Source organism: Streptomyces sp. NPDC059852, assembly GCF_042731455.1.
Classification (GTDB): Bacteria; Actinomycetota; Actinomycetes; order Streptomycetales; family Streptomycetaceae; genus Streptomyces.
On record NZ_JBHWJK010000002.1, the window covers coordinates 271,973 to 328,784 of the forward strand.

Consider the following 56,812-nt stretch of genomic DNA (forward strand, 5'->3'; position numbering starts at 1 on the left):
CCTGGACGACTGGCTGAACAACCTCGACGCACCCGCCTACTGATCGAAATGGGGCCCGGCTCTCACGCCGGGCCCCACCCACAGGAAGGCCACAAGTGGGTAAGACATACGACGTTCGTATCTGGTCCGTCCGACAGCGGAAGGACAGAGGGCAGACCTCGGCAGAGTTGCGCTGGAAGACGGGCGAGACTCCGCACTCCCAGACGTTCCGCACCAAGACGCTGGCAGAGGGCCGCCGCGCCGAGCTGCTGAGAGCGGCTCACGCTGGCGAGCCGTTCGACGAGTCCACCGGGGCGCCGGTCTCCGAGCTGCGGAAGCGCAACGATGTGACTTGGTATCAGCATGCCCGCGAGTACATCGAGATGAAGTGGCAGCACTCCCCCGGTTCGACCCGCCGGACGCTCGCGGAGGCCATGGCCACGGTGACGCCGGCGCTTGTCACGAACACCAAGGGAATGGCCGACGCCAAGACTGTGCGGACGGCTCTCTATAGCTGGGCGTTCAACGTGAGCCGCCGTGACCAGGAACCCCCGGACGATGTGGCAGCCGTGCTGGCGTGGTTCGAGCGGAAGTCGCTGCCCACCTCCGCGCTGGCCGACCGGATGCACGTGCGCGCGGCCCTGGACGCCCTGACCAAGAAGTTGGACGGCGCCACGGCGTCCGCGTCGACCATCCGGCGGAAGCGGGCCATCTTCCACAACGCCCTCGGTTACGCCGTCGACGCCGGCCGTCTGACGGACAACCCCCTGCCTCAGGTGCAGTGGAAAGCTCCGGAGCAGGTAGCCGAAGAACTGGATCCCGCCTCAGTGCCAGACCCCCGGCAGGCTTTCGCGCTGCTCGATGCCGTGCGCACGCAGAGCCCCCGTGGGCGGCGCCTGGTCGCATTCTTCGGCTGCATGTACTACGCGGCGGCACGGCCGGCGGAAGTCGTCGGCCTCCGTCTCCAAGACTGCGACCTGCCACGGCGAGGATGGGGCACCCTGCGACTCCGAGAGACCCGCCCGCGCTCGGGGTCGGCCTGGACGGACAGCGGTGAGGCACACGACCGACGAGGGCTCAAGCACCGGCCCCGGAAAGCGGTACGCACCGTGCCGATCCCGCCCGATCTCGTGAGGCTGCTCCGTTGGCACGTCACCGCGTACGGAGTCGCCCCTGACGGGCGGCTGTTCCGGACGCAGCGCGGCGGGCTCATCCAGGACACCGGATACGGCGAGGTCTGGGCGGAAGCCCGCGCGCGTGCTCTTACGCCCGCTCAGTGCGCGTCACCTCTCGCCAAGCGTCCATATGATCTTCGCCACGCTGCCGTATCCACATGGCTCAGCTCCGGAGTGGAGCCGCAGGAGGTAGCTGCCCGCGCCGGCCACAGCGTGGCCGTGTTGTTCCGGGTGTACGCCAAGTGCTTGGACGGCGGTGCGGCCACAGCAAACGCCCGCATCGAGCGGGCACTGCGGAGCGGCAGCTAGGGGCCGAAGCTGCCCCACGCCTGCCCCACACGGACTGGTCAGCACCCGAATCAGGGTGAGACACATTGGGAAGAAGCGCCCATAACGATCGGCTCGAGCCGGTCAACGAACGAGACCCCCTCCGTCCCGCGTTTCCGCAGTTCGGAGGAGGTCTCGTTTCAACTTTCTCAGCGTGGCGGCGCCAGGATTCGAACCTGGGAAGGCTGAGCCGGCAGATTTACAGTCTGCTCCCTTTGGCCGCTCGGGCACACCGCCGGGGTCGCTGCCGTTCGAACCGCTCTGCGGCGGTGCTCCCTGGCAACGACGTAAACAATACCCGATGCCGAGGGGTGCTTCGCCACCCGATTGATCGCCACCCGGGGGACCCGGGGTGGCTAGGCTTGTCGGGATGCGGCCCGAGGTCCGCCCCGGGCTCGGCGGCCACCCCCACGCCCGCCGACACGCACCCATTCGCACCCCGATACAAGGAGCCACAGGACATGGCCGACTCCAGTTTCGACATCGTCTCGAAGGTCGAGCGGCAGGAGGTCGACAACGCCCTCAACCAGACCGCCAAGGAGATCTCGCAGCGCTACGACTTCAAGGGCGTGGGTGCCTCGATCTCGTGGTCCGGGGAGAAGATCCTCCTGGAGGCGAACTCCGAGGACCGGGTGAAGGCCGTCCTCGACGTCTTCCAGTCCAAGCTGATCAAGCGCGGCATCTCGCTGAAGGCCCTGGACGCGGGCGAGCCGCAGCTCTCGGGCAAGGAGTACAAGATCTTCGCGTCGATCGAGGAGGGCATCTCCCAGGAGAACGCGAAGAAGGTGGCGAAGATCATTCGCGACGAGGGCCCCAAGGGCGTGAAGGCGCAGGTCCAGGGTGACGAGCTGCGCGTCAGCTCCAAGAGCCGGGACGACCTTCAGGCCGTGATCGCCCTACTGAAGGGCAAGGACTTCGACTTCGCGCTGCAGTTCGTGAACTACCGGTGATCGTGAACTGAGCCCAGCTCTTGAGGCCGGAAAGGGTGAGCTCCTGCGGGGGCTCACCCTTCGCGCGTTCCGGGCACGGGCGCGCCTGTCAGTCGCGTGAGTGGCCGAAGAAGATCCGGTACGCGATCAGCAGCACCAGGGAACCGCCGATCGCCGACACCCACGTGGCGCCGTCGTAGAAGTCCTTGCTGATCGGGTGGTCCAGCCAGCGGGCCGAGATCCAGCCGCCGATGAACGCGCCGGCGACACCGATGAGCGTCGTGCCGATGAAGCCGCCGGGGTCGCGACCCGGCAGCAGGAACTTGGCGATGGCTCCGGCCAGCAGCCCCAGGAAGATCCAGCTGATGATCGTCATACCTCTGAACCTGCCCCTCCGCGCCATGCCCGCACTTCTTCAGGCACTGTGATCTCCGGCGCGTTCGTTCGCCCACTGTTGCTGCTCCGTTGGTGAACAGGACGTATCGTCGGCGCCCGCCGGTTGCGGCGGTCAGTAGGGTCGGGCCATGACTCGGTCCACCTCCGCCTCTCCTGGGCTGCGGCGTTCGCTCGGGGTCGGGGACGCCGTCGTCATCGGGCTCGGCTCGATGATCGGGGCCGGGATCTTCGCGGCGCTCGCCCCGGCCGCCCGCGCGGCCGGCTCCGGCCTCCTCGCCGGGCTCGCGGTCGCCGCCGTCGTCGCGTACTGCAACGCCATGTCGTCGGCACGGCTGGCCGCCCGCTACCCGGCCTCGGGCGGGACGTACGTGTACGGCCGGGAGCGCCTCGGGGAGTTCTGGGGGTACCTCGCGGGCTGGGCGTTCGTGGTCGGCAAGACGGCCTCCTGTGCGGCGATGGCGTTGACGGTCGGGGCGTATGTCTGGCCCGATCAGGCGCAGGCGGTGGCGGTCGCGGCCGTGGTGGCGCTGACCGCAGTGAACTACGGCGGCGTGCAGAAGTCCGCCTGGCTGACGCGGGTCATCGTGGCGGTGGTCCTGGCTGTCCTGGCCGGTGTGGTGGTCGTGTGCCTGGGCTCCGGCCGGTCGGACGCCGGACTCCTCGGGGCCGGGGCCACGGGCGGCGTGAGTGGGGTCCTCCAGGCGGCCGGCCTGCTGTTCTTCGCGTTCGCCGGATACGCGCGGATCGCGACCCTGGGCGAGGAGGTGCGGGACCCCGCCCGCACGATTCCCCGGGCGATCCCGCTCGCCCTGGGCGTGACGCTGGTGGTCTATGCGCTCGTCTCGGTGGCCGTCCTCTCCGTGCTCGGGGCTGAAGGGCTGGGGGCCGCGGGTGCGCCGCTGACCGACGCCGTGCGCGCTGCCGGAGCACCGGCGCTGGCTCCCGTGGTGAGGGTCGGCGCGGCCGTCGCGGCGCTGGGGTCGCTGCTCGCCCTGATCCTGGGTGTCTCCCGTACGACGCTGGCCATGGCCCGTGACCGGCATCTGCCCGGCGTCCTGGCCGCCGTGCATCCGCGCTTCCAGGTGCCGCACCGGGCGGAGCTGGCAGTCGGCGCGGTGGTCGCGGTCCTCGCCGCCTCGGTGGACGTGAGGGGTGCGATCGGCTTCTCCTCCTTCGGTGTGCTCGCGTACTACGCGGTGGCCAACGCATCGGCCTGGACGCTCGACGCGGCCCGGCGTTCCCGTGTCGTGCCGGCCGTGGGGCTCATCGGGTGTGCGGTGCTGGCCTTCTCTCTTCCGGTGATCTCGGTCGTCGTGGGCGCGGGCGTGCTGGCAGTGGGGGTGGCCTTGTTCGCGGTGCGGTGGTGGATGGGGCGGCGGTCACCCCGGGCGTAGGGCGGGGGCGTGACGTCCTCGCCTCAGGCGGTGGGGTGCGGGGAGGCCGTGCGCAGGGGGAAGTCCGCCCACGGGGTCAGGTCCATGTCGTCGTTCTCCTCCTCGTACCAGCCGGTGCCGTCGAGCCAGGCGCGCAGCCAGTCGGCGAGGCTCGGGGCATCCAGGTACCAGGCGTGGGCGGCGTCGTCGGCGTTCGGCTCGAAGAGGAGGACGGGGGCCTCCGGGGTGCGGCAGTCCACGCAGGCGTACATCGCACAGCCCCAGTGGGATATCGGCAGGACCCCCTCGGGCCAGGGCCAGTCGGGGTTCCTGCGGCCGGCATCCCTGTTGGCGAGGTACTGCGGGACGGCGGCGGGCTCGCCGGCGGGAGGGTTGTCGAGCAGCGGCAACAGGCCGTACTCCGGGCCGAATCCACCGTCGCCTATGCGGAGATAGAGGTCGGCGAGGAGCGGGGGCAGGCTGAAGCCGAGGGCCTCCTCGGCACGGGCCACCGTGGCCGCGTCCACCGGCTCGGGGAGTGTAGGCCAGCCCCACGGAAGGGAGTTGCGGGCCGCGGCCGCCACCCTCGTCAGCAACTGCTCGTTTTCGGTCATGCATTCATGATGCAAGCCGCCACTGACAACCGGCCGGGGCTGTGGACAACCGGCGGACTGTGGACAGTCGCGAACGCCGAAGGGTGCGCAGTGGGCCGTGGCCCCCCGCCTACCAGGTCGTCGCGAACGGCCTGTCCGTCGGCACGATCTCGCGTCCGAGCGGGAACAGCGACACCGGGATCAGCTTGAAGTTGGCGATGCCGAACGGGATGCCGATGATCGTCACGCACAGGGCGAGGCCCGTGACGATGTGGCCGATGGCCAGCCACCAGCCCGCGAGGACCAGCCACAGGACGTTGCCGACGCAGGAGGGGGCTCCCGCGTCACGCCGCTCCACGGTGGTGTACCCGAAGGGCCACAGGGCGTAGACGCCGATACGGAACGCCGCGACGCCGAACGGGATGCCGATGATGGTGATGCACAGGACGAGGCCCGCCACCATGTAGGCGAGGAACAGCCAGAAGCCGCTCAGGATGAGCCAGATGACGTTCAAAATGGTCTTCACTGGTGGCCTGCCATCTTCTCGAGTCGGGCGATGCGCTCCGCCATCGGCGGGTGGGTGGAGAACATCTTGGCGAACCCCTGTCCGGGGCGGAACGGGTTCGCGATCATCATGTGGCTGGCGGTCTCGATACGGGGCTCGGGCGGCAGCGGCAGCTGCTTGGTGCCCGTCTCCAGCTTGCGCAGGGCGCCGGCCAGAGCGAGCGGGTCTCCGGTGAGCTGGGCTCCGGACGCGTCCGCCTCGTACTCCCTGGACCGGCTGATGGCCAGCTGGATGAGGGAGGCGGCCAGCGGCCCCAGGATCATGATCAGCAGCAGGCCGAGGATGCCGGGTCCGTCGTCGTCGTCCGAGCGGCCGATGGGGATCAGCCAGGCGAAGTTGACCAGGAACATGATCACCGAGGCGAGCGCACCGGCGACCGACGAGATCAGGATGTCGCGGTTGTACACATGGCTCAACTCGTGGCCGATGACACCGCGCAGCTCCCGCTCGTCGAGGAGGCGCAGGATGCCCTCGGTGCAGCACACGGCGGCGTTGCGAGGGTTGCGGCCGGTCGCGAACGCGTTCGGCGCCTCCGTCGGGGAGATGTAGAGACGGGGCATCGGCTGGCGGGCCTGGGTGGAGAGCTCTCGGACCATCCGGTACAGCCCGGGCGCCTCGAATTCACTGACCGGGCGGGCCCGCATCGCGCGCAGGGCGAGCTTGTCGCTGTTCCAGTACGCGTACGCGTTCGTCCCGAGGGCGACCAGGACCGCGACGACGAGCCCCATCCGGCCGAAGAAACTGCCGATGACGATGATGAGCGCGGACAGTCCCCCGAGGAGGACTGCGGTCCTGAGCCCGTTGTGCCGGCGGTGCACGGTACGCCCTCCAAGTGGTGCGGCAGGGGAACCTTCACTGGTCGTCTGCGACGCCACCGGTGCCGTGGTGTCACGTCCAGTGGACCCTTCTGTACTGGTCAACGCCAGGCGAAGGTCACGGGTTCCCTGGTCGGCCGCCACCATCCCTGGGCCGTCCGGGTGAGGCCCCGGTGTACGCGGGCACGCGCGCGTGCCCGGCCGCGGGGTCAGAAGAGCCCGGTGTCGGCGAAGCGCAGGACCAGCTGGGGTGCCCCGGACAGGGCGACGGCGATGACGCCGGCGAGGGCGATCGCCGCCGTCACCGGCGCGACCGGGAGGTGCCTGACCTGTTCGCCCTCGGGGGCGCGGAACAGCAGGGCCGTCCACTGGAGGTAGTAGAAGAGGGCGATCACGACGTTGACCGCCATCACCACGGCCAGCCAGCCCAGGCCCGCGTCGACGGCGGCGGAGAAGACGGTGACCTTGGCGAACAGGCCGATGATCCCCGGCGGCAGCCCCGCGAGGCAGAGCAGGAAGAAGGCCAGGACCAGGGCGGACACGGGGTTGCGGGCGTACAGGCCGCGGTAGTCGCTGACGCGGTTGAGGGTCTTCGTACGGCCGACGAGTGCGGCCACCGCGAAGGCGCCCAGGTTCACGGCGCCGTACATGAGCGCGTAGGCCACGGTGGAGCCGATGGAACGCTCCGCGTCGCCGGAGTACGCGGCGGCGGCGATCGGTACGAGGAGGTAGCCGGCCTGGCCGACGGAGGACCAGGCGAGCAGGCGTACCGCGCTGTACGCGCGCGTGGCCTGCTGCCGCAGGGCACCGACGTTGCCGACGGTCATGGTGAGCGCGGCGAGCGCGGCGAGCGCCGGGCCCCAGACGTCGGCGTACGTCGGCAGCGCGACGACGGTGACGAGGATCAGGCCGGTGAAGCCGACCGCCTTGCCGACGACCGACAGATAGGCGGCGACCGGCAGGGGCGCACCGATGTAGGTGTCCGGCACCCAGAAGTGGAAGGGCACGGCGGCCGTCTTGAAGGCGAAGCCGACCAGGGTGAGGACCACGCCGGTCTGGGTGAGCGTCTGGAGCTGGCCGTCGACGTCCTGGATGCGTTCGGCGAGCCGGGTGAGGTGCAGGGTGCCCGTCGCGGCGTACACGAAGCTGATGCCCATGAGGCTGACCGCGGTGGCGGTGACCGACGACAGGAAGAACTTGAGGGCCGCTTCGGAGGACCTGCGGTCGCCGCGGCGGAGGCCGACCAGGGCGAACGCGGGGAGCGAGGCGACTTCCAGGGCGACGACGAGGGTCGCCAGGTCGCGGGCGGCGGGCAGCAGCGCCGCTCCTGCGGCGGAGGACAGCAGCAGGAACCAGTACTCCCCTTCGGCGAGTTCCTTCCTGGCGTCCTTCAGCGCCGTGACCGAGAGGAGGGCCGCGAGAAGGGCACCTCCGAGGACGAGGAACTGGATGACGAGGGTGAAGCGGTCGGCGGTGTAGCTGCACACGTCCGGGGCGCCGGTGAGGCAGAACGTGGAGCGGTCACCGTCCAGGAGCGGCAGCAGCAGGAGCGCGGCGGCGGCGAGTCCCGCCACGGACGCCCAGCCCAGCAGGGCCTTCCTGCCCTCGGGGACGAACAGGTCGGCGACGAGGACCGCGAGGGCCACGGCGGCCGCGACGGTAGGCGGCGCGATGGCGAGCCAGTCGACGGACTGGACCAGGGACTCGGCGAGGGGCTGGGCCGGGGAGCTCATCGGGTGCCTCCTGCGAGGAGCTGCTGCACGGCCGGGTCGGTGAGGCCGAGGAGGGTCTTCGGCCAGAGGCCGGCGACGACGGTGAGGACGACCAGGGGGGTCCAGGCCGCGAACTCGTACCTGTGGACGTCGGCGAGTCGCGGGGCGTCCTGCGGGACCGCGCCCATGCAGACGCGGCGCACCACGACGAGCAGGTACGCGGCGGTGAGCAGGGTGCCGAAGGCGCCGATCGCCATGAAGGTGAGGAAGGCCGGGCGGCTGAGCCCTGCGGCGGGGTCGAACGCCCCGAACAACGCGAGCATCTCGCCCCAGAACCCGGCGAGGCCGGGCAGTCCCAGCGAGGCGACCGCCGCGAAGGCGAGCAGTCCGCCCAGGCGGGGCGCCTTGCCGTACAGCGCGGCGCCGGTCTCCTGGGCGAGGGTGTCGAGGTCGGTCGTGCCGGTCCGGTCCTTCAGCGCGCCGACCAGGAAGAACAGCAGGCCGGTGATCAGGCCGTGGGCGATGTTGGCGAACAGGGCGCCGTTCACGCCGGTCGGGGTCATCGTGGCGATGCCGAGCAGGACGAAGCCCATGTGCCCGACGGACGAGTAGGCGATGAGGCGCTTGAGGTCGCCCTTCGCGCCCTGCTTGGCCAGCGCCAGGCAGGCGAGCGATCCGTAGACGATGCCGACGACCGCGAACGCGGCGAGGTAGGGCGCGAAGTCGGCGAAGCCGTCCGGGGCGATCGGCAGCAGGATGCGCACGAACCCGTACGTGCCCATCTTCAGCAGGACGCCGGCCAGCAGGACCGAGCCGACGGTCGGCGCCGCGGTGTGGGCGTCGGGCAGCCAGCTGTGCAGGGGCCACATCGGCGTCTTGACCGCCAGCCCGAGACCGATCGCCAGAACGGCGATGACCTGCACGGACGCGGTGAGTGACCGGCCGTTGTCAGTGGCGAGTGCCACCATGTCGAACGTGCCCGCCTTGAGACCGATCAGGAGCAGGCCGAGCAGCATCACGACGGAGCCGAGCAGCGTGTAGAGGATGAACTTCCAGGCGGCCGCGGCCCGGCCGTCGCCGCCCCAGCGGGCAATGAGGAAGTACATCGGGATGAGGACCGTCTCGAAGGCGAGGAAGAAGAGCAGCAGGTCGAGGACGGCGAAGGTGGCGAGGGTGCCGCCTTCCAGCAGGAGCAGCAGGGCGACGAACGCCTTCGGGGTGGGCCCGGAAGGCATCTTGAAGTACGAGTAGAGCGCGCAGAGGAAGGTCAGCAGCGCGGTCAGGACCAGAAGGGGGAGGGAGATGCCGTCGACGCCGAGGTGGATGCGCACGTCGAGTGCGGGGATCCAGCTGATGTCCGTGCCGGCCTGCATCTTGGACGGCTGGTCGTGGTCGAAGCCCAGCGCGAGGACGATCGCCGCGATGAGCACCACGCCGGTCACGGTCACGCCGTGCCGGAGCACCGCCTGCTCGGGTGACTTCCCCTTCAGCCCCGGCGGGGCGGGCAGGAGAGCGGCGGCCGCGCCGAGGAGCGGCCCGACGACGACGAACGCCAGAAGGAACTGCATCACGGACTCGTTGATATCGATCACGCCTGCTCACGCTCCCGTGGCGACGAGGACGGCGGCGACCGCGAGGACGACGGTGCCGGCGAGCAGCGCGCTCACATAGGTCTGCACATTGCCGGTCTGGGCGCGTCGCACGGCGATGCCCAGCCAGCGCGGAAGGGCGCCGGCGCCGCGTACGTAGGTGTCGACGACCTCGCGGTCGAGGAACCGGACGAGGGCGGCGCCGCCCTGGACCGGTCGGACGAAGAGGGTCCGGTAGACCGCGTCGAGGTGGAAGCCGACGGCCGCGTGGCGGTGCAGCGGGCCGAGCAGCAGCCTCCCGGGGTCCGCCGGGTCGGGTGCGTAGGCCACTCCCCCGTACACGGGCGCGTGACTGGCGATGGCCTCCGCCTCGACCTGCCCGGCGTCGCCCTCGGGGTGCGCGGCGACCGCGCCCAGCGGGATGCCGATCGCCAGCGAGGTCGTGTGCCGCCAGGCCGCGTAGGTGACGATGCCGCCGATGAGGGCGACACCGGTGCCGAGGACGGACGTGGTGAGGGCGGGGGCGAGGTCGTCGCCGTCGAACCAGTCGGGGAGCACGCGGTAGGCGAATCCGCCGAGTGCCAGGGAGGGCACGGCCAGCACCCACAGCACCACGGTCATCGTCAGCGGCTGCCTGCCGTGGTCGGGGGCCTCGACACCCCGGCCGCGGAAGGCGAGCAGCCACAGCCGGGTCGCGTACGCGGCGGTGAGCAGGGCGGTGACCACTCCGGCGATCAGGACGGTCCAGCCGGCGGCGTCGGGGGCGTGCTCGGTGTGGCCGGTGGCGACATGCTCGGCCGCTCCGAGGACGGACTCCTTGGAGAAGAAGCCGCTGAACGGCGGGATCGCGGCGAGCGCGAGGAGTGCCACGGTCATCGTCCAGAAGGCGTCCGGGACGCGGTCGCGCAGATGGCCCATGCGGGACATGACAGCCAGCGAGTTGGTGCCGGCGGCGTGGATGATCACGCCGGCCGCGAGGAAGAGCAGGGCCTTGAAGGCGCCGTGCGAGAGGAGGTGGAAGACGGCGGCACCGCGATCGCCGACGGCCAGGGCGCCCGTCATGTAACCGAGCTGGCCGATCGTGGAGTAGGCGAGGACGCGCTTGATGTCGTCCTGGGCGAGCGCGGCGAGGCCGGAGCCGACCATCGTGACGGCGGCCATCACGGCGAGTACGACCATCGCGGCCTGTGAGGCCTCGAAGACCGGGAGGAGGCGGGCGACGAAGTAGACACCGGCGGCGACCATCGTCGCGGCGTGGATCAGCGCGGAGACCGGCGTCGGACCGGCCATCGCGTCGGGCAGCCAGGTGTGCAGCGGGAACTGCGCCGACTTGCCCGCCACTCCCGCGAGGAGCAGCAGCGCGATGACGGTCGGGTGGTCGAGGCCGCCGCTCGCGACGGTGCCGAGGATCTTCGTGATGCGGAAGGACCCGGCGTCGGTGGCGAGCGCGAACAGGCCGATGAGGAAGGGGACGTCACCGAGCTTGGTCACCAGGAAGGCCTTGATGGAGGCGGCTCGGGCCTCCGGGGTCTCCCAGTAGTGACCGACGAGGAAGTACGAGCAGATGCCCATGATCTCCCAGCCGACCAGCAGCACCATCAGGTCGCCGGAGTAGACGACGAGCAGCATGGCGGAGGTGAACAGGGAGACGAGCGCGGCGTACGAGGGGTAGCGGCGGTCTTCGCGGAGGTAGCCCGTGGAGTACACCTGCACGCAGGTCGCGACGAGGGTCACGAGTACGGCGACCAGCGCGGCGAAGCCGTCGATGTCCAGGGCTAGTTCGATCGGCACCGAGCCGGTGGGTGTGAGCTCGGTGGCGGCGGTGATCGCCTGGTCGCCGCCCTGGCGCACGGCGACGACGGCAGCCAGTACCAGCGACGCGAGGGTCGGCAGGACGGCGAGGGGCCGGACGAAGCCCGGGGTCGTACGGCCCAGGAGCAGGCCGGCCGCGGCGCCGAGGAAGGGGAGGAGGGGGACCAGTACGGCGAGGGTGGTCGTGGTCACGCGGTGGCCTCAGCCTTCTCGGCCCGCCCGGCGGTGGGGCTGTCGTGATCGGGGTCGTGGCCCTCCGCGGTGTCGCGGAGCCGGTCGATGTCCGAGGTGCCGCGGTTGCGGTGGACGGCGAGCACGATCGCCAGGCCGATGCCGATCTCGGCGGCGGCGATGGTGATCGTGAAGAGGGTCAGGGCCTGACCGGAGTGGAGGGTGTCCGCGGCGGCCCGGCTGAGCCAGACGTCGAAGGCGACCAGGTTGAGGTTGACGGCGTTGAGCATCAGCTCGACCGACATCAGGACCAGGATCGCGTTGCGGCGGGCGAGGACGCCGTAGAGGCCGGTGCAGAACAGCAGGGCGGACAGCACGGCGGGGTAGGCGAGATGCATCAGCGGGCGCCTTCCTGCTTGGCCCGCGCGGTTCCTTCGGGCGTCTCGGGCTCGGTTCCTTCGGGCGTCCCGGGTTCGGTTCCCCCGGAAACCCCATTTCGCCCGATCGGGTGATTACGGGAATCCGGGACGGAAGGGGAACTCGCGGGCGTGGCTCGGGAGTTCAGAGAGGGAGAGCCTGGCTCGGCCTTCGCTTTACGGGACAGGACGATCGCGCCGACCAGCGCGGCGAGGAGGAGGACGGACAGGCCCTCGAAGGGGAGGACCCAGTTCTGGAAGAGGCTCTCGCCGGTGGCCTGGGTGGAGCCGGCGGCGGGGCCGTCCAGATCGATCCAGGTGGTGCGGAAGGCGTCGACGACCACCCAGACGAGCGTGACCGCGGCGACGGCGGCCACGGCCAGGGCGGCCCAGCGGTTCCCGGAGTCGGCGTCCGGGGAGCGGCCGATGGGAGCCCGCGTCAGCATCAGACCGAACAGAAGGAGGACGACGACGGACCCCACATAGATGAGGACCTGCACCCAGGCGATGAACTCGGCCGTCAGGAGGAGGTATTCGACGGCGAGTCCGCCGAGCGCCACCACCAGCCACAGGGCGGCGTGCACCAGCTGCCGGGTGGTGACGGTGACGAGGGCGGCGCCGAAAGTGACCAGGCCGACGAGCAGGAACGTGATCTCGACGCCCGTCGGCGAGAGAAAGCCGTGCGAGCCCTCCGATGGTGCCGCGTGAACCGTCAGGGCGTGCGTGGTCACGGTCTGGGTGGCGACGGCGTGGGCGGTGACGGCCGCTGCGGTGAGGCTCACGCCTGGCCCTCCCGCGTGTCAGTGCCCGGTTCCGTCCGCGGTTCCGCCTGCGCGGCCGCCAGCTTCTCGGCGGCCTTACGGGCGGCGGCGATCTCCTTGGGCTCCTCCGCACCGGGGTCCAGGGCGGGCGGGGCGGGGACGGTCCACATCCACTCGCGCAGCTTGTCGCGCTCGTGGGTGAGGTCACGGATGTCGGTCTCGGCGTACTCGAACTCCGGGGACCAGAACAGGGCGTCGAAAGGACAGACCTCGATGCAGATACCGCAGTACATGCACAGCGAGAAGTCGATGGCGAAGCGGTCCAGGACGTTGCGGCTGCGCTCACGGCCACCGGGAGCCGCCGGCGGGACCGTCTCCTTGTGGGAGTCGATGTAGATGCACCAGTCCGGGCACTCACGGGCGCACAGCATGCAGACCGTGCAGTTCTCCTCGAACAGGCCGATCACGCCGCGGCTGCGGGGCGGCAGGGCCGGCTGGGTGTCCGGGTACTGCGCGGTGACGGACTTCCTCGTCATCGTGCGGAGGGTGACGGCCAGGCCCTTGGCCAGGCCACTGCCGGGGATGGGGGCCATGGTTACTGGATCACCACCTTGACGATGCCGGTGAGGGCGATCTGGGCGAGCGAGAGGGGGACGAGGAGGGTCCAGGAGAGCTTCTGCAGCTGGTCCTCGCGCAGTCGGGGGTAGGTGACGCGCAGCCAGATCACGATGAACGCGAGGACGGCCGTCTTCAGCAGGGTCCAGACCCAGCCGAGACCATCGGCGCCCCAGGGGCCGTGCCAGCCGCCCAGGAACAGGACGGTGGTCAGCCCGCACAGGACGACGATCCCGGCGTACTCGGCGAGGAGGAAGAGAGCGAAGCGCAGACCGGTGTACTCGGTGTAGGCGCCGAAGATGATCTCCGAGTCGGCGACGGGCATGTCGAAGGGAGGGCGCTGGAGTTCGGCGAGACCGGCGACGAAGAAGACGATCGCGCCGACGATCTGCCAGGGCAGCCACCACCACTCGAACGCGTCGAGGATGCCGACGAGGGAGACCGTGCCGGCCGCCATCGCGACGGAGGCGGCGGTCAGCAGCATCGGGAGTTCGTAGGCGAGGAGCTGGGCGGCGGTCCGCAGACCGCCGAGAAGGGAGAACTTGTTGGCGGAGGCCCAACCGGCCATGAGCGAGCCGAGGACGCCTACGCCCATGACCGCCAGGACGAAGAAGATCCCCGCGTCGACGACCTCGCCGACCGCGCCCTCGCCCGGGCCGATGGGGATGGCCAGGAGGACGAGCAGATAGGGAAGGAGGGCCACGGCAGGAGCGAGCTGGAAGATGCGGCGGTCGGCGCCGGCCGGGACCACGTCCTCCTTCTGCGCGAACTTCACACCGTCGGCGACGAGCTGGGCCCAGCCGTGGAAGCCCCCGGCGTACATGGGGCCGAGGCGGCCCTGCATATGAGCCATCACCTTGTGCTCGGTCTGGCCGACGAGCAGGGGGAAGGTGAGGAAGACGACGAAGACGATCAGGAGTCGCAGGGTGACGTCGAGAGCGTCGTTCACCGCGGGCCTCCTGCGGGGTCGGTGCCTTCGTCGGGTCGGGGGTCGCGCTGATCGTGCCGGTCGGTCCGGTCGTCCCGGTCGGGTTGGCCGTCCCGGTCGGTCTGGCCGCGCCGGTTCCCCTTGCCGTCCCGCTCGGTCTGGTCGGTCTGGCCGTCCCGGTTGTCTCGGCCACCCCGGTTATCCCGGCCGTCCGGGCTGTCCTGGTCGCCCTGGGGTTCGGGCTGTGGTCCGGTGGGCTTCTCGGCGGTGTCGGGGGTCGGCTCCTCGAAGGCCGGGCGGGCGTGGTGCCAGGGGGCGTCCGGGCTGCGCGGCGTCCGGGGGGCGGCGGTGCCGGGGGCGACCGCGTCCGGGGCGGCCGCCGTACCGGAGGCGGTGGCGGCGTCCGGGGCTGCGGCAGCCGGTCCGCCCTCCGACTCCGGGGCTGGGGCCGGTGCCGGGGTCGCCGGGGCCTGCGCGTCAGGTGCCGGGCGCTGGCTGGCCGAGCCCTCCGAGGCGCTGCGGGAGCGCCGGGGGGTGGCCGGGGTGCGCTGGGACGCCGAGCCCTCGCTCGCGCTCCGGGACCGACGGGCCGGGGGTGCGGCGGCGCCGGGTTCGGCCGGGGTCTCGGCCTCCGGCACCGGGGTGGACTGGCTGGCGGAGCCCCGGGCCGCCGTACGGGTACGGCGGGGGCGGGTGCCGGCGGCGGATGTTCCCTCCGCCGCAGGGCTCGCCGCAGGGCCCGCGACCGCGCCCGGCGCCTCGCCCGCCTGGCTCGCGGAGCCCTCGGTGGCGGAGCGGGTGCGGCGTACGGGGCGTTCCCCGGCGGTGCGTCCCGCGGCGCGGGCCGGGCGGGACGGGGCGGGCGGGAGCTGGCCCTTCAGCGGGCCCCACTCGTTGGGGTCGGGGACGCCGGGCGGAAGCATCTGCCGGCGCTTGGGGCCGCCGTGCTCGGACTCGCCGGGTTCCTTGGCGCCCGGCCACGCCTTGGCGACGCGGGCGGCCAGGACGAAGTCCTTGCGGAGGGGGTGGCCCTCGAAGTTCTCCGGGAGGAGGAGGTGGTCGAGGCCGGGGTGGTCGGTGAACTCCACGCCGAACATCTCGTGCGTCTCGCGCTCGTGCCAGGCCGCTCCCGCGTAGACGCCGACGGCGGAGGGCAGGGTGGGCGCCTCGTGCGGGACGGTGGTGCGGACGAGGAGACGGCGTACCGGCGCGAGGGCGGCCACGTGGGCGGCGACGCGGAAGCCGGTGCCGGGTTCGTCGACGGCGCTGAGCCAGTCGAAGTAGGTGCAGCCCAGGGTGTCGCGGGCGGTCTCCAGGGCGGTGATCCAGGCGGCCGGGGGCACGTCGACCGTGAGGACGTCGTAGGACTCCTCGGCCGTGGCGTCCGGGCCGAACAGTTCCTCGACCGGGGTGGGCAGCCAGCCGACCGTCGTCATCGCCCGGCCTCCCCGGCGTCGGTGCCGGCGCCGCCGTCGGCCGGCCGGGTGCCCGGGGTCTCCGGCCCTCGTACCAAGCCGCTCTGGAGGGCGGCCGTGGACGGGCGCTGGGTCGCATAGCGGTCGCCGAGCGACTCCTGGGCGATCTTCTCCTGGAGCTTGAGGATGCCCTGGAGGAGCGCCTCGGGGCGAGGCGGGCAGCCGGGGACGTAGACGTCGACCGGGATGATCTGGTCGACGCCCTTGGTGACGGAGTAGGAGTCCCAGTACGGGCCGCCGCAGTTCGAGCAGGCGCCGAAGGAGATGACGTACTTCGGCTCGGGCATCTGCTCGTACAGGCGCTTCACGGCCGGTGCCATCTTGTCGGTCACCGTGCCCGAGACGACCATCAGGTCGGCCTGACGGGGGCCGGGCGCGAACGGGATCACGCCGAGCCGGATGAAGTCGTGGCGGGCCATCGACGCGGCGATGAACTCGATGGCACAGCAGGCGAGGCCGAAGTTGAAGACCCAGAGCGAGTAGCGGCGGCCCCAGTTGAGGATCACCTTCATCGGTTCCGGGGCGAGGCGAGCGAGCGCGCCCAGCCGCTTCGGCTCCGGCAGCAGTACCGGCTGCTCGTTGGTGTCTGGCGTCACGTCCATGCCAGGACGCCCTTCTTGTATGCGTAGAGCAGGCCCACGGCCAGGAACCCCAGGAAGACGAACATCTCGACGAGCGTGGTGGCGCCGTAGCCGGGGGCGGCGAAAACCGTCGCCCAGGGGAAGAGGAAGATCGAGTCGATCGCGAAGATCACGTAGAGGAAGGCGTACACGTAGTAGCGGACCTGCGTGTGGGCCCAGCCTTCGCCGACGGGGTCGACGCCGCACTCGTACGTGAGCAGCTTCTCGGGCGTGGGGACCACGGGACGCAGCAGGCGGCCCGCGCCGAAGGCGACGGCGACGAACAGCACGCCGACGACGGCCAGCAGTCCGACGACCGAGTAGGACTGGAAGTAGTCCGCCGAGACGACGACGTCATACGCATCCGCCGCGACGACGACGGTCTGTTCCGACACGTCCGCCCCTCGCTCCCTGACCTCGTGACCGATGTCCCAGGACCGGGCTCGTCCGACCCGCCCGGGCCGGTGTCCTGCGACCGTGATCTCGTGAACAGTGCCGTGAACCCCGCTGCCGACGCTGTTCGACGATCTGTACGCACGGGAGTCTAGGCCCTGCTAAAGACACCGTAAGCAGCCCGTCACGCCTCGGGGCACCGGCGGGACGCGAGGAACCTGTCTCGCGGCGCGCCGTCACGCTCCTTCCGGGCCGCTGCTCCCGCCCGGAGGTGGGGTTTTCCCCAGGGTACGGAGGCGGTCCACTCCATGGCGCGACGGCGGCGGGCGCGGCACGCTGACCCGTATGACCGAACGCCCCAGCTCCTCCCGCGGCGCCTCCGTGCCCTCCGGGACCACGCAGCCGCCGCTGCCGCCCGTCCGTTTCGCCTACGACCGGCACACCTGGAAGGAGATCGCCCACCTTCTGGCGAACTTCCCGCTGTCGCTGCTGGGCTTCGTCTATGTGATGACGGTGCTGGTGACCGGTGCCGCCCTGACGTTGACGGTGATCGGGTTCCCGCTGCTCGCGGCCGGGCTCATGGGGGCGCGGCAGTTGGGCAGGCTGGAGCGGGCACGCGCGCGTGCGCTGCTCGGGGTGCGGGTGGACGAGCCGAGCCGGCTGCCGTTGCGCGGCGGGCGGGACGGCTTCTTCCCGCAGTTGTGGCTGGCGTTGAAGGACCCGGTGGGCTGGCGGACGGCCCTGTACGACTTCATCCGGCTGCCCTGGGGCATCCTCACCTTCGTCGTCACGCTGACGTCGTTGTTCGTGCTGTGGCCGGTGCTGCCGTTCATCGCGCGGGGCCTGTCGAACGCGGACCGTGCGATGGTGCGCGGCCTGCTGTCGCCGTCCGACGAGCTGGAGCGCCGTATCGCCGAGCTGGAGTCGGACCGCGGGGTCGTCGTCGACACGGCCGCCGCCGACCTGCGCCGTATCGAACGCGATCTGCACGACGGGGCGCAGGCCCGTCTGGTCAACCTGGCCATGGGGCTGGGCCTGGCCAAGGAGAAGCTGCTGGAGGACCCGGACGCGGCGGCGGAGATGGTCGCGGAGGCGCACGGCGAGGTGAAGCTCGCCCTTCAGGAGCTGCGCGATCTGGCGCGCGGCATCCACCCGGCCGTACTGACCGACCGGGGGCTGGACGCCGCCCTGTCCTCGGTCGCCTCGCGGTGCACGGTGCCGGTGAAGGTGACCGTGGACCTGCCGGCCAGACCGGCGGAGGCCATCGAGGGGATCGCCTACTTCACCGTCTCCGAGCTGCTGCAGAACGTCAGCAAGCACAGCGCGGCCGCGTCGGCGTCGGTGGACGTGTGGCGCCGGGACGACCGGCTGCTCATCCAGGTGCGGGACGACGGGCGCGGCGGCGCGCGCCTGGACGGCGGAACGGGCATGCGGGGGCTCGCGGACCGGCTGGGTGCCGTGGACGGGCTGTTCGTCGTGGACTCGCCGGACGGCGGCCCGACGACGGTGACGGCCGAGCTGCCGTGGCGGTCGCGTGCCGCCGCCCAGGGGTAGGGAAAACCCCCCGTTCGAGACGCCGACGGTCTCCATGGTCCGGGGACCCGCGGTCGAGGAGGGTGGAGGTACGACGGCACAGCCCCGGACGGGGGCTGACGGGACGAGGAGAACGGACGACGCCGATGGCCACGGAGTACGGACAGGGCTACGGGCACGGGCTCGGCCACCCCGAGCGCGGGCTTGCCGAGCACGGTGAGCGGCGGCACCGGGTGCCGGCCGTGCTGCGCGCGCCGTTCGAGGCACGCAGCTGGCGGGAGTTCGGTTACGTCCTGCTGGGGCTGCCGATCAGCATCATGTTGTTCGTGTACGCCGTCACGATGGTGTCGCTGGGCGCCGGCCTGCTGGTGACGTTCCTGGGCGTGCCGGTGCTGGCGGCGGCCCTCGCCGGCTGCCGGGGCTTCGGCGTCCTGGAGCGGACCCGCGCGCGGGCCCTGCTTCATCTGGACGTGGGCGAGCCGGAGCCCCTGCGGACCCGCCGGGGCGGCTTCATGGCGTGGATCGGAGCGGTGCTGAAGAGCGGCACGTCGTGGCGTGCGCTGCTGTACGCGGTGGTGAACTTCCCGTGGGCGGTCTTCTCCTTCGTCGTCGCGGTGAGCTTCTGGACGTACGGGTGGGCGCTGCTGACGTATCCGCTGTGGTTCTGGGTCTTCCCGGTCTGGGCGGGGCAGGACGGTCTGCAGCTGTTCGGCGACGAGACGCACAACATCTATCTCGACAACCCGTTTGAGATCACGGTCACCTCGCTGGTCGGGCTCGTCTTCACGCTGGCGACGCCGTGGATCGTGCGGGCGCTGACGACGGTCGACCGGGTGATGGTGCACGGTCTGCTCGGGCCGTCCCGGCTGGCCACGCGCGTGGTGGAGCTGGAGTCGGACCGCGGGACCGTCGTGGACACGGCCGCCGCCGACCTGCGCCGCATCGAGCGGAACCTGCACGACGGGGCGCAGGCCCGTCTGGTGGCCCTGGCGATGGACCTGGGGCTGGCGAAGGAGAAGCTGGCGGAGGACCCGCGGGCCGCGGCGAAGATGGTCGACGAGGCGCACGGCGAGGTGAAGACGGCGCTGCAGGAACTGCGCGACCTGGCCCGCGGCATCCACCCGGCGGTCCTGACCGACCGCGGCCTGGACGCGGCCCTGTCGGCGGTGGCCTCGCGCTGCACCGTGCCGGTGGAGGTCCAGGTCGATCTGGAGGGGCGTCCGGTGCCGGCGATCGAGGGCATCGCGTACTTCACGGTCTCCGAGCTGCTGCAGAACATCAGCAAGCACGCGCGGGCCACCTGGGCGTCGGTGGACGTGTGGCGGGTGGAGAACCGGCTGATGCTGCAGGTCGTGGACAACGGGGTCGGCGGCGCCGACGTGTCGGCCGGCTCGGGCCTCGCGGGGCTCGCGGAGCGCCTGGACGCGGTCGACGGCATCCTCGTGGTCGACTCACCGACGGGCGGGCCGACCCGCGTCACGGCGGAACTGCCGTGGCGGACCGTATAGAGCACTCCCCGCGCCGAGCGGGGAGCTGAGCGAGGGATCCGGCTCCCGGTACCGCGGGGCCGGATCCGCCGTGTGCCGAGCACGCCGTGTGACGTACATGCGGTGTGCGAGCACGCCGTGTGACGTACACGCCGTGTGACAGTACGAAGCAAGCATCGAGCACCCCCCGCCGGCCGTCCGTACGGGCGACCGGCATCCGCGTGCGGCTCCCCCGGCGGCGCGCGGCCCGAACCGCGTCCGGCGGATCGTCCCCCGTTCCGTTGTCCACAGGGCCGTTGTCCACAGGGCCGTTGTCCACAGGGCCGTTGTCCACAGGCCTCTTGTCAGCGGGTCCGTTGTCCACAGGCCCCCTACGAGCGGGCCTCAAGCGGGATACTGAGATCGCGAGGACGTCAGGGCCGGGGGGATGCTCGGCCGAATCCCAGGGCACGGGGGGCCGAGGATCGTGGAGGACAGGGTGCGGGTGGTCATCGCCGAGGATTCGGTGCTGCTGAGGGAGGGACTGACGCGGCTGCTGACCGACCGCGGGCACGACGTGGTGGCGGGGGTCGGGGACGGCGCGGCGCTGATCAAGACCATCACGGAGCTGGACGCCCAGGGCGAGCTGCCGGACGTGGTGGTCGCGGACGTCCGGATGCCGCCGACGCACACGGACGAAGGGGTGCGGGCCGCCGTCCAGCTGCGCAAGGCGCACCCGGGACTCGGGGTACTCGTCCTCTCGCAGTACGTGGAGGAGCGGTACGCCACCGAGCTGCTGGCCGGGTCCAGCCGCGGGGTCGGCTATCTGCTGAAGGACCGCGTGGCGGAGGTCAGGGAGTTCGTGGACGCCGTGGTGCGGGTGGCCCAGGGGGGTACGGCCCTCGACCCGGAGGTCGTCGCCCAACTGCTGGGCCGCAGCCGCAAGCAGGACGTGCTGGCCGGGCTCACCCCGCGGGAGCGGGAGGTGCTCGGGCTGATGGCGGAGGGCCGGACCAACTCGGCGATCGCCCGGCAGCTGGTCGTGAGCGACGGAGCCGTCGAGAAGCACGTCAGCAACATCTTCCTCAAGCTCGGGCTGTCCCCGAGCGACGGGGACCACCGGCGGGTCCTCGCGGTCCTCACCTATCTGAACTCCTGATCGAACTCCGCCGCGGCCGGGCGGGCAATCGGCGGGTAATCGGTCCACGCCGCGCGATCGACCCTCAGGGATTCGGCAACCGAACAAAGAACTCAAAGCGTCTTCAAGTCCAGCGCCGGGGGGCGTGTGAATCATGGGGAGCAAAGGCGGGGCACGTTTTCATCATCAAGTCCGTCATGCGAATGGCCCCGGGAGGGCGACCTTTGCGGACGTAGGGTTGATCCTGGGAAGGCTTGCGGAAGGCCATGCCCAGACAGCCGCCTCGAGGGAGGTCCAGTTCAGTGACCAGCCAGGTCAGTAGCCCAGCGGAGCAGGCCGACGAAGCCGTCGTGGGAGAGCAGCGCAAACCGGCGGGAACGACGAAGGACGTACGCCGGCTGGACCGGGTGATCATCCGTTTCGCCGGGGACTCGGGCGACGGTATGCAGCTCACCGGCGACCGGTTCACCTCGGAGACGGCGTCCTTCGGCAACGACCTCTCGACGCTGCCGAACTTCCCCGCGGAGATCCGCGCCCCCGCCGGCACCCTGCCGGGTGTGTCGTCCTTCCAGCTGCACTTCGCCGACCATGACATCCTGACCCCGGGCGACGCGCCGAACGTGCTGGTCGCGATGAATCCGGCGGCCCTCAAGGCGAATATCGGCGATCTCCCGCGGGGTGCGGAGATCATCGTCAACACGGACGAGTTCACCAAACGGGCGATGCAGAAGGTCGGCTATGAGACCTCGCCCCTGGAGGACGGTTCCCTCGACGGTTACAGCCTTCATCCGGTGCCGCTGACGACCTTGACCGTCGAGGCGCTGAAGGAATTCGATCTCAGCCGTAAAGAGGCCGAGCGCAGCAAGAACATGTTCGCGCTGGGTCTGTTGAGCTGGATGTATCACCGGCCGACCGAGGGCACGGAGAGGTTCCTGAAGGCGAAGTTCGCCAAGAAGCCCGATATCGCGGCCGCCAATATCGCCGCCTACCGTGCCGGGTGGAACTTCGGCGAGACGACGGAGGACTTCGCCGTCTCCTACGAGATCGCCCCGGCGACGAAGGCGTTCCCCGTCGGCACCTACCGGAACATCTCCGGGAACCTCGCGCTGTCCTACGGCCTGATCGCCGCGTCCCGGCAGGCCGACCTGCCGTTGTACCTGGGCTCGTACCCGATCACCCCGGCCTCGGACATCCTGCACGAGCTGAGCCGGCACAAGAACTTCGGCGTGCGCACCTTCCAGGCCGAGGACGAGATCGCCGGTATCGGCGCGGCGCTCGGCGCGGCCTTCGGCGGTTCGCTCGCGGTGACGACGACGTCCGGGCCGGGTGTGGCCCTGAAGTCGGAGACCATCGGGCTCGCCGTGTCGCTGGAGCTGCCGCTGCTGGTGATCGACATCCAGCGCGGCGGTCCCTCGACGGGTCTGCCGACCAAGACCGAGCAGGCGGACCTGCTGCAGGCGATGTACGGGCGCAACGGCGAGGCACCGGTCCCGGTGGTCGCGCCCCGCACCCCGGCGGACTGCTTCGACGCGGCCCTGGAAGCGGCCCGGATCGCCCTGACGTACCGCACGCCGGTGATGCTGCTGTCGGACGGTTACCTGGCCAACGGCTCGGAGCCCTGGCGCATCCCGGACCTGGACGAGCTGCCGGATCTGACCGTGCAGTTCGCCCAGGGCCCGAACCACACGCTGGACGACGGCAGCGAGGTCTTCTGGCCGTACAAGCGGGACCCGCAGACGCTCGCCCGTCCGTGGGCCGTCCCGGGCACCCCGGGTCTCGAGCACCGCATCGGCGGCATCGAGAAGGAGGACGGCACGGGCAACATCTCGTACGCCCCCGCCAACCACGACTTCATGGTCCGCACCCGCCAGGCCAAGATCGACGGCATCGAGGTCCCGGACCTGGAGGTCGACGACCCGGACGAGGCGAGCACCCTGGTGCTGGGCTGGGGGTCGACGTACGGCCCGATCACGGCCGCGGTCCGCCGGCTGCGCACCACGGGCGAGGCGGTCGCGCAGGCTCATCTGCGCCATCTGAACCCGTTCCCGCGCAACCTGGGCGCGGTACTCGGGCGGTACGAGAAGGTGGTGATCCCCGAGATGAACCTCGGCCAGCTCGCCACCCTGGTCCGTGCGAAGTACCTGGTGGACGCCCATTCGTACAACCAGGTCAACGGCATGCCGTTCAAGGCGGAACAGCTCGCCAAGGCTCTTAAGGAGGCCATCGATGCCTGAGACGTCCCCGGAAGGCACGGGCACGATCGAGGCGCTCTCGCTCATCCCCAAGGCCACGGCCCGCCAGTCCATGAAGGACTTCAAATCCGACCAGGAGGTGCGCTGGTGCCCCGGCTGCGGTGACTACGCGATCCTCGCCGCGGTGCAGGGCTTCATGCCGGAGCTGGGCCTGGCCAAGGAGAACATCGTCTTCGTCTCGGGCATCGGCTGCTCGTCGCGCTTCCCCTACTACATGAACACGTACGGGATGCACTCCATCCACGGGCGGGCGCCCGCGATCGCGACGGGGCTCGCGACCTCGCGCCGCGACCTGTCGGTGTGGGTGGTGACGGGTGACGGTGACGCGCTGTCGATCGGCGGCAACCACCTGATCCACGCCCTGCGGCGCAACGTCAACCTCAAGATCCTGCTGTTCAACAACCGGATCTACGGCCTGACGAAGGGCCAGTACTCCCCGACCTCCGAGATCGGCAAGATCACCAAGTCGACGCCGATGGGCTCGCTGGACGCGCCCTTCAACCCGGTGTCGCTCGCGCTCGGCGCCGAGGCGTCGTTCGTGGCGCGCACGGTGGACTCCGACCGCAAGCACCTCACGCAGGTGCTGCGGGAGGCGGCCGCCCACCAGGGGACGGCGCTCATCGAGATCTACCAGAACTGCAACATCTTCAACGACGGCGCCTTCGAGGTGTTGAAGGACAAGCAGCAGGCGGAGGAGGCGGTGATCCGGCTGGAGCACGGGCAGCCGATCCGCTTCGGGTCGGACCGTTCGCGCGGTGTCGTGCGGGACGCCGCCACGGGCGACCTGAAGGTCGTGGCGGTGACCCCGGAGAACGAGTCGCGGATCCTGGTCCACGACGCCCACTCCGCGTCCCCGACCACGGCGTTCGCGCTGTCCCGGCTGGCCGACCCGGACACCCTGCACCACACGCCGATCGGGGTGTTCCGCTCGGTGGAGCGGCCGGTGTACGACACGCTCATGTCCGAGCAGCTCGACACCGCGATCGAGCAGAACGGCAAGGGCGATCTGGCCGCGCTGCTGGCGGGCGGGGACACCTGGACGGTCCTGGGCTGACCGGCCTCCTGGTCCGAGGCGGAGGGTGAGGGCGGCCGGGAGCGCGAGCGAGTCTCCGGGCCGCCCCCCCTCGGCCGCGTCCGGCACGTACCGCGCTTCGCGCGCGCCGTCCGCCCCCGCCCGGAGCCGTCAGTCCCGCTCGGCCGCCGCCTCGCTCCTACGGCTGTCGTAGGCGGCGCGCGCCCGCTGCACGTCGTCCATCCGGCGCTCGGTCCACAGGGCGAGGGCGCGCACCTGCTCGGCGGCCTCGCGGCCGAGGTCGGTCAGGGAGTAGTCGACCCTGGGCGGGATCACCGGTTTGGCGTCGCGGTGGACCAGGCCGTCGCGTTCCAGGGTCTGGAGGGTCTGCGTGAGCATCTTCTCGCTGACGCGCCCGATCGTCCGGCGCAGTTCGCTGAAGCGGTACGGACGGTCGAGCAGTTCCATCAGGACGAGGACGCCCCAGCGGCTGGTGACGTGCTCCAGCACCCGGCGGTACGGGCACATCTCCTCGCCGTCCGTGTACTTGCCGGGAGCCGTACGGGGCCGGCGCGGTGTGTTCGGTACGGTCGACACGGTACTTACTGCCATACCCGTACCTTACTTCAAAGTGGGTACTTTCCTTCAGTTAGCGCTACTCCTAGGGTTGGTGACACCGCACCCCACAAGGAGTTCTGATCATGAGCATCGTCGTCACCGGAGCCACCGGGCACCTGGGCCGCCACGTCGTGGAGCAGCTGCTGGAGAAGGTGCCGGCCGAGCAGGTCACCGCCGTCGCCCGCACCCCCGAGAAGGCGGCCGACCTCGCCGAACGCGGCGTACGGATCGCCGTCGCCGACTACAACGCGCCGGAGACCTTCGACGGACTGTTCGCCGCGGGTGACAAGGTGCTGCTGATCTCCGGCAGCGAGGTCGGCAACGACCGGGTCGGCCAGCACCGGGCGGTCATCGAGGCCGCGAAGGCCGCCGGCGTCGCCCTCCTCGCCTACACCAGCGCCCCCGGCACCCTGACCGCCGCCCTCGCCGACGACCACCGGGCCACCGAGGAGGTGCTGCTCGCGTCGGGCCTGCCGTACGTGCTGCTGCGCAACGGCTGGTACCACGAGAACTACACGGAGAACCTGGCCCCCGTGCTCGCGCACAACGCCGTCACGCACGCCGCCGGTGACGGCCGTATCTCCTCGGCCTCCCGCGCCGACTACGCGGCCGCGGCCGTCGCCGTGCTGACCGGTGAGGGACACGAGAACAGGACGTACGAGCTGGGCGGCGACGTCGCGTGGAGCATGGGCGAGTACGCGGCGGAGCTCAGCCGGCAGACCGGCCGGGAGATCGCCGAGAACCCCGTCTCCGCCGAGGCGCTGACCGGCATCCTGACCGGTGCCGGGGTCCCCGCGCCGTTCGCCGCGGTGCTTGCGGGGGTGGACACCTCGATCGCCAAGGGCGAGCTCGTCGTCGACAGCGGCGACCTCTCCCGGCTGGCGGGCCGACCGACCACGCCGCTCGCCGACGCGATCGCCGCCGCGCTCAAGGACTGACCCCCTCAGGCCAACGCGGCGACGAAACCCCTGTCTGTCATGACCGTATGGCGATACGGACATGACAGGCAGGGGCTTTCGGCGTTACCTTCGAGCAGGTCGCGGCAGGCGCCGCGGCCGGGGTGAGAGCGTGAAGGAGGGACCGTGGCCGGGAAGTCCAGGGGCGAGCGGCACATAGGGCTGCTGAACGGATTCGCGGCCTACGGCATGTGGGGGCTGGTCCCCCTCTTCTGGCCGCTGCTCAAGCCGGCCGGAGCCGTCGAGATCCTCGCCCACCGGATGGCGTGGTCCCTGGTGTTCGTCGCGGTCGCCCTCGCCTTCGTGCGGCGCTGGGCCTGGGCGGGCGAGCTGCTGCGGCAGCCCCGGCGCCTCGCCCTGGTCGCGGTGGCCGCCGCGGTGATCACGGTCAACTGGGGCGTCTACATCTGGTCCGTGAACTCGGGCCATGTCGTCGAGGCGTCGCTCGGGTACTTCATCAATCCGCTCGTCACCATCGCCATGGGCGTGCTGCTCCTGAAGGAACGGCTGCGGCCCGTGCAGTGGGCGGCGGTCGGGGTCGGCTTCGCCGCAGTCGTGGTCCTGACGATCGGTTACGGCCGGCCGCCGTGGATCTCCCTCACCCTCGCCTTCTCGTTCGCCACGTACGGGCTCGTGAAGAAGAAGGTCAATCTCGGCGGAGTGGAGTCGCTGGCCGCCGAGACGGCCATCCAGTTCCTGCCCGCCGTGGCCTACCTGGTGTGGCTGTCCACGCGGGGCGAGTCGACGTTCGCGACGGAGGGCGCCGGGCACATGGCCCTGCTCGCGGCCACCGGTGTCGTCACCGCCCTGCCGCTCGTCTGCTTCGGTGCGGCGGCGATCCGCGTGCCGCTGTCGACGCTGGGCCTGCTCCAGTACCTGGCGCCGGTCTTCCAGTTCCTGCTCGGCATCCTGTACTTCCACGAGGCCATGCCTGCCGAGCGGTGGGCCGGGTTCGCGCTGGTGTGGCTGGCGCTCACGCTGCTCACGGCGGACGCGTGGCGCTCCGCGCGGCGGGCCAGGGTGGCCGCCGCGATCGCCCGCGCCCCGCGGTCGGCGGAGAAGCCGGCGTCGGCGGCCGTGGACGCCTGACGGTCCGCCCGACCGGCCGCCTTCACCCTCCGTCCCGCCGGACCACCGCCGCCCGACCGGCCGCTTCCGCCCTCCGTCCCACCCGAACACCTCCGCCCGACCGGCCGCCTTCACCCCTCCGCCCGCGCCCAAACGCCTGCTTTACGCCGACTGGCGATATCCGTTGCGCCCGGGGCAACGGCCCTCTAGAAGTGGTCGCATGACTCAGGAACCCGGAAGCGAACCCGCGCCGCTGCACTGGAAACTCGTCATCGACTGCGCCGATCCGCAGGCCCAGGCCGACTTCTGGGCGGCCGCGCTGCACTACGAGGTCGAGGACAACAACGCGCTCATCGAAAGGCTGCTGAACCTGGGCGCGCTGCCCAGGGAGGCCACCGTCGAGTTCCACGGGCGGCTCGCGTTCCGGGACCTGGTGGCCGTACGGCATCCGCAGGACCCGTACGACGAGGACAGCGGGACCGGTCTGGGGCGCCGGGTGCTGTTCCAGCGGGTGCCGGAGGCGAAGACGGTGAAGAACCGGCTGCACCTGGACGTCCACGCGGGGGCCGGGCGGCGCGAGGCCGAGGTGGAACGGCTGGAGAAGCTGGGGGCGAACGTCCTGCGGCGGGTGAAGGAGCCGGGCGGCGAGTGGGTCACGATGACCGACCCGGAGGGCAACGAGTTCTGCGTGCAGTGACTCCCGGACCGGAGGGCTCGCTGTCCGAACGGCACTCTTGACGGAAAGTCAGATTCCGCCTGACCATCCAGTCACCCCATTCACCCGGATCCCCTGTGGCCATCCCACAGGATCCCCCTGGACTTCGGGAGCCCCCCACATGAAGCTCTCCGTCTCCGGGCGCGCGACGGCGGCTGGTGCCGTCGCGGTCGCCCTCCTGCTCACCGGCGGATCCATAGCGGGCGCGGCGCCGGGGGCCGAGGCCCTCGCCGCCGCGCCCGACATCCCCGTGGCCAACGTGAAGGCGCACCTCACCCAGTTCCAGTCCATCGCGACCGCCAACGGCGGCAACCGCGCCCATGGCCGCCCCGGCCACAAGGCGTCCCTCGACTACGTGAAGGCCAAGCTGGACGCCGCCGGCTACACGACGACCGTCCAGCAGTTCACGGCGTCCGGCCGCACCGGCTACAACCTGATCGCCGACTGGCCCGGCGGCGACACCAACCAGGTGCTCATGGCCGGCTCGCACCTCGACGGCGTCACCGCGGGACCCGGCATCAACGACAACGGATCCGGTTCGGCGGCGGTCCTGGAGACCGCGCTCGCCGTGTCCCGGGCCGCCTACCGGCCCGCCAAGCATCTGCGGTTCGCCTGGTGGGGCGCTGAGGAGCTGGGACTCGTCGGCTCGCGCCACTACGTCAACAACCTGTCCAGCGCCAACCGCGCGAAGATCAGCGGCTATCTGAACTTCGACATGATCGGCTCCCCGAACGCCGGCTACTTCGTCTACGACGACGACCCGGCGATCGAGAAGACGTTCAAGGACTACTTCGCCGGACTCGGCGTCCCGACGGAGATCGAGACCGAGGGCGACGGCCGCTCCGACCACGCGCCCTTCAAGAGTGCGGGCGTGCCGGTGGGCGGGCTGTTCACCGGGGCCGGCCGCACGAAGACCGCCGCGCAGGCAGCCAAGTGGGGCGGCACGTCGGGGCAGTCCTTCGACCGCTGCTACCACTCGTCCTGCGACACGACGTCCAACATCGACGACACCGCCCTGAACCGCAACAGCGACGCCCTCGCCCACGCGGTGTGGGAGCTGTCCGACTAGGGCCTGCCGTTTGGATCATGCCGGGCTCGCGGGGTCCGGCCTGATCCGGACGCAAGACCCTAGGCGCCGGTGGTCCCCTCGGCCCGGGCCGCTCGTGCCGCCAGCCGGTCCATACGGGCCCGGGCCGACTCCAGTTCCTCCGCCTCCTCGGCGGCCGGACCGCCCTCGGCCACGAGGTCGCTCCACAGGCCGAGGAGGCCGCGGCCCAGGTCCTGCCCGAGGGCGGGGTCCCGGACGGCCCGCCAGGCCGTGGCCGCGCCCTGGAGGCCGCTGTACGCCGCCTCCGCGTCCCCGGCCCGGCGGTACGCCCACGCCACGTCGAGGGACAGACCGAAGGCACGCTCCGGCTCCCCGGCCAAGTAGGCGATATAGGCGGCGAGTTCGCGCATCCGGAGCACTTCGCCGTGGTCGGGGCCCAGCTGGGCCGCGGCCTCGGCCACGGTCCGCCGCACGAGTTCGTCCGCCTCACCGGTCCGTCCCTCGCCCACCGCCTCGTACACCCGTGCCATCGGCTCGGCGAAGGGCGAGGCGTCGGCGGTGGCACCGGGCCGCGCGCCGTCGCCCAGCACCGTCTCGGCGACGGCGTCGAAGCCACGGGGCGGCGTGGGCTGCGGGTCGGGGTCGGAAACGGGGAGCGGGTGCGTGGGCGGGACGGCGGGCGGGGACTGCCGTCCCGGCGCGGCGGGTGCGGTCGGAAGCGGCTGCGGTTCCGGGGCCACGGCCCTGGCATCCGGCGATGACGCGTTCGGGGCCGGTGCCTCCATCGACGGCGGCGGTCCGAACTCCCCCAGCGGGGGCGCCACCGTGCCGGGGACCACCGCCTCGTCCGTCCGGCCGGACAGCGTGCGCAGCCGGAACGTGGGCGGCGCCTCTTCCTCGGGCACCCGCTCCCGCGACGGACGGAGGACCTGAGTGGCCCGGTCCTCCTCGGGCGGCAGGGGCGGCACGGGAGCGACCGGCGGGCGCGGAGGTTCCGTACGCAGGGGCTCGGCCGTGTAGCGGCTCGAACCGTCCTGCTCCACGCACAGCGGCACGACGTAACCGATGCGCTCGTCGTGGACCGTCGCGTACACCGGGTGTCCGGCGGCCACGGCGATCCGCTGGAGGTGGGTCAGCACGGCCCGCTGGATCTCCTCGCCGGGCGCCGCGGTGACGGGCACCCCGCCGATGGACGCACAGGTGCCCGCGCCGGGCCCGGCGGCCGGGACGCGCACGTCGATCGGCGCCGGCGGCACGGGGCGCTCGGCGGAGGCGGCACGCTTCTGTTCCCGCTTCATCGCGCGGCTGAGACGAGACATCGCTTCCTCACTCGCATGCGCCGGGCAGGCGGTCGTTCAGGTCGGACACGTCGTCAACGTCGAAGACGTCGTCCACGTACTGTCGAGTCTCTCCGGCCGCGGGCGGCGCGGGCGTCACCGTGACGTCACAGACTCGTTCCAGGAGCTTGTGCCACGTCACGGCCTTCTCATGCCTCACGTGCCGCGCGCCGGGAACGTGGCGTGACGAGGGAGGAGCGCGGGCATGGGCACCGACATGCGCGAACAGCAGGGGCCGTACGGCCGGGGCCCGGACATCTGGCTCCGCGGACCGGTCCCCCTCCCCGACGGCCCGCCGTCACCGCCCCCGCTCCCGCCCGGCACCCCCCGGCGCTTCTCGTGGATCGGTCTGCACGGCGGAGCGGGCGTCACAACCCTCGCGACGGTGTACGGCGGCCGGGACTGCGGGCGTGAGTGGCCCGGCCCGGACGACCCGCACTCCGTCCTGCTGGTCGCGCGCACCCACGCGTCCGGCCTGGCCGCCGTGCCGGGCGCCCTCGATCTCTTCCGGCGCGGGGCGACGCCACGGGGGCTGGACCTCGAAGGCGTCGTCCTGGTCGCGGACGCTCCGGGCCGGCTGCCGCGTCCGCTCGCCGAGCGGGTCCGGGTGATCGAGTCGGTGATCGACGTGTACCGGGTGCCGTGGATGCCGGACTGGCGTCTGGGTGATCTGGGCGAGCAGGGCGGACAGTACGGAGAGCACCACCCGCCCCGGCAGCCGGAGGCGCTGGCGCGGCTGACCGGACACGGGCACTGACCCGTGCCCCCTCCGCCCGGCCCAGCCGACCCCGAGGGACCCGGCCCCCTCTCGGCGCACTCGGCCGTGACGATCGCCTCGGCCGTCCACGCGGGCGCCGTGCGTGCGGTCGACGTGATCGCGGACGCCCTCGACCGGATCGAGCGCGTCGACCCGGCCCTGTCCGCGTTCGCCGAGGTGTGGGAGGAGCGGGCGGGGGCATGGGCGCGCGCGGTGGACGCCCGGATCGACGCGGGCGAACGGCCGCCACTGGCCGGGGTGCCGATCGGGGTGAAGGGGCGTGGCGGGTTGCGTACGGCGGCCCCGCTGCTCGCGGCGGGCTGCGTGCCGGTGGGTGCGACGTCCGTGCCGGGGCCGGGGACGCCGTGGCAGACCTGGGGGGCGGGCCGGTACGGCCGTACGGTCAACCCCTGGCGGCGCGACCGTACGCCGGGCGGCTCGTCGGCCGGTTCGGCGGCGGCGGTCGCGGCCGGGCTGGTGCCGCTCGCCACGGGGAACGACGGCGCCGGGTCGGTGCGCATTCCGGCGGCCTGGTGCGGGGCGGTCGGTCTCAAGGCGACCAACGGGCGCTTCCCCACCCGGGATTCCACGGGGCTCATGGCACCGGGCGTGCTCACGCGCAGCGTCGCGGACGCGGCGGCCTACTGGGCCGTGGTGTCTGGGGACGCGGCCTCCCCGCCCTTCCCGCCGCCCGGCCCGCCCTCCTCGCCGCACGGCCCGCCTGGCTGGCCCTCCCTGCCGCCCGGCCCGTCCGTTCCGGCCGCCGCCCTCTGGTCCCCCGACCTGGGCTTCGCCTCCCCCGACCCGGAGGTCGTGGCGATGGCGCACGCGGCCGCCGTACGACTCCACGAAGCCGGTGTGGTGCGGCTCGTGGACACGGGGGAACCGTTCCGGCTCGACGATCCGGCTCCGGCGTGGCTCGCCCTGCGCGGGTCCGAGGCAGGCCGCTCCCCCGAGGCCGCCCGGCGCCTGCGAGCGGCCAACGACCGCCGGATCGCCGCTCTCTTCCGCCGGACGCACCTGCTCCTGACGCCGACGGCCCCCACCCCGCCGCACGGTCACGACGGCCCCGGCGAGCGGTACTCCACCGAGCTGACCTGGGCGTTCAATCTGAGCGGGCATCCGGCGATCAGCATCCCGGCCGGGTTCGGGCCGGACGGATGCCCCGTCGGGCTGCAACTGGTGGCGGCGCACGGGCGGGAGGCGGCGCTGCTCGCGGTGGCGGAGGCGGCCGAGGGCCTGCTCGGTCCCTGGACGCCAGCTACATGCATACGCATATAATGCAGATGCGCTTAACCGCTGTACGCCCTGTTCCGCGTGTCCACTGGGGGACCCATGACCCGCCGCTTCCTGTTCGTCCTCGGCAGCAGCCGCCCCGACGGCAACACCGAGATGCTGGCCCGCCGGGCCGCCGAGCAACTGCCCGAGAGCGTGGAACAACGGTGGATCGACCTCGCGGCGCATCCGCTGCCCGACTTCGAGGACCTGCGCCACGACAGCGACCATGTGCGGCCGACGGAGGGGAACGTGGCCGTACTGCTCGACGCCACCCTCGCGGCGACGGACGTCGTGATCGTCTCGCCGCTGTACTGGTACTCGGTGTCCGCGCACGTCAAGCGCTACCTCGACCACTGGTCGGGCTGGCTGCGCACACCCGGCGTCGACTTCAAGGACACCCTGGCCGGACGCACGCTCTGGGGCGTGACCGCGCTCGCCCACGAGGAGCCGGTGGTCGCCGACCCGCTGATCGGCACCCTCCACAACTCGGCCGCGTACATGGGGATGCGCTTCGGAGGAGTGCTGCTCGGCAACGGCAGCAAGCCCGGGGACGTGCTGCGGGACACCGGGGCCCTGAGCCGGGCCAAGACGTTCTTCGCCCAGGACGCGCCGCTCGCGCGCTTCGCGTACGAGACGGACTGAGCACCCCTAGGTGATGGCGCGCCAGAGCGGCCCGGCACGGGGGCCGGGCCGCTCGTCGCGTCACTTGGCCGAGTCGGCCGCCTTCACCAGCGTGGCCTTGTCGACGGCGCCGACGTAGACCTTGCCGTCGTCGGTGACGAGTGCGTTGATCAGGCGCGTCGAGAACACCGTGCCCGAGCCGAACTTCCCGCTGGCCTTGTCGCCGAGGGAGTCCAGGAAGCCGCCCAGGTCGCCGCCGACCTCGGCGCCCGACGGGACGCCCTTACCGCCGGTGTCGAAGACCGCCACCGTGCTCCAGCCCTCGCCGATGATCTCGGGACCACCCTGGGGGCCCTTCGAACCCTTCGGGTTCTCGGCGCCGAACTCCTTCTCCAGCTCCTTGCGGAAGCCGTCCTCGGACCTGCCCCCGCCGTGCCGCGGGGCGCCCTTGTCCATGTCGCCCTCCTCCGTGACCTTCGCGCCCTTGGGCGGCGTGAAGTCGAAGGTGGAGGCGGCGGGCTTGGCGAAGCTGACCTGGGTGAAGCCGGCGTCGACCACGGCGGCGCCCCCGCCGGCCGGGGTCAGCGTGAACTTCAGCGGCAGCCCGGTCTTCGCGTCCACGGCCACGGTGATCGCGCCGACCGTGGTGCCCGACTGCTTCGGCTCGATGAGCAGCCGGTAGGCGTCCCGGCCGGCGACGTGCGCGGTGCCGTCGACGGTGACCGACGTCGTGTCGTCGACCGCCTTCAGGGCCTCCTCGGTCAGCTCCTTGGGGGTGGCGGGGACCCCGTCGGCCTTCCCGTGACCCTGACCCTCGCCCTTGCCCTTCTCCTGCCCCGCCTTGTCGGCGGTGGCGTGGAAGACCTCGTCGGACCGGCTGTCGTAGCCCCAGACGTCCTTGCCGTTGTGGATGAGGCTGTACTCGGAGGACTTGTCCACCAGGGACAGCTTCTGCCGGTCGTCGCCGTCGGCGGCGATCCGCAGGGTGTGCGTGCCGGAGGCCAGCTCGGTCAGCTTCGCCGAGGGGTCGGCGGAGGAGCCGCCGTCCGCGCCCGATCCGGTGAGCCCCGAGGTGAGACCCGACTCCAGCCCGCCGAGGTCGGGCAGCCCCAGATCCGTGGTGATCTTGAAGGTGCCGGACAGCTGCTGGACGTCCGACTGGGCGATCTTCTCGACCAGTTGCTGCGCGGTGAGGTCCGGCAGGTCCGGGTCCCCGGCGTCGGCGAGCGCCGGGACCAGCCCGATCGTCGCCGCCGCGATCCCCACCACCGTGACCGGGACGACGTACCGAGCGGCCTTGCGCCGGCCCGCGCGCGGGTCGTCGCCCTCCCCCGCGGTCGTACTGTCGTCGACTTCGTACGGTGCCATGTGTGCCCTACCTCCGTCGTCGGCGGCGGCCGTCCGTTCGTCTGTCGCCCGCGAGTCCCCTGACCCGCCAAGGTCCACCCCTGAGCCGCCATTCTCACCCGAATCGGTGAGGAGTGGTGTTTTCCGTGATGTCCATCTGACCAAATCGGTCAGGGAGTTTCGTCAGCCTGCGGAGCCAACTCCGCGTACACCTGCGGTATGACGCCGGAGGGGTGGACGTCCCCCCGACCCGTAGGGGTCGAGGGGTGGGGTGGGGGGAACGGCGGCCGCGGCGGCCTTGGGGGCGTCTCAGCCGGCGCGGTGCACCACGGCGTCGCACAGCTCCATCAGGGCGGCCTTCGCGTCGTTCTCCGGCAGGGGCGCCAGCGCGGCGCGCGCATCCTCCGCGTAGCGGACGGTGTCCCGCCGGGCCTGCTCCAGCGCCGGGTGCTCCCGCAGGGCGGCCAGCGCCTCCGCGAGCCGGGCGTCGTCGCTCAGGTCGGAGGCCAGCAGCTCGCACAGGGCGATGTCCTCCGGCAGCCCCAGCCGCTCCGCGCGCTCCCGCAGGCGCAGCACGGGCAGGGTCGGGATGCCCTCGCGCAGATCGGTGCCGGGCGTCTTCCCGGACTCGTGGGAGTCGCTCGCGATGTCCAGGACGTCGTCCGCCAGCTGGAAGGCCACGCCGAGCCGCTCCCCGTACTGGGTGAGCACGTCGACCACGGTCTCGTCGGCGCCCGACATCATCGCCCCGAAGCGGCAGGAGACCGCCACCAGCGACCCGGTCTTCCCGCTCAGCACGTCGAGGTAGTGCTCCACGGGGTCCCGGCCGTCCTGCGGTCCGGCCGTCTCCAGGATCTGGCCCGTGACCAGCCGCTCGAACGCCTCGGCCTGCACCCGGACCGCCTCGGGCCCGAGGTCGGCCAGGATGTGCGAGGCGCGCGCGAAGAGGAAGTCGCCGGTGAGGACCGCGACGGAGTTCCCCCAGCGGGTGTTCGCGCTGTCGACCCCGCGCCGGACCTCGGCCTCGTCCATCACGTCGTCGTGGTACAGCGTCGCCAGGTGGGTCAGCTCCACCACCACGGCCGACGGCACGATCCCCGGGGCGTACGGGTCCCCGAAGCGCGCGGCGAGCATCACCAGCAGCGGCCGGAAGCGCTTCCCACCCGCCCGCACCAGGTGCTGGGCGGCCCCGGTGATGAAGGGGACCTCACTCTTGGTGGCTTCGAGCAGTCCCTCCTCGACAGCCGCCAATCCGGCCTGGACATCGGCTTCCAGAGCCTGGTCCCGCACGCTCAGCCCGAACGGCCCGACGACGGTCACGAGGGGTCTCCTGTCTGCTGGTGTCTTTCGGCTGGTTACACGGTTTGTCGATAGGTCGCTGCCATCACTCAAGTCAGCGTATCCGGTCACGTTTCGATCACCGATGCCGCCCACCCGTCCACCACGGCCGACATCGGTCCACGGTCGGTATGTTTTTTGATCACCCGATGAGGATGGACATTCATCGATTTATCGGTACGTCACTGTGAGTAGCCGACCGCTCTCCATCCCTCCGCGAATCGAAATCCGGTTCGACCCTGCGGGGGCCGGCCCGCAAGCCTGTACGCCCCCCGCCTCCGCCTACCCCGACCCGCCCTCCGGACGCCTCCACGCCCCCTCAACGAACGGCACGAAGGGCGGGGTTCCTGCCCCATAAAACGGACTCTCCGGACCCAAGGGGACAGATGGACACCTTGACAGTGAGCCCTCCACGGCCAGGCAATAACAGGGGAGTTGGAGCCATTGCCCGATTTGCCGTTGTTGTGATCGCCGTGAGTTGGGTCACGCGGCCACCCGTCGGCACCTCCCCCACGGGAAGCCTTCGTCCCCTTGCCAGAAAAGCGAGTTGAGAATTGGCAACCGCAAAGGATCAAGCGCCCCATACGCCTCAGACCATGGTCAATTAGCACGTCAGGTGATTGCGGCACTTGTTCCAGACATGTGCTCTCGCATACGTTCCCGCTCTGTCGGGCGGACGCCGAATCCTGCCGCCGCCCGAGTCATCCACCTACGCAACGCACCGCACGGCAGGAGCGGGGGACCCAGGTAAGTCGCCGTACCGCACGCCTCGATGGCGCGCCGGAACGGCTAGGGGTGAAGTCACGTCGTCGAACGACGGTGTGACCGGGCATCTCCCGCCCGAACCCGACAGCTCACCTCGCAGGCGCCGGAGAGGAACGAACAGCGCCATGTCCCGAGGCAAGCACCGTCGCACCCGTACCAGCCCGTTCACCCGGCGCGTCATCGCCGCCGGTACCGGTACCGCCGCTCTCGCGCTCCCCCTGCTGGCCGCGACCACCGCGAGCGCCGCCGAGCCCGGCAAGGCCCCCACCGTGGCCAAGGTCGGCTCCGTCAGCTACACCACCAAGAAGGGCGACACCCTGTACGGGATCGCCGACCGCTACGACGCCCAGGGCGGCTGGCGACAGCTCTACAAGGACAACCGCGCGGCCATCGGCGACAACCCCCGGCTGATCCACCCGGGCGTCGACCTGAAGGTCCGGTCCGCGAAGAAGGCCGCGCCGGCCAAGGCCGAGACGAACACGGCGTCCGCGCCCGTCAAGAAGTCCGCCGTCGCCCAGGCCACCCAGGCCTCCGTGAAGACGTACGCCGACAACCTCGACGGCTGGATCCGCGAGGCGCTCGACATCATGGCGCAGAAGGGGATCCCCGGTTCCTACGAGGGCATCCACCGCAACATCATGCGCGAGTCGTCGGGCAACCCGGCCGCCATCAACAACTGGGACTCCAACGCCGTGGCGGGCACCCCGTCCAAGGGTCTCCTCCAGGTCATCGACCCGACCTTCGCGACCTACCACGTGCCGGGCACCGCGTACGACCCGTTCGACCCGGTCGCCAACATCACGGCCGCCTGCAACTACGCGGCCGCGCGCTACGGCTCGATCGACAACGTGAACGGCCCCTACTGAGCCTTCTGCAGCACCCATCAATAGCGGAACTGGGCCAGGCTGCGGGCGAACAGTCCCTCGAGGACGACGGCGATGCCGTCGTCCTCGTTGGACAAGGTGATCTCGTCCGCCACCGCCTTGAGTTCGGGGTGTGCGTTGGCCATCGCCACACCGTGCGCCGCCCAGTCGAACATGGGGATGTCGTTGGGCATGTCCCCGAAGGCGATGGTCTCGTGGGGACCCAGGCCGAGATGCTCGGCGGCGAGCGCGAGGCCCGTCGCCTTCGTGACGCCGCATGGCTGGAGTTCGACGGTCCCCGGCCCCGACATGGTGACCGTCGCCAGCGAGCCCACCACCGCGCGGGCCGTCGCCGCCAACTCGTCGTCCGACAGCGTCGGATGGCGCAGCAGCACCTTGCTGATCGGCTCGCACCACAGGTCGTCGCGGTGCCGCACCCGCACGGCCGGCAGGGTCGGGTGGGGCATCAGATAGCCCGGTTCGATGAGCGTGAGCCCGTCGGCACCGTCCTGGTCGACCGCCGCGTACACCTGCCCCACCTCGGCCTCGATCTTGCCGAGGGCGGTCTCCGCCAGGTCCCGCTCCAGGGTGATGGACCACAGCAGCCGGTCCCGCCCGGCGTCGTACAGCTGCGCGCCCTGTCCGCACACCGCCAGTCCCCTGCTGCCCATGACGTCCAGGAGGGGCCGCACCCGGGGTGCCGGCCGTCCCGTCACCACGAGGTGCTGGGCACCGGCCACCGCCGCCTGCGCGAGTGCCGCGAGCGACCGGTCGGAGAGCGTGTCGTCACCTCGCAGGAGGGTCCCGTCCAGGTCAGTGGCGATGAGTGAATATGCGATCGGTGCGGCCATGATCAGAGAATACGGACAGGAAGCCCCCTCGACTCGACCTGAACCGGACGGCTGCTCTGTTCACATGAGTTGACACCGGTTCCGGTCCCACTTGTGTCCGAGCCCGCACAACTCGCGCCCGTTTATGGCGGTTTCGCCCCTACGAGATCTTCGAGGGCGGTACGGACGCCGAGTTGGGGCCCGTCGCCCGGTGAAGAGGACGGCCGACCGCGGCGACCTGGGGGGAAGCCGATCGCCTGCCCGGAGGATTCACCCTGCCCAAGACCGCCACCTCACCCGTAACGTGGGCCCGACCACATGGCTTACGGAGCGTATGAGAGTGAGGCAGTACCCCATGCCCCCCTTCGATCTCCCCGAGGGCGACCCCTTCGGCGCGCACAACCTTCCGTACGGCGTCTTCTCCCTCCCGGGCCCGGACTCCGCGCGCCGGGTGGGCGTCCGGCTCGGCGACCACGTCCTCGACGCGGGCAGGGCGGCCCAGGCGCTCGGCTCGCCGTACGCCCCGCTGCTCGCCCAGGAGTCGCTGAACGCGCTGCTCGCCGCGGGCCGCACCACCTGGTCCGACGTACGGCGGGCGCTGACCGCCTGGGTCACGGTGCCGGCGCACCAGGAGGCCATCGCGGAGCTGTTCCACCCGCTCTCCTCCGTGACGCTGCACCTTCCGTTCGACGTCGCGGACTACGTCGACTTCTACGCCTCCGAGAACCACGCGCGGAACGTCGGCCAGATCTTCCGCCCCAACGCCGAGGACTCCCTCACCCCCAACTGGAAGCACCTGCCGATCGGCTACCACGGCCGCTCCGGCACGGTCGTCGTCTCCGGCACGGACGTCGTACGGCCCTCGGGCCAGCGCAAGGCGCCCACCGACCCGGCCCCCGTCTTCGGGCCGTCCGTCCGCCTGGACATCGAGGCCGAGGTCGGCTTCGTGGTGGGCACGCCGTCCGCGATGGGCGCGCCCGTCCCACTGGGCGACTTCCGGGAGCACGTGTTCGGCCTGTGCCTGCTCAACGACTGGTCGGCGCGTGACATCCAGGCGTGGGAGTACGTCCCCCTCGGCCCCTTCCTCGGCAAGTCCTTCGCCACGTCGGTGTCGGCCTGGATCACCCCGCTGGACGCCCTGGACGAGGCCAGGACGGCGCCGCCCGAGCGCACGCACCCGCTGCTGCCATACCTCGACGACTCCGGCGACGAGACCGAACCCGGCGGCTACGACCTGCGTATCTCCGTGGCGATCAACGGCCACGTCGTCTCCGAGCCGCCCTTCTCCACCATGTACTGGACGGCCGCCCAGCAGCTCGCCCACATGACGGTGAACGGTGCCTCCCTGCGCACCGGCGACCTGTACGGCTCCGGCACGGTCAGCGGCCCCACCGAGCGTGAGCGCGGCTCCCTCCTGGAGCTGACCTGGAACGGCCGCGACCCGCTCGAACTCCCCGACGGCAAGCGCACGTTCCTGGAGGACGGCGATGTCGTCACCCTGTCCGCGTGGGCGCCCGGCCCGGGCGGGGTACGGGTGGGCCTCGGCGAGGTCACCGGACGGATCGTGGCCGGCTGAGGCGCGACCGCCGGGTGGGCGGGGCACGCCCGTGGATCCGTCGGCTCTTTCCCGCTGACTCCCGCGGGCCGCACCGTCATACTGGCTGGCGGTGGGAAGCGCACCCCTCGGGATTCCCGCGGCCCACCGCCCCGCACCGACGTCCGCGCGCTGTCCCTGACCAGGATCCGGAGCCCCTGGCATGACCGTCTGCCTGCTCCTGCTGAGCATCGTCGGCCTGACGGCCGCCATCCCCGTCCCGCGCGTCCTGACCCGGGCCGCCTGGCCGGAACGGGACCCCGTGGTCGCGCTGTGGGTGTGGCAGTGCCTCGTCGCCACCGTGCTGCTGTGCTGCCTGACGGCGCTCGCGCTGGGCACCGCCGCCGTCTTCGGCACCGCCCGCGCCCAGCTGTTCGCCCCGGCGCCGCCGTCCGTGACGGAGGCGTACGACCTCTCCGCCGCCCCGGCCTGGGCCGCGCTCCTCACCCTCCTCCTGGCCTGCGGGGCGGCCTGGACGACCGCGATGCTCGGGCGGGAGCTGGCCGAGGCGCGCAGGCGGCGCGGCCGTGCGCGGGCCCAGCTGCGCGAGCGCGCCCCCGATCTGCCGGCCGGCCTCGGCTCCACGCGCGGCCCGCTGCTGGTCCTCGAGGACGAGTACCCGGACGCCTGGTGGATGCCGGGCAGTCCGCCGCAGCTGATCGTCACGACCGGTGCCCTGCACCGCCTCACCGACCACCAGCTCGACGCCGTCCTCACCCATGAGCGGGGCCACGCCCGCGCCCACCACGACTGGCTGCTGCACCTGTCCACCGCGCTCGCCACCGGCTTCCCCCGTGTCCCGCTGTTCGCCCACTTCTGCGACCAGACCCACCGCCTGGTCGAACTGGCCGCCGACGACACGGCCTCCCGCCGCTGCGGCCATCTGACGACGGCCCTGGCCCTGATCGAGCTCAACCAGCACCGGGGCGTGCTGTCCTGCGCCTCCACCCACCGGCTGCTGGGCGAGCGTGTCGACCGCCTTCTCCAGCCGCCCCCGCGCCTGGGCCGCCGCGACCGCGCCCTCACCACGACCCTGGCGGCGCTGGTCCCGCTGGTCCCCCTGCTGATCACCTTCGCGCCGGGACTCCTGACGCTCTCCTAGGGCCTAGGGCCGGGGGCCGCCCTCACTCCCAGCCGTCGGGCTCCGGCTCCTCCATCGGCCAGTCGTCGGGGGCGTCCGGAGCGGACTGCGAGGCCGGCTGCGAGGTGGGCTGCGGGATGGACCCGGGTGCCGGTGCGGTCAGGCCGGCCAGGACCTCGACCACCCCTTCGCCGTACGTCGCCCGCTTCTTCTCGCCGACGCCGCTGATCCCGCCCAGCTCGGCCACCGACGTGGGCCACACCGTGGCGATCTCGCGGAGCGTGGCGTCGTGGAAGATGACGTAGGCCGGGACGCCCTGCTCCCGGGCCTGCTCGGCCCGCCAGGCGCGCAGGGCCTCGAAGGCCGGGACCAGTTCCTGCGGCAGCTCGGCGACGGCGGCCTTCGCCTTGCGCTCGCCGCGGCCGGATCCGGACGCCGACCGCGAGGACGCCGGCCGCTTGGGCTCCTTGCGCAGCGGCACCTCCCGCTCCCGCCGCAGCACCGAGCCGCTGTCCTCGGTCAGCACCAGCGTGCCGTACTCCCCCTCGACGGCGAGCAGGCCCTGCGCCAGCAGCTGCCGGATGACGCCCCGCCACTCGCCCTCGGTCAGCTCCTCGCCGATGCCGAACACGGAGAGCTGGTCGTGGTCGAACTGGATGACCTTGGCGGTGCGCCGGCCCAGCAGGATGTCGACGATCTGCAGCGCGCCGAACTTCTGCCCCCGCTCCCGCTGCAGCCGGACGACCGTCGACAGCACCTTCTGCGCGGCCACGGTGCCGTCCCAGGTCTCGGGCGGTGTCAGGCAGGTGTCGCAGTTGCCGCAGGCGCCCGCCTCGGGGTCCTGGCCGAAGTAGGCGAGCAGCTGGGCGCGCCGGCACTGGACCGTCTCGCACAGGGCCAGCATCGAGTCCAGATGCGCGCCCGCACGGCGCCGGAACGCCTCGTCCCCCTCGCCGAGCTGGATCATCTTGCGCTGCTGGATGACGTCGTTGAGGCCGTAGGCCATCCACGCCGTGGAGGGCAGGCCGTCCCGCCCGGCCCGGCCGGTCTCCTGGTAGTAGCCCTCGACGGACTTGGGCAGGTCGAGGTGGGCGACGAACCGCACATCCGGCTTGTCGATGCCCATGCCGAAAGCGATGGTCGCCACCACGACCAGGCCCTCCTCCCGCAGGAACCGGGACTGGTGCGCCGCGCGGGTGCCCGCGTCGAGGCCCGCGTGGTACGGGATCGCCTCGATGCCGTTGCGGGAGAGGAACTCGGCGGTCGCATCGACCGACTTGCGGGAAAGGCAGTACACGATGCCCGCGTCGCCCGCGTGCTCCTCGCGCAGGAAGCTCAGCAGCTGCTTCTTCGGGTCGGCCTTCGGCACGATCCGGTACTGGATGTTGGGCCGGTCGAAGCTGGCCACGAAGTGCCGGGCGTCCGGCATGCCCAGCCGCTGGGTGATCTCCTGGTGGGTGGCCCGGGTCGCCGTCGCCGTCAGCGCGATCCGGGGCACGTCCGGCCAGCGCTCGCCCAGCAGGGACAGGGCGAGGTAGTCGGGGCGGAAGTCGTGGCCCCACTGGGACACGCAGTGCGCCTCGTCGATGGCGAAGACCGAGATCTTGCCGCGGGAGAGCAGCTCCAGCGTCGCGTCGAGCCGCAGTCGCTCGGGGGCGAGGTAGAGCAGGTCGAGCTCGCCGGCGACGTACTGCGCCTCCATCACGCGGCGCTCGTCGAAGTCCTGCGTGGAGTTGATGAACCCGGCGCGCACGCCGAGCGCCCGCAGGGCGTCCACCTGGTCCTGCATGAGGGCGATCAGCGGGGAGATCACGACACCCGTACCGGGTCTGACCAGGGAGGGGATCTGGTAGCAGAGCGACTTGCCGCCGCCGGTCGGCATGAGCACGACCGCGTCACCGCCGGCCACGACATGCTCGATGACGGCTTCCTGCTCGCCCCGGAAGGCCTCGTATCCGAAGACGCGGTGGAGCGCGGCCAGCGCCTCGCTGTCGCCCGCCCGGTCCGCCTCGGTCACCGCTGGCATCTCGCTGATCACGCCCGTCGCACCCATCGCCGTGTCCCCCGCCCGTCGTCCCTCGACCACTGCCTCCACGATAGGGGTCCGCACCGACAGCCCTCCGAGTTATCCACAGGCTCACCCCCTCGGGACGGGAGCGGCCCGGCTCCCACGAGGGGAGCCGGGCCGTCCGCGTGGGGCTCGGTCAGCGGACGAAGACGCCCGCCTGGCTCGCCAGGTCCAGGAAGTACTGGGGCGCCACACCCAGCACCAGGGTCACGGCCACGCCCACGCCGATCGCCGTCATCGTCAGCGGGGACGGCACCGCGACCGTCGGTCCCTCGGGCGTCGGCTCGCTGAAGAACATCAGCACGATGACCCGGATGTAGAAGAACGCGGCGATCGCGGACGAGATCACACCGACCACGACCAGCGGGGCAGCCCCGCCCTCGGCCGCCGCCTTGAACACGGCGAACTTCCCGGCGAAGCCGGAGGTCAGCGGGATGCCCGCGAAGGCCAGCAGGAACACCGCGAAGACCGCCGCGACCAGCGGCGAGCGGCGGCCCAGACCGGCCCACTTGGACAGGTGCGTCGCCTCGCCGCCGGCGTCGCGCACCAGCGTCACCACCGCGAACGCGCCGATCGTGACGAACGAGTAAGCGCCCAGGTAGAAGAGGACGGACGACACCCCGTCCGGCGTGGTCGCGATGACACCGGCGAGGATGAACCCGGCGTGCGCGATCGACGAGTACGCCAGGAGCCGCTTGATGTCGGTCTGGGTGATCGCGATGATCGCGCCGCCCAGCATGGTGACGATCGCCACGGCCCACATGACCGGCCGCCAGTCCCAGCGCAGGCCGGGAAGCACGACGTACAGGATGCGCAGCAGGGCGCCGAACGCGGCCACCTTCGTCGCCGCGGCCATGAAGCCGGTCACCGGCGTCGGGGCGCCCTGGTAGACGTCCGGCGTCCACATGTGGAACGGCACCGCGCCCACCTTGAACAGCAGCCCCATGACGATCAGCGCCGAGCCGATGAGCAGCAGCGCGTCGTTGCCCATGGTGTCCGCCAGGGCCGGGGTGACGTCGGTGACGGTGCCGTCGACGACCCGCGCGATCGTGCCGTAGGACACCGAGCCCGCGTAGCCGTACAGCAGGGCGATGCCGAACAGGGTGAACGCGGACGCGAAGGCTCCCAGCAGGAAGTACTTGACCGCGGCCTCCTGCGACATGAGCCGCTTGCGGCGGGCCAGCGCGCACATCAGGTACAGCGGGAGGGAGAAGACCTCCAGCGCGATGAACAGGGTCAGCAGATCGTTGGCCGACGGGAAGATCAGCATGCCCGCGACGGCGAACATCAGCAGGGGGAACACCTCGGTGGTGGTGAACCCCGCCTTCACGGCGGCCTTCTCGCTGTCGCTGCCCGGCACGGACGCGGCCTGGGCCGCGAAGGAGTCGACGCGGTTGCCGTGCGCCGCCGGGTCGAGCCGGCGCTCGGCGAAGGTGAACAGGCCGACGAGGGCCGTCAGCAGGATCGTGCCCTGCAGGAACAGGGCCGGTCCGTCGACGGCGATCGCGCCCATCGCGGCGATGCCCGACTTGGTCGTGGCGTACCCGCCGGCGGCGAGCGCCACGACCGCGGCGAAGGACGCGACGAGCGCCACGACGGCGGTGAACACCTGCGCGTAGTACCGGGACCTGCGCGGGACGACGGCCTCGATCAGCACCCCGACGAGCGCCGCGCCGACGACGATCAGGGTGGGCGAGAGCTGTCCGTACTCGATCTTCGGCGTGTCGATCTTCGAGATCGGATCGGCCGCGGTTGTCCACAGGCTGTGGACGGCTGATGCGCTCACTTGGCCGCCTCCACCTCGGGCTGGGGGTCCTTCTTCTGTACGTCGGACAAGGTCTGCTTGACCGCCGGGTTCACGATGTCCGTGACGGGCTTCGGGTAGACGCCCAGGAAGACCAGCAGGACGACGAGCGGGGCGACGACCGCGATCTCCCGCACCCGCAGGTCCGGCATCGCGGAGACCTCCGGCTTCACCGGGCCCGTCATCGTCCGCTGGTACAGGACGAGGGTGTAGAGCGCGGCGAGCACGATGCCGAAGGTCGCGATGACGCCGATCGCCGGATAGCGCGTGAACGTGCCGACGAGGACCAGGAACTCGCTGACGAACGGCGCGAGACCCGGCAGCGACAGGGTCGCGAGGCCGCCGATCAGGAAGGTGCCGGCGAGCACCGGGGCGACCTTCTGCACACCGCCGTAGTCGGCGATGAGCCGCGAGCCGCGCCGCGAGATCAGGAATCCGGCGACCAGCATCAGCGCGGCCGTCGAGATGCCGTGGTTGACCATGTACAGCGTCGCCCCGGACTGGCCCTGGCTGGTCATCGCGAAGATGCCCATGATGATGAAGCCGAAGTGCGAGATCGACGCGTACGCGATCAGGCGCTTGATGTCCCGCTGGCCGACCGCGAGCAGCGCCCCGTAGATGATGCTGATCAGCGCCAGCACCAGGATGGCGGGCGTGGCCCACTTGCTGGCCTCCGGGAAGAGCTGGAGGCAGAAGCGGAGCATCGCGAAGGTGCCGACCTTGTCGACGACCGCCGTGATGAGGACGGCGACCGGGGCGGTGGCCTCCTGCATCGCGTTCGGCAGCCAGGTGTGCAGCGGCCACAGCGGCGCCTTCACCGCGAAGGCGAAGAAGAAGCCGAGGAACAGCCAGCGTTCGGTGTTCGTCGCCATGTCCAGCGAGCCGTTGGCGCGGGCCTCGGCGATCTCCTGGAGGCTGAAGTTCCCGGCGACGACGTACAGGCCGATCACCGCGGCCAGCATGATCAGTCCGCCGACCAGGTTGTAGAGGAGGAACTTCACCGCGGCGTACGACCGCTGCGTCGACGCCACCTTCTCCCCGTGCTCGTGGGCACGGTCCCCGAAGCCGCCGATGAGGAAGTACATCGGGATGAGCATGGCCTCGAAGAAGATGTAGAAGAGGAAGACGTCGGTGGCCTCGAAGGAGAGGATCACCATCGCCTCGACGGCCAGGATCAGGGCGAAGAAGCCCTGCGTCGGCCGCCACCTCCTGCTGCCCGTCTCCAGCGGGTCGGCGTCGTGCCATCCGGCGAGGACGATGAACGGGATCAACAGGGCCGTCAGCGCGACGAGCGCCACCCCGATGCCGTCCACGCCGAGTTCGTAGCGGACCCCGAAGTCGGAGATCCAGGAGTGCGATTCGGTGAGCTGGTAGCGGTCGCCGTCCGGGTCGAACCGGACCAGGACGGCGATCGCGAGGGCGAGTGTGCCGAGGGAGAAGAACAGCGCCAGCCATTTGGCGGCGGTGCGCCGGGCGGCCGGCACGGCGGCGGTGGCGATCGCCCCGATCGCCGGGAGCGCCGCCGTGGCTGTCAGCAGGGGAAAGGACATCGGTATCAGACCGCCCTCATCAGCAGGGTCGCGGCGACGAGGACCGCCGCACCGCCGAACATCGAGACCGCGTACGACCGCGCGAAGCCGTTCTGGAGCCTGCGCATCCGTCCGGACAGGCCGCCGACCGAGGCCGCCGTGCCGTTGACGACACCGTCGACCAGGGTGTGGTCGACGTAGACCAGGGAGCGGGTGAGGTGCTCGCCGCCGCGGACGAGGACGACGTGGTTGAAGTCGTCCTGGTACAGGTCGCGCCGGGCGGCCCGGGTGAGCAGCGACCCGCGCGGGGCGACCGCCGGGACCGGGCGCCTGCCGTACTGGGCCCAGGCGAGGGCGACGCCGATGACCATGCACGCGACGGTCGCACCCGTGACGGTGGCCGCGCTGATCGGCGGATTGCCGTGCGCGTGCCCGGTGATGGGCTCGAGCCAGTGCACGAAGCGGTCGCCGATGCTGAAGAACGCACCGCCCGCGACCGACCCGATCGCCAGCACGATCATGGGGATCGTCATGACCTTGGGCGACTCGTGCGGGTGCGGCTCCGCGTGCTCGCCGTGGGTCTCGGCGGCGGGCTCCGCGCTGGGCTCGGCCGGCGAGGCGGTCTTCGTGTGCCGCCAGCGCTCCTCGCCGAAGAACGTCATCAGCATCACGCGCGTCATGTAGTAGGCGGTGATGGCCGCGCCGAGCAGGGCGCAGGCGCCGAGGATCCAGCCCTCGGTGCCGCCCTTGGCGAACGCCGCCTCGATGATCTTGTCCTTGGAGAAGAAGCCGGACAGGCCCGGGAAGCCGATGATGGCGAGGTAGCCCAGGCCGAACGTCACGAAGGTGACCGGCATGTACTTGCGCAGACCGCCGTACTTGCGCATGTCGACCTCGTCGTTCATGCCGTGCATGACGGAACCGGCGCCGAGGAACAGCCCGGCCTTGAAGAAGCCGTGCGTCACCAGGTGCATGATCGCGAAGACGTAGCCGATGGGGCCGAGGCCCGCGGCGAGGACCATGTAGCCGATCTGCGACATGGTCGAGCCGGCCAGTGCCTTCTTGATGTCGTCCTTCGCGCAACCGACGATCGCACCGAACAGGAGCGTGACGGCCCCGACGATCGTGACGACCAGCTGTGCGTCGGGCGCCGCGTCGAAGATGGCGCCGGAGCGGACGATCAGGTAGACGCCCGCGGTCACCATCGTCGCGGCGTGGATGAGGGCGGAGACCGGGGTCGGGCCCTCCATCGCGTCCCCGAGCCAGGACTGCAGCGGCACCTGGGCGGACTTGCCGCACGCGGCGAGCAGCAGCATCAGGCCGATCGCGGTGAGCTTGCCCTCGCTCGCGTCCCCGGCGAGACCGGCCTCGCCCTCGCCGCCGAGCAGCGGCCCGAAGGCGAAGGTGCCGAACCAGAAGAACATCAGCATGATCGCGATGGACAGGCCCATGTCGCCGACGCGGTTGACCAGGAAGGCCTTCTTCGCCGCGGTGGCGGCGCTGGGCTTGTGCTGCCAGAAGCCGATCAGCAGGTACGAGGCGAGACCGACGCCCTCCCAGCCGACGTACAGCAGCAGGTAGTTGTCGGCGAGGACGAGCAGCAGCATCGCCGCGAGGAACAGGTTCAGATAGCCGAAGAAGCGGCGGCGGCGCTCGTCGTGCTCCATGTACCCGATCGAGTACACGTGGATCAGCGAGCCGACGCCGGTGATCAGCAGGACGAACGTCATCGACAACTGGTCGAGGCGGAAGGCGACGTCCGCCTGGAAGCCCTCGACCTGGATCCAGCTGAACAGATGGCTCGTCAGGGTCCGGTCCTCGGCGCCCCTGCCGAGCAGGTCGGCGAAGAGGACCACACCGAAGGCGAAGGAGACGAACGACAGGAGCGTGCCGATCCAGTGGCCGACGGCGTCCAGCCGCCGGCCACCGCACAGCAGAACGGCCGCTCCGAGCAGGGGCGCCGCGATCAGCAGCGCAATCAGGTTCTCCACGATTTCTTCCGACCCCTCAGAGCTTCATCAGGCTGGCGTCGTCGACCGAGGCCGAGTGGCGGGAACGGAACAGCGACACGATGATCGCGAGCCCGACGACGACCTCCGCGGCGGCCACGACCATCGTGAAGAAGGCGATGATCTGGCCGTCCAGATTGCCGTGCATCCGGGAGAACGCCACCAGCGTGAGGTTGCAGGCGTTGAGCATCAGCTCGACGCACATGAAGAGGACGATCGCGTTGCGCCTGATCAGCACGCCGGTGGCGCCGATCGTGAACAACAGGGCCGCGAGGTAGACGTAGTTGACCGGGTTCACTTGGACGCCTCCTCCGGACGCTTGAAGGTGGACGGCTCGATCGCGGTCCGCTCCAGGCGCTCCGCCGCACGCTGCTCCAGCGCCCGCAGGTCGTTGAGCGCCTCGCTGGACACGTCCCGGATCTGCCCGCGCTCACGCAGCGTCTTGCTGACGGTGAGGTCGGACGGGGTCCCGTCGGGCAGCAGACCGGCGATGTCCACGGCGTTGTGCCGGGCGTAGACGCCGGGCGCCGGGAGCGGCGGTACGTGCTTGCCGGCGCGCACGCGCTCCTCGGCCAGCTCGCGCTGGGTCTTGGCGCGCTCGGTGCGCTCGCGGTGCGTGAGCACCATGGCGCCGACCGCGGCGGTGATGAGCAGGGCGCCCGTGATCTCGAACGCGAAGACGTACTGCGTGAAGATGAGGGTGGCCAGGCCCTCCACATTGCCGTTCGCGTTGGCCTGCGCGAGGCCGTCGAACTGGCGCAGCGAGGCGTTCCCGATGCCGGCGAACAGCAGGATGCCGAAGCCGAGGCCACACAGAAGGGCCAGCCAGCGCTGGCCCTTGATGGTCTCCTTCAGGGAGTCCGCGGCCGTCACGCCGACCAGCATCACCACGAAGAGGAACAGCATCATGATCGCGCCGGTGTAGACGACGATCTGCACGACGCCCAGGAAGTAGGCGCCGTTGGCCAGGTAGAACACCGCGAGGATGATCATCGTGCCGGCGAGGCAGAGCGCGCTGTGCACGGCCCTCTTGAGGAAGACGGTGCACAGGGCGCCCAGTACGGCGACGGTGCCGAGGATCCAGAACTGCACGGCCTCGCCGGTGGAGGTGGAGTAGGCGGCGGCGATCTGGGCGCTCATCGGCCGACCACCTTCCCCGACGCCGGCTCGTCCTCGCCGAAGGTCGAGGCGCCCTCCTGCGGGACCTCGCCCTTGGAGACCGCGACCTGCCGGGTCGTGCCCGGCGCGGCCTCCGTCACCAGACCCCGGTAGTAGTCCTGCTCGTCGGTGCCGGGGTAGATGGCGTGGGGCGAGTCGACCATGCCCTCCTCCAGACCGGCGAGCAGCTGCTCCTTGGTGTAGATGAGGTTGGCGCGGCTGGAGTCCGCCAGCTCGAACTCGTTGGTCATCGTGAGCGCGCGTGTGGGGCACGCCTCGATGCACAGGCCGCACAGGATGCAGCGGGCGTAGTTGATCTGGTAGACGCGGCCGTACCGCTCGCCGGGCGAGTAGCGCTCCTCGTCGGTGTTGTCGGCGCCTTCGACGTAGATGGCGTCGGCGGGGCAGGCCCAGGCGCACAGCTCGCAGCCGACGCACTTCTCCAGGCCGTCCGGATGGCGGTTGAGCTGGTGCCGTCCGTGGAAGCGCGGAGCGGTGGTCTTCTCCTGCTCCGGGTACTGCTCGGTCAGCCGCTTCTTGAACATGGCCTTGAAGGTCACGCCGAAGCCGGCCACGGGGTTCTGGAAGCCGTGCTTCGTCTGCCCGGTCTCCTTTGGCTCCTCAGCCATCGGACGCCTCCTTTCCATCCAGAGATCCGTCACTGTGAGTATCGGACCCGCCACTGACAATCAGCTCCCGCTCCCGGCGCGGCCGGCGCCGCGGGACGGGCGGCAGCTCCTGTCCGGGCAGCGGCGGTACGGGGAAGCCCCCGGCCATCGGGTCGAACGCGGCGGGTTCCTCGTCGGTCCGGGCCGCGCCCTTCGCCTTCTCGCGGAAGAGGTCCGCGATGACGGAGAGCAGCAGGAGCGCGATGACTCCGCCGCCGATGTAGAGGGCGATGTCCGCGAAGTCGTAGTTCTCGTTGCGCAGGGTCCGCACGGTCGCGACCAGCATCAGCCAGACGACGGAGACCGGGATGAGGACCTTCCAGCCGAGCTTCATCAGCTGGTCGTAGCGGACGCGGGGCAGGGTGCCGCGCAGCCAGATGAAGAAGAACAGCAGCAGCTGCACCTTGATGACGAACCAGAGCAGCGGCCACCAGCCGTGGTTCGCGCCCTCCCAGAAGGAGCTGATCGGGTACGGGGCCCGCCAGCCGCCCAGGAAGAGCGTCACGGACACCGCCGAGACCGTCACCATGTTCACGTACTCGGCGAGCATGAACATCGCGAACTTGATGGACGAGTACTCGGTGTTGAAGCCGCCGACCAGGTCGCCCTCGGACTCCGGCATGTCGAAGGGGGCACGGTTGGTCTCGCCGACCATCGTCACGATGTAGATCAGGAACGACACCGGCAGCAGGACGATGTACCAGCGGTCGTGCTGCGCCTCGACGATCGCGGAGGTGGACATCGACCCGGAGTAGAGGAACACGGAGGCGAACGCGGCACCCATGGCGATCTCGTAGGAGATCATCTGCGCGCAGGAGCGCAGACCGCCGAGCAGCGGGTACGTCGATCCGGAGCTCCAGCCCGCGAGCACGATGCCGTAGATGCCGACCGAGGCGACCGCGAGGATGTAGAGCATCGCGATCGGCAGGTCGGTGAGCTGCATCGTGGTGCGCTGGCCGAAGATCGAGATCTCGTTGCCGGCCGGGCCGAAGGGGATCACCGCGATCGCCATGAAGGCCGGGATGGCCGCGACGATCGGCGCGAGGACGTACACCACCTTGTCGGCGCGCTTGACGATGACGTCTTCCTTGAGCATCAGCTTGATGCCGTCGGCGAGCGACTGGAGCATGCCCCAGGGGCCGTGCCGGTTGGGGCCGATGCGCAGCTGCATCCAGGCGACGACCTTGCGCTCCCACACGATGGAGAACAGCACGGTCACCATCAGGAAGGCGAAGCAGAACACCGCCTTGACGACGACCAGCCACCAGGGGTCGCGGCCGAACATCGAGAGGTCCTCAGCGGCGAGGGAGTACGCGCTCATGCCTCCACCTCCTCGGGGGCCTCGGACGTGAGGGTCGCCGGGCCGATGCGGACGAGTGAGCCGGGCAGCGCCCCGGTGTCGGAGGCGACGCCCGCGCCCACGGAGTTCAGCGGCAGCCACACCACCCGGTCGGGCATCTCCGTGACCAGCAGCGGCAGTTCGACGACTCCGATGGGCCCGGTGACGGCGAGCACGTCGCCGTCCTTCACGCCCGCCTCGGCGGCCGTGGCGGCCGACACGCGCGCGTGGGCGGCGTGCCGGGTGCCGGCGAGCGCCTCGTCGCCCTGCTGGAGCAGACCCTGGTCGAGCAGGAGCCGGTGCCCGGCGAGGACGGCCTCACCGGCCGCCGGACGCGGCAGCTGGGCGGCGATCTCCAGCGGCTGGTCGGCGCGCGGGCCGTCCCAGGGGCCGAGCCGGTCGATCTCCGCGCGCGTGGTGCGCAGATCGGGCAGCCCCAGGTGCACGTCCATGGCGTCGGCCAGCATCTGCAGGACGCGCGCGTCGGTCGGGGCCGGCCGGCGGGTCATCTGGTCGGGCTTCAGCGCGGCCTCGAAGAAGCGCACCCTGCCCTCCCAGTTGAGGAAGGTGCCGGCCTTCTCGGCGACGGCGGCCACCGGCAGCACCACGTCGGCGAGCTCGGTCACCTCGCTGGGCCGCAGCTCCAGCGACACCACGAAGCCGACCTCCGCGAGTGCCTCACGCGCGCGTGCCGGGTCCGGCAGGTCGGCGACCTCGACGCCCGCGACCAGCAGGGCCTGGAGCTCGCCGCGCGCGGCGGCCTCCACGATCTGGCCGGTGTCGCGGCCGTAGCGGGACGGGAGTTCGGCGACGCCCCACAGGGCGGCGACCTCGTCCCGCGCGCGCGGGTCGGTCGCGGGACGCCCGCCGGGCAGCAGCGACGGCAGCGCGCCCACCTCGACGGCGGCCCGCTCCCCGGCCCGGCGCGGGATCCACACCAGCTGGGCGCCGGTGGCGGCCGCGGCCCGTACGGCGGCGGTGAGCCCGCCCGGGACGGCGGCAAGCCGTTCACCGACGGCGATCACGGCACCCTCGGTGCGCAGCGCCCCCGCCGCCTCGGCGCCCGGGCCCTCCAGGCCGGTGCCGGCGGCCAGCGCGTCCAGCCACTTGGTCTCGGTGCCGGGAGCGGCGGGCAGCAGGGTGCCGCCGGCCTTCTCCAGCCCGCGGGTCGTGTGCGTCGCCAGGGAGAAGACCCGCTGGCCGTGCTTGCGCCACGCCTTGCGCAGCCGCAGGAAGACGCCGGGTGCCTCCTCCTCGGCCTCGAACCCGGCCAGCAGGACGGCGGGCGCCTTCTCCAGGGAGGTGTAGGTGACTCCGCTGCCGTCGAGGTCGCGTCCCCGGCCGGCGATCTGCGCGGCGAGGAAGTCGGCCTCCTCGCCGCTGTGCGCCCGCGCGCGGAAGTCGATGTCGTTGGTGTCGAGGGCCACCCGCGCGAACTTGCTGTACGCGTAGGCGTCCTCGACGGTGAGCCGGCCGCCGGTCAGCACACCGGTCCGGCCGCGCGAGGCGAGCAGCCCCTGGGCGGCGATCTGGAGCGCCTCCGGCCAGGACGCCGGTTCGAGGTCGCCCTCGGCGTTGCGTACCAGCGGGGTGTCCAGCCGGTCACGCTGCTGGGCGTAGCGGAACGCGAACCGCCCCTTGTCGCAGATCCACTCCTCGTTGACCTCGGGGTCGTTCGCCGCGAGGCGCCGCATGACCTTGCCGCGCCGGTGGTCGGTGCGGGTGGCGCAGCCGCCCGAGCAGTGCTCGCACACCGACGGCGAGGAGACCAGGTCGAAGGGCCGGGAGCGGAATCGGTACGCCGCCGAGGTGAGCGCGCCGACCGGGCAGATCTGGATGGTGTTGCCGGAGAAGTACGACTCGAACGGGTCGCCCTCGCCGGTGCCGACCTGCTGGAGGGCGCCGCGCTCGACCAGCTCGATCATCGGGTCGCCCGCGACCTGGTTGGAGAACCGGGTGCAGCGGGCACACAGTACGCACCGCTCACGGTCGAGCAGCACCTGCGTGGAGATCGGGACGGGCTTCTCGTACGTGCGCTTGCGGCCCTCGAAGCGGGACTCGGCGGCGCCGTGCGACATCGCCTGGTTCTGCAGCGGGCACTCGCCGCCCTTGTCGCAGACGGGGCAGTCCAGCGGGTGGTTGATGAGCAGGAGCTCCATCACACCCTTCTGCGCCTTCTCCGCGACCGGCGAGGTGAGGTGCGTCTTCACGACCATGCCGTCGGTGCACGTGATCGTGCAGGACGCCATCGGCTTGCGCTGGCCCTCGACCTCGACGATGCACTGGCGGCAGGCGCCGGCCGGGTCGAGGAGCGGGTGGTCGCAGAAGCGCGGGATCTCGATGCCGAGCTCCTCGGCGGCCCGGATGACCAGGGTGCCCTTGGGCACGCTGATCTCGGCGCCGTCGATCGTCAGCGTCACGAGGTCCTCCGGCGGGACCGCCGCCTCTCCCCCTCCGGAGGGAGCGCTGGTGGTCACAGTCATGCGTTCACCTCCGTGCGGTGGTCGGCCCAGGCCGTCGACCTGGCCGGGTCGAAGGGGCAGCCACGGCCCGTGATGTGCTCCTCGTACTCCTCGCGGAAGTACTTCAGCGAGGAGAAGATCGGCGAGGCGGCGCCGTCGCCGAGGGCGCAGAAGGACTTGCCGTTGATGTTGTCGGCGATGTCGTTCAGCTTGTCGAGGTCGCTCATCACGCCCTTGCCGGCCTCGATGTCGCGCAGCAACTGCACGAGCCAGTACGTGCCTTCGCGGCAGGGCGTGCACTTGCCGCAGGACTCGTGGGCGTAGAACTCGGTCCAGCGGGTGACGGCGCGGACCACGCAGGTCGTCTCGTCGAAGCACTGGAGCGCCTTGGTGCCGAGCATGGAGCCGGCGGCGCCCACCCCTTCGTAGTCGAGGGGGACGTCGAGGTGCTCGTCGGTGAACATCGGCGTGGACGAGCCGCCCGGCGTCCAGAACTTCAGCCGGTGCCCGGGCCGCATGCCGCCGCTCATGTCGAGCAGCTGGCGCAGGGTGATGCCGAGCGGGGCCTCGTACTGGCCGGGGCTGGCGACATGGCCGCTGAGCGAGTACAGCGTGAAGCCCGGGGACTTCTCGCTGCCCATCGAGCGGAACCACTCTTTGCCCCGGTTCAGGATGGCGGGAACCGACGCGATCGACTCGACGTTGTTCACCACAGTGGGACAGGCGTAGAGACCTGCCACAGCCGGGAAGGGAGGACGCAGTCGCGGTTGCCCACGGCGGCCCTCGAGCGAGTCGAGCAGCGCGGTCTCCTCACCGCAGATGTACGCGCCGGCGCCGGCGTGCACGGTGAGTTCGAGGTCGAGTCCGCTGCCCAGGATGTCCTTGCCGAGGTAGCCCGCCGCGTAGGCCTCGCGCACGGCCTCGTGCAACCGCCGCAGGACGGGGACGACTTCACCCCGCAGATAGATGAAGGCGTGCGACGACCGGATGGCGTAGCACGCGATCACGATGCCCTCGATGAGGCTGTGCGGGTTCGCGAAGAGGAGCGGGATGTCCTTGCAGGTCCCCGGCTCCGACTCGTCGGCGTTGACAACGAGATAGTGCGGCTTTCCGTCTCCCTGCGGGATGAACTGCCACTTCATCCCGGTGGGGAATCCCGCGCCGCCGCGCCCGCGCAGACCGGAGTCCTTGACGTAGGCGATCAGGTCGTCCGGCGACATGGCGAGCGCCTTGCGGAGCCCCTCGTACCCGTCGTGCCTGCGGTAGACGTCGAGCGACCAGGACCGGTCCTCGTCCCAGAAGGCCGACAGCACGGGTGCGAGCAGCTTCTCGGGACTGTTCTCCTTCAGCTCCGGTGCCAATGTCATCACTCCCCCTCCTCGGCGACAGGCCCTGCCGGGTGGGCCGGGTCGGACGCGGACGAATCCTGCGGCGCGTCGTGCGAGCTGAGGTGTTCAGCCGGCGACGGGTGGTGCACGGTCCTGTCCTGCTGCTCGTCGTGCGGGCCGCCGTCGCGCGGGTGGACCACACGCGCGGGCGCGGCCTCCCCCCTCGCGAGGCGCAGGCCCACCAGTGACGCCGGTCCGGCGCTGCCGCCCTCCTCGACGGCACCGGGCCGCTCGTCGGGGAAGCCGGCGAGGATCCGGGCGGTCTCCTTGAAGGTGCACAGGCGGGCCCCGCGTGTGGGCGCCACGTCACGGCCGGCACGCAGGTCGTCGACGAGCCGCTTGGCGCTGTCGGGGGTCTGGTTGTCGAAGAACTCCCAGTTGACCATCACGACCGGGGCGTAGTCGCAGGCCGCGTTGCACTCGATGTGCTCCAGGGTGACCTTGCCGTCGCCGGTGGTCTCGCCGTTGCCGACGCCCAGGTGCTCCTGGAGCTCCTCGAAGATGGCGTCGCCGCCCATGACCGCGCACAGCGTGTTGGTGCACACGCCCACCTGGTAGTCGCCGGAGGGCTTGCGGCGGTACATGGTGTAGAAGGTCGCGACCGCGGTCACCTCGGCCGTGGTCAGGCCGAGCATGTCCGCGCAGAACCGCATGCCGGTGCGCGTGACGTGCCCCTCCTCCGACTGCACCAGGTGCAGCATCGGCAGGAGGGCGGACCGGGAGTCCGGGTAGCGCGCGACGATCGCCCGCGCGTCGGTCTCCAGCCGGGCCCGGACGTCGTCCGGGTAGGCCGGCGCGGGCAGTTCGGGCATGCCCAGGCTGACGCCCCGCTCGGAAGATGAGGTGGTCACCGGTCGACGCCTCCCATCACGGGGTCGATGGACGCGACGGCGACGATGACGTCGGCGACCTGGCCGCCCTCGCACATCGCCGCCATGGCCTGCAGGTTGGTGAAGGACGGGTCGCGGAAGTGGACCCGGAAGGGGCGGGTGCCTCCGTCGGAGACGGCGTGCACCCCGAGCTCGCCCTTGGGCGACTCGACGGCCGCGTAGGCCTGTCCCGGCGGGACGCGGAAGCCCTCGGTGACCAGCTTGAAGTGGTGGATCAGGGCCTCCATGGAGGTGCCCATGATCTTCTTGATGTGGTCGAGGGAGTTGCCGAGCCCGTCGGGGCCCAGGGCGAGCTGGGCGGGCCAGGCGATCTTCTTGTCGCTGACCATGACCGGGCCCGGCTCGAGCCGGTCCAGGCACTGCTCGACGATCCCGAGCGACTGGCGCATCTCCTCCAGGCGGATCAGGAAGCGCCCGTAGGAGTCGCAGGTGTCGGCGGTCGGGACCTCGAAGTCGTAGGTCTCGTAGCCGCAGTACGGCTGCGTCTTGCGCAGGTCGTGCGGGAGGCCGGTGGAGCGCAGGATCGGGCCGGTGGCGCCGAGGGCCATGCAGCCGGCCAGGTCGAGGTAGCCGACGTCCTGCATACGGGCCTTGAAGATGGGGTTCCCGGTGGCGAGCTTGTCGTACTCCGGGAGGTTCTTCTTCATCTTCTTCACGAACTCGCGGATGTGGTCCACCGCGCCGGGCGGCAGGTCCTGCGCGAGTCCGCCGGGGCGGATGTACGCGTGGTTCATCCGCAGGCCCGTGATGAGCTCGTAGATGTCGAGAATCATTTCACGATCACGGAATCCGTAGATCATGATCGTGGTGGCGCCGAGCTCCATGCCGCCGGTGGCGATGCACACCAGGTGGGAGGAGAGCCGGTTCAGCTCCATCAGGAGCACGCGGATGATCTTGGCGCGCTCGCTGATCTGGTCCTCGATGCCGAGGAGCTTCTCGACGGCGAGACAGTAGGCGGTCTCGTTGAAGAAGGACGTCAGGTAGTCCATGCGCGTCACGAACGTGGTGCCCTGCGTCCAGGTCCGGTACTCGAGGTTCTTCTCGATGCCGGTGTGGAGGTAGCCGATGCCGCAGCGGGCTTCGGTGACCGTCTCGCCCTCGATCTCCAGGATCAGGCGCAGCACTCCGTGGGTGGACGGGTGCTGGGGGCCCATGTTGACGACGATGCGCTCGTCGTCGGCCTTGGCCGCGGACTCGACGACCTCGTCCCAGTCGCCGCCGGTGACCGTGTAGACG

51 protein-coding genes, 1 tRNA gene and 1 riboswitch (2 of these 53 cut by a window edge) are annotated in these 56,812 nt (G+C 71.2%); of the genes, 19 read left to right on the forward strand and 33 right to left on the reverse strand.

Annotated elements, in window-relative coordinates; all coding sequences use genetic code 11:
* Positions 1–43, forward strand: partial view of a helix-turn-helix transcriptional regulator gene (locus ACFV46_RS03635; RefSeq protein WP_385496881.1) — the 3' end only. 146 nt of this gene lie to the left of the window's left edge; only the last 43 of its 189 coding nucleotides appear in the window; its start codon lies beyond the left edge, outside the window; the stop codon is at positions 41–43.
* A gap of 52 nt (positions 44–95) precedes the next feature.
* Positions 96–1,463, forward strand: a complete 1,368-nt coding sequence (locus tag ACFV46_RS03640) for a tyrosine-type recombinase/integrase (protein WP_382112892.1) — start codon at positions 96–98, stop codon at positions 1,461–1,463.
* A gap of 173 nt (positions 1,464–1,636) precedes the next feature.
* Here the strand turns inward: ACFV46_RS03640 and ACFV46_RS03645 are convergent.
* Positions 1,637–1,718: transfer RNA gene (locus tag ACFV46_RS03645), tRNA-Tyr, on the reverse strand.
* A gap of 224 nt (positions 1,719–1,942) precedes the next feature.
* Here ACFV46_RS03645 and ACFV46_RS03650 point away from each other — a divergent pair.
* On the forward strand, positions 1,943–2,431 hold the full coding sequence (locus tag ACFV46_RS03650; protein WP_151785377.1) for a YajQ family cyclic di-GMP-binding protein: 489 nt from the start codon (positions 1,943–1,945) through the stop codon (positions 2,429–2,431).
* A gap of 88 nt (positions 2,432–2,519) precedes the next feature.
* On the opposite strand, the gene ACFV46_RS03655 is transcribed toward ACFV46_RS03650, so the two are convergent.
* On the reverse strand, positions 2,520–2,786 hold the full coding sequence (locus tag ACFV46_RS03655; RefSeq protein ID WP_062664116.1) for a GlsB/YeaQ/YmgE family stress response membrane protein: 267 nt from the start codon (positions 2,784–2,786) through the stop codon (positions 2,520–2,522).
* A gap of 148 nt (positions 2,787–2,934) precedes the next feature.
* Between ACFV46_RS03655 and ACFV46_RS03660 the strand changes: the two genes are divergently transcribed.
* A complete protein-coding gene (locus ACFV46_RS03660) occupies positions 2,935–4,200 on the forward strand; it encodes an APC family permease (RefSeq protein WP_385496882.1) in 1,266 nt (421 codons plus the stop codon).
* A 23-nt stretch (positions 4,201–4,223) separates the two neighbouring features.
* On the opposite strand, the gene ACFV46_RS03665 is transcribed toward ACFV46_RS03660, so the two are convergent.
* The 13 genes from ACFV46_RS03665 to ACFV46_RS03725 form a co-directional block, all read right to left on the reverse strand.
* Entirely contained in the window at positions 4,224–4,793 is a 570-nt protein-coding gene (locus ACFV46_RS03665) for an SMI1/KNR4 family protein (protein WP_385496883.1), read from the reverse strand.
* Positions 4,794–4,902: 109 nt separating this feature from the next.
* A complete protein-coding gene (locus ACFV46_RS03670) occupies positions 4,903–5,298 on the reverse strand; it encodes a YccF domain-containing protein (protein WP_361925603.1) in 396 nt (131 codons plus the stop codon).
* Positions 5,295–6,155 carry a zinc metalloprotease HtpX gene (gene htpX / locus ACFV46_RS03675; RefSeq protein WP_361925601.1) on the reverse strand — a complete coding sequence of 287 codons (861 nt, stop codon included), beginning with the start codon at positions 6,153–6,155 and terminating at the stop codon, positions 5,295–5,297. The genes ACFV46_RS03670 and htpX overlap by 4 nt, the downstream gene beginning before the upstream one ends.
* Before the next feature lie 206 nt (positions 6,156–6,361).
* Positions 6,362–7,885 (reverse strand): NADH-quinone oxidoreductase subunit N, encoded by a 1,524-nt coding sequence (locus tag ACFV46_RS03680; RefSeq protein WP_385496884.1) that lies wholly within the window; start codon positions 7,883–7,885, stop codon positions 6,362–6,364.
* Positions 7,882–9,456: an NADH-quinone oxidoreductase subunit M gene (locus ACFV46_RS03685; protein WP_385496886.1), complete on the reverse strand. Its 1,575-nt coding sequence runs from the start codon at positions 9,454–9,456 to the stop codon at positions 7,882–7,884. The genes ACFV46_RS03680 and ACFV46_RS03685 overlap by 4 nt, the downstream gene beginning before the upstream one ends.
* 6 nt (positions 9,457–9,462) lie before the next feature.
* The gene (locus ACFV46_RS03690; RefSeq protein WP_385496888.1) at positions 9,463–11,457 is read right to left on the reverse strand and encodes an NADH-quinone oxidoreductase subunit L; all 1,995 of its coding nucleotides are present in this window, start codon (positions 11,455–11,457) and stop codon (positions 9,463–9,465) included.
* Positions 11,454–11,834, reverse strand: coding sequence for an NADH-quinone oxidoreductase subunit NuoK (gene nuoK, locus ACFV46_RS03695; protein ID WP_361925593.1), 381 nt, complete (start codon positions 11,832–11,834; stop codon positions 11,454–11,456). Before nuoK (ACFV46_RS03695) ends, ACFV46_RS03690 begins: the two co-directional genes overlap by 4 nt.
* Positions 11,834–12,583: an NADH-quinone oxidoreductase subunit J gene (locus ACFV46_RS03700; protein ID WP_385496978.1), complete on the reverse strand. Its 750-nt coding sequence runs from the start codon at positions 12,581–12,583 to the stop codon at positions 11,834–11,836. Before ACFV46_RS03700 ends, nuoK (ACFV46_RS03695) begins: the two co-directional genes overlap by 1 nt.
* Before the next feature lie 47 nt (positions 12,584–12,630).
* Positions 12,631–13,206 (reverse strand): NuoI/complex I 23 kDa subunit family protein, encoded by a 576-nt coding sequence (locus tag ACFV46_RS03705; protein ID WP_385496889.1) that lies wholly within the window; start codon positions 13,204–13,206, stop codon positions 12,631–12,633.
* 2 nt (positions 13,207–13,208) lie between these two features.
* The gene (locus ACFV46_RS03710) at positions 13,209–14,177 is read right to left on the reverse strand and encodes a complex I subunit 1 family protein (protein WP_151785367.1); all 969 of its coding nucleotides are present in this window, start codon (positions 14,175–14,177) and stop codon (positions 13,209–13,211) included.
* The gene (locus ACFV46_RS03715) at positions 14,174–15,592 is read right to left on the reverse strand and encodes an NADH-quinone oxidoreductase subunit C (protein ID WP_385496890.1); all 1,419 of its coding nucleotides are present in this window, start codon (positions 15,590–15,592) and stop codon (positions 14,174–14,176) included. The genes ACFV46_RS03710 and ACFV46_RS03715 overlap by 4 nt, the downstream gene beginning before the upstream one ends.
* A complete protein-coding gene (locus tag ACFV46_RS03720; RefSeq protein WP_385496891.1) occupies positions 15,589–16,233 on the reverse strand; it encodes an NADH-quinone oxidoreductase subunit B in 645 nt (214 codons plus the stop codon). The genes ACFV46_RS03715 and ACFV46_RS03720 overlap by 4 nt, the downstream gene beginning before the upstream one ends.
* Entirely contained in the window at positions 16,224–16,646 is a 423-nt protein-coding gene (locus tag ACFV46_RS03725; RefSeq protein ID WP_055622584.1) for an NADH-quinone oxidoreductase subunit A, read from the reverse strand. The genes ACFV46_RS03720 and ACFV46_RS03725 overlap by 10 nt, the downstream gene beginning before the upstream one ends.
* Positions 16,647–16,989: 343 nt before the next feature.
* Between ACFV46_RS03725 and ACFV46_RS03730 the strand changes: the two genes are divergently transcribed.
* From ACFV46_RS03730 to ACFV46_RS03750, 5 genes are all read left to right on the forward strand, one after another.
* A complete protein-coding gene (locus ACFV46_RS03730) occupies positions 16,990–18,198 on the forward strand; it encodes a sensor domain-containing protein (RefSeq protein ID WP_361925585.1) in 1,209 nt (402 codons plus the stop codon).
* Between the two features lie 125 nt (positions 18,199–18,323).
* Entirely contained in the window at positions 18,324–19,685 is a 1,362-nt protein-coding gene (locus ACFV46_RS03735; protein WP_385496893.1) for a sensor histidine kinase, read from the forward strand.
* A 406-nt stretch (positions 19,686–20,091) separates the two neighbouring features.
* On the forward strand, positions 20,092–20,802 hold the full coding sequence (locus ACFV46_RS03740) for a response regulator transcription factor (protein ID WP_361925581.1): 711 nt from the start codon (positions 20,092–20,094) through the stop codon (positions 20,800–20,802).
* Between the two features lie 281 nt (positions 20,803–21,083).
* The gene (locus tag ACFV46_RS03745; protein WP_385496895.1) at positions 21,084–23,015 is read left to right on the forward strand and encodes a 2-oxoacid:acceptor oxidoreductase subunit alpha; all 1,932 of its coding nucleotides are present in this window, start codon (positions 21,084–21,086) and stop codon (positions 23,013–23,015) included.
* Complete coding sequence (locus ACFV46_RS03750) at positions 23,008–24,087, forward strand: 2-oxoacid:ferredoxin oxidoreductase subunit beta (protein WP_376728955.1); 1,080 nt, start codon at positions 23,008–23,010, stop codon at positions 24,085–24,087. Before ACFV46_RS03745 ends, ACFV46_RS03750 begins: the two co-directional genes overlap by 8 nt.
* A gap of 129 nt (positions 24,088–24,216) precedes the next feature.
* On the opposite strand, the gene ACFV46_RS03755 is transcribed toward ACFV46_RS03750, so the two are convergent.
* Positions 24,217–24,657, reverse strand: a complete 441-nt coding sequence (locus ACFV46_RS03755; protein ID WP_385496896.1) for a winged helix-turn-helix transcriptional regulator — start codon at positions 24,655–24,657, stop codon at positions 24,217–24,219.
* A gap of 89 nt (positions 24,658–24,746) precedes the next feature.
* Between ACFV46_RS03755 and ACFV46_RS03760 the strand changes: the two genes are divergently transcribed.
* The 4 genes from ACFV46_RS03760 to ACFV46_RS03775 all read left to right on the forward strand — a co-directional run bounded on the left by ACFV46_RS03760 (position 24,747) and on the right by ACFV46_RS03775 (position 28,471).
* A complete protein-coding gene (locus ACFV46_RS03760; protein WP_385496897.1) occupies positions 24,747–25,601 on the forward strand; it encodes an SDR family oxidoreductase in 855 nt (284 codons plus the stop codon).
* A 144-nt stretch (positions 25,602–25,745) separates the two neighbouring features.
* Entirely contained in the window at positions 25,746–26,708 is a 963-nt protein-coding gene (gene rarD / locus ACFV46_RS03765; RefSeq protein ID WP_361925574.1) for an EamA family transporter RarD, read from the forward strand.
* Positions 26,709–26,907: 199 nt separating this feature from the next.
* Positions 26,908–27,384, forward strand: coding sequence for a VOC family protein (locus ACFV46_RS03770; protein ID WP_385496898.1), 477 nt, complete (start codon positions 26,908–26,910; stop codon positions 27,382–27,384).
* Positions 27,385–27,523: 139 nt separating this feature from the next.
* Positions 27,524–28,471: a M28 family metallopeptidase gene (locus ACFV46_RS03775; RefSeq protein WP_361925571.1), complete on the forward strand. Its 948-nt coding sequence runs from the start codon at positions 27,524–27,526 to the stop codon at positions 28,469–28,471.
* Positions 28,472–28,530: 59 nt separating this feature from the next.
* Here the strand turns inward: ACFV46_RS03775 and ACFV46_RS03780 are convergent, their stop codons facing one another.
* On the reverse strand, positions 28,531–29,769 hold the full coding sequence (locus tag ACFV46_RS03780) for a tetratricopeptide repeat protein (RefSeq protein WP_385496899.1): 1,239 nt from the start codon (positions 29,767–29,769) through the stop codon (positions 28,531–28,533).
* Between the two features lie 7 nt (positions 29,770–29,776).
* Positions 29,777–29,929 carry a hypothetical protein gene (locus ACFV46_RS03785; RefSeq protein WP_361925567.1) on the reverse strand — a complete coding sequence of 51 codons (153 nt, stop codon included), beginning with the start codon at positions 29,927–29,929 and terminating at the stop codon, positions 29,777–29,779.
* Positions 29,930–29,992: 63 nt separating this feature from the next.
* On the opposite strand from ACFV46_RS03785, the gene ACFV46_RS03790 reads away from it, so the two are divergent.
* From ACFV46_RS03790 to ACFV46_RS03800, 3 genes are all read left to right on the forward strand, one after another.
* Positions 29,993–30,544 carry a DUF6668 family protein gene (locus tag ACFV46_RS03790; protein WP_385496900.1) on the forward strand — a complete coding sequence of 184 codons (552 nt, stop codon included), beginning with the start codon at positions 29,993–29,995 and terminating at the stop codon, positions 30,542–30,544.
* 66 nt (positions 30,545–30,610) lie between these two features.
* The gene (locus ACFV46_RS03795) at positions 30,611–31,825 is read left to right on the forward strand and encodes an amidase (protein WP_385496901.1); all 1,215 of its coding nucleotides are present in this window, start codon (positions 30,611–30,613) and stop codon (positions 31,823–31,825) included.
* A gap of 54 nt (positions 31,826–31,879) precedes the next feature.
* Positions 31,880–32,464 carry a flavodoxin family protein gene (locus ACFV46_RS03800; RefSeq protein WP_385496902.1) on the forward strand — a complete coding sequence of 195 codons (585 nt, stop codon included), beginning with the start codon at positions 31,880–31,882 and terminating at the stop codon, positions 32,462–32,464.
* A gap of 60 nt (positions 32,465–32,524) precedes the next feature.
* Here the strand turns inward: ACFV46_RS03800 and ACFV46_RS03805 are convergent, their stop codons facing one another.
* Together ACFV46_RS03805 and ACFV46_RS03810 are read right to left on the reverse strand one after the other, a co-directional pair.
* On the reverse strand, positions 32,525–33,811 hold the full coding sequence (locus tag ACFV46_RS03805) for an outer membrane lipoprotein carrier protein LolA (protein WP_385496903.1): 1,287 nt from the start codon (positions 33,809–33,811) through the stop codon (positions 32,525–32,527).
* Positions 33,812–34,099: 288 nt separating this feature from the next.
* A complete protein-coding gene (locus ACFV46_RS03810) occupies positions 34,100–35,110 on the reverse strand; it encodes a polyprenyl synthetase family protein (protein ID WP_283287159.1) in 1,011 nt (336 codons plus the stop codon).
* A 727-nt stretch (positions 35,111–35,837) separates the two neighbouring features.
* A riboswitch (cyclic di-AMP (ydaO/yuaA leader) is annotated at positions 35,838–36,011 on the forward strand.
* Positions 36,012–36,018: 7 nt separating this feature from the next.
* Here ACFV46_RS03810 and ACFV46_RS03815 point away from each other — a divergent pair.
* Positions 36,019–36,759 carry a transglycosylase SLT domain-containing protein gene (locus ACFV46_RS03815; protein WP_385496904.1) on the forward strand — a complete coding sequence of 247 codons (741 nt, stop codon included), beginning with the start codon at positions 36,019–36,021 and terminating at the stop codon, positions 36,757–36,759.
* Positions 36,760–36,776: 17 nt separating this feature from the next.
* On the opposite strand, the gene ACFV46_RS03820 is transcribed toward ACFV46_RS03815, so the two are convergent.
* The gene (locus ACFV46_RS03820; protein WP_376728946.1) at positions 36,777–37,607 is read right to left on the reverse strand and encodes an HAD family hydrolase; all 831 of its coding nucleotides are present in this window, start codon (positions 37,605–37,607) and stop codon (positions 36,777–36,779) included.
* A 334-nt stretch (positions 37,608–37,941) separates the two neighbouring features.
* Between ACFV46_RS03820 and fahA the strand changes: the two genes are divergently transcribed.
* Complete coding sequence (gene fahA / locus ACFV46_RS03825) at positions 37,942–39,162, forward strand: fumarylacetoacetase (protein ID WP_385496906.1); 1,221 nt, start codon at positions 37,942–37,944, stop codon at positions 39,160–39,162.
* Positions 39,163–39,343: 181 nt separating this feature from the next.
* The gene (locus tag ACFV46_RS03830; protein ID WP_376728944.1) at positions 39,344–40,282 is read left to right on the forward strand and encodes a M56 family metallopeptidase; all 939 of its coding nucleotides are present in this window, start codon (positions 39,344–39,346) and stop codon (positions 40,280–40,282) included.
* 22 nt (positions 40,283–40,304) lie between these two features.
* On the opposite strand, the gene recQ is transcribed toward ACFV46_RS03830, so the two are convergent.
* The 12 genes from recQ to ACFV46_RS03890 all read right to left on the reverse strand — a co-directional run.
* Positions 40,305–42,314 (reverse strand): DNA helicase RecQ, encoded by a 2,010-nt coding sequence (gene recQ, locus ACFV46_RS03835; protein ID WP_385496979.1) that lies wholly within the window; start codon positions 42,312–42,314, stop codon positions 40,305–40,307.
* Positions 42,315–42,465: 151 nt separating this feature from the next.
* Positions 42,466–44,115 carry an NADH-quinone oxidoreductase subunit NuoN gene (gene nuoN, locus ACFV46_RS03840; protein ID WP_361925549.1) on the reverse strand — a complete coding sequence of 550 codons (1,650 nt, stop codon included), beginning with the start codon at positions 44,113–44,115 and terminating at the stop codon, positions 42,466–42,468.
* Positions 44,112–45,683, reverse strand: a complete 1,572-nt coding sequence (locus tag ACFV46_RS03845) for an NADH-quinone oxidoreductase subunit M (RefSeq protein ID WP_376728942.1) — start codon at positions 45,681–45,683, stop codon at positions 44,112–44,114. The genes nuoN and ACFV46_RS03845 overlap by 4 nt, the downstream gene beginning before the upstream one ends.
* 5 nt (positions 45,684–45,688) lie before the next feature.
* Positions 45,689–47,653 (reverse strand): NADH-quinone oxidoreductase subunit L, encoded by a 1,965-nt coding sequence (gene nuoL / locus ACFV46_RS03850; RefSeq protein WP_385496908.1) that lies wholly within the window; start codon positions 47,651–47,653, stop codon positions 45,689–45,691.
* Positions 47,654–47,669: 16 nt separating this feature from the next.
* Positions 47,670–47,969 carry an NADH-quinone oxidoreductase subunit NuoK gene (gene nuoK, locus ACFV46_RS03855; protein WP_062664186.1) on the reverse strand — a complete coding sequence of 100 codons (300 nt, stop codon included), beginning with the start codon at positions 47,967–47,969 and terminating at the stop codon, positions 47,670–47,672.
* Complete coding sequence (locus ACFV46_RS03860; protein ID WP_361925543.1) at positions 47,966–48,811, reverse strand: NADH-quinone oxidoreductase subunit J; 846 nt, start codon at positions 48,809–48,811, stop codon at positions 47,966–47,968. The genes nuoK (ACFV46_RS03855) and ACFV46_RS03860 overlap by 4 nt, the downstream gene beginning before the upstream one ends.
* Entirely contained in the window at positions 48,808–49,458 is a 651-nt protein-coding gene (nuoI, locus tag ACFV46_RS03865; protein ID WP_385496909.1) for an NADH-quinone oxidoreductase subunit NuoI, read from the reverse strand. The genes ACFV46_RS03860 and nuoI overlap by 4 nt, the downstream gene beginning before the upstream one ends.
* Positions 49,451–50,818: an NADH-quinone oxidoreductase subunit NuoH gene (gene nuoH, locus ACFV46_RS03870; RefSeq protein WP_385496910.1), complete on the reverse strand. Its 1,368-nt coding sequence runs from the start codon at positions 50,816–50,818 to the stop codon at positions 49,451–49,453. Before nuoH ends, nuoI begins: the two co-directional genes overlap by 8 nt.
* The gene (locus ACFV46_RS03875) at positions 50,815–53,319 is read right to left on the reverse strand and encodes an NADH-quinone oxidoreductase subunit G (RefSeq protein WP_385496911.1); all 2,505 of its coding nucleotides are present in this window, start codon (positions 53,317–53,319) and stop codon (positions 50,815–50,817) included. Before ACFV46_RS03875 ends, nuoH begins: the two co-directional genes overlap by 4 nt.
* Positions 53,316–54,665 (reverse strand): NADH-quinone oxidoreductase subunit NuoF, encoded by a 1,350-nt coding sequence (nuoF, locus tag ACFV46_RS03880; RefSeq protein WP_385496913.1) that lies wholly within the window; start codon positions 54,663–54,665, stop codon positions 53,316–53,318. Before nuoF ends, ACFV46_RS03875 begins: the two co-directional genes overlap by 4 nt.
* Positions 54,665–55,537, reverse strand: coding sequence for an NADH-quinone oxidoreductase subunit NuoE (gene nuoE / locus ACFV46_RS03885; protein ID WP_361925533.1), 873 nt, complete (start codon positions 55,535–55,537; stop codon positions 54,665–54,667). The genes nuoF and nuoE overlap by 1 nt, the downstream gene beginning before the upstream one ends.
* Positions 55,534–56,812: the 3' portion of an NADH-quinone oxidoreductase subunit D gene (locus ACFV46_RS03890; RefSeq protein ID WP_361925531.1), read on the reverse strand. It continues 44 nt past the right edge of the window; the window shows 1,279 of its 1,323 coding nt (coding positions 45–1,323); its start codon lies off the right edge, out of view; it ends in the stop codon at positions 55,534–55,536. Before ACFV46_RS03890 ends, nuoE begins: the two co-directional genes overlap by 4 nt.

Bases quoted from the DNA above. Each gene is read 5' to 3' on its own strand.
- ACFV46_RS03650 (WP_151785377.1), top strand. From the start codon at position 1,943: ATGGCCGACTCCAGTTTCGACATCGTCTCGAAGGTCGAGCGGCAGGAG.
- ACFV46_RS03655 (WP_062664116.1), bottom strand. From the start codon at position 2,786: ATGACGATCATCAGCTGGATCTTCCTGGGGCTGCTGGCCGGAGCCATC.
- ACFV46_RS03660 (WP_385496882.1), top strand. From the start codon at position 2,935: ATGACTCGGTCCACCTCCGCCTCTCCTGGGCTGCGGCGTTCGCTCGGG.
- ACFV46_RS03665 (WP_385496883.1), bottom strand. From the start codon at position 4,793: ATGACCGAAAACGAGCAGTTGCTGACGAGGGTGGCGGCCGCGGCCCGC.
- ACFV46_RS03680 (WP_385496884.1), bottom strand. From the start codon at position 7,885: ATGAGCTCCCCGGCCCAGCCCCTCGCCGAGTCCCTGGTCCAGTCCGTC.
- nuoK (WP_361925593.1), bottom strand. From the start codon at position 11,834: ATGCATCTCGCCTACCCCGCCGTGCTGTCCGCCCTGCTGTTCTGCACC.
- ACFV46_RS03705 (WP_385496889.1), bottom strand. From the start codon at position 13,206: ATGGCCCCCATCCCCGGCAGTGGCCTGGCCAAGGGCCTGGCCGTCACC.
- ACFV46_RS03715 (WP_385496890.1), bottom strand. From the start codon at position 15,592: ATGACGACGGTCGGCTGGCTGCCCACCCCGGTCGAGGAACTGTTCGGC.
- ACFV46_RS03720 (WP_385496891.1), bottom strand. From the start codon at position 16,233: ATGGACGTGACGCCAGACACCAACGAGCAGCCGGTACTGCTGCCGGAG.
- ACFV46_RS03730 (WP_361925585.1), top strand. From the start codon at position 16,990: ATGACCGAACGCCCCAGCTCCTCCCGCGGCGCCTCCGTGCCCTCCGGG.
- ACFV46_RS03735 (WP_385496893.1), top strand. From the start codon at position 18,324: ATGGCCACGGAGTACGGACAGGGCTACGGGCACGGGCTCGGCCACCCC.
- ACFV46_RS03740 (WP_361925581.1), top strand. From the start codon at position 20,092: ATGCTCGGCCGAATCCCAGGGCACGGGGGGCCGAGGATCGTGGAGGAC.
- ACFV46_RS03750 (WP_376728955.1), top strand. From the start codon at position 23,008: ATGCCTGAGACGTCCCCGGAAGGCACGGGCACGATCGAGGCGCTCTCG.
- ACFV46_RS03755 (WP_385496896.1), bottom strand. From the start codon at position 24,657: ATGGCAGTAAGTACCGTGTCGACCGTACCGAACACACCGCGCCGGCCC.
- ACFV46_RS03760 (WP_385496897.1), top strand. From the start codon at position 24,747: ATGAGCATCGTCGTCACCGGAGCCACCGGGCACCTGGGCCGCCACGTC.
- ACFV46_RS03770 (WP_385496898.1), top strand. From the start codon at position 26,908: ATGACTCAGGAACCCGGAAGCGAACCCGCGCCGCTGCACTGGAAACTC.
- ACFV46_RS03775 (WP_361925571.1), top strand. From the start codon at position 27,524: ATGAAGCTCTCCGTCTCCGGGCGCGCGACGGCGGCTGGTGCCGTCGCG.
- ACFV46_RS03780 (WP_385496899.1), bottom strand. From the start codon at position 29,769: ATGTCTCGTCTCAGCCGCGCGATGAAGCGGGAACAGAAGCGTGCCGCC.
- ACFV46_RS03790 (WP_385496900.1), top strand. From the start codon at position 29,993: ATGGGCACCGACATGCGCGAACAGCAGGGGCCGTACGGCCGGGGCCCG.
- ACFV46_RS03800 (WP_385496902.1), top strand. From the start codon at position 31,880: ATGACCCGCCGCTTCCTGTTCGTCCTCGGCAGCAGCCGCCCCGACGGC.
- ACFV46_RS03805 (WP_385496903.1), bottom strand. From the start codon at position 33,811: ATGGCACCGTACGAAGTCGACGACAGTACGACCGCGGGGGAGGGCGAC.
- ACFV46_RS03815 (WP_385496904.1), top strand. From the start codon at position 36,019: ATGTCCCGAGGCAAGCACCGTCGCACCCGTACCAGCCCGTTCACCCGG.
- ACFV46_RS03820 (WP_376728946.1), bottom strand. From the start codon at position 37,607: ATGGCCGCACCGATCGCATATTCACTCATCGCCACTGACCTGGACGGG.
- fahA (WP_385496906.1), top strand. From the start codon at position 37,942: ATGCCCCCCTTCGATCTCCCCGAGGGCGACCCCTTCGGCGCGCACAAC.
- ACFV46_RS03830 (WP_376728944.1), top strand. From the start codon at position 39,344: ATGACCGTCTGCCTGCTCCTGCTGAGCATCGTCGGCCTGACGGCCGCC.
- recQ (WP_385496979.1), bottom strand. From the start codon at position 42,314: ATGGGTGCGACGGGCGTGATCAGCGAGATGCCAGCGGTGACCGAGGCG.
- ACFV46_RS03845 (WP_376728942.1), bottom strand. From the start codon at position 45,683: ATGTCCTTTCCCCTGCTGACAGCCACGGCGGCGCTCCCGGCGATCGGG.
- ACFV46_RS03860 (WP_361925543.1), bottom strand. From the start codon at position 48,811: ATGAGCGCCCAGATCGCCGCCGCCTACTCCACCTCCACCGGCGAGGCC.
- nuoI (WP_385496909.1), bottom strand. From the start codon at position 49,458: ATGGCTGAGGAGCCAAAGGAGACCGGGCAGACGAAGCACGGCTTCCAG.
- nuoH (WP_385496910.1), bottom strand. From the start codon at position 50,818: ATGAGCGCGTACTCCCTCGCCGCTGAGGACCTCTCGATGTTCGGCCGC.
- ACFV46_RS03875 (WP_385496911.1), bottom strand. From the start codon at position 53,319: ATGACTGTGACCACCAGCGCTCCCTCCGGAGGGGGAGAGGCGGCGGTC.
- nuoF (WP_385496913.1), bottom strand. From the start codon at position 54,665: ATGACATTGGCACCGGAGCTGAAGGAGAACAGTCCCGAGAAGCTGCTC.